48 protein-coding genes and 1 CRISPR repeat array (2 of these 49 cut by a window edge) are annotated in these 57,671 nt (G+C 44.7%); of the genes, 8 read left to right on the top strand and 40 right to left on the bottom strand.

Going from position 1 to position 57,671, the window contains the following annotated elements; genetic code table 11:
- On the bottom strand, positions 1–1,976 hold the beginning of the coding sequence (locus MAMMFC1_RS20635; RefSeq protein ID WP_126310276.1) for an SDR family NAD(P)-dependent oxidoreductase. The gene continues 13,405 nt to the left of window position 1, outside the view; the window shows 1,976 of its 15,381 coding nt (coding positions 1–1,976); the start codon lies at positions 1,974–1,976; the stop codon falls past the left edge of the window.
- A gap of 811 nt (positions 1,977–2,787) precedes the next feature.
- On the opposite strand from MAMMFC1_RS20635, the gene MAMMFC1_RS20640 reads away from it, so the two are divergent.
- Positions 2,788–3,309, top strand: coding sequence for a transcription termination/antitermination NusG family protein (locus MAMMFC1_RS20640; RefSeq protein WP_126310277.1), 522 nt, complete (start codon positions 2,788–2,790; stop codon positions 3,307–3,309).
- Between the two features lie 266 nt (positions 3,310–3,575).
- On the opposite strand, the gene MAMMFC1_RS20645 is transcribed toward MAMMFC1_RS20640, so the two are convergent.
- From MAMMFC1_RS20645 to MAMMFC1_RS20670, 6 genes are all read right to left on the bottom strand, one after another.
- Positions 3,576–4,805: a beta-ketoacyl synthase N-terminal-like domain-containing protein gene (locus MAMMFC1_RS20645; RefSeq protein ID WP_126310278.1), complete on the bottom strand. Its 1,230-nt coding sequence runs from the start codon at positions 4,803–4,805 to the stop codon at positions 3,576–3,578.
- Entirely contained in the window at positions 4,786–5,031 is a 246-nt protein-coding gene (locus MAMMFC1_RS20650) for an acyl carrier protein (RefSeq protein WP_126310279.1), read from the bottom strand. The genes MAMMFC1_RS20645 and MAMMFC1_RS20650 overlap by 20 nt, the downstream gene beginning before the upstream one ends.
- A gap of 62 nt (positions 5,032–5,093) precedes the next feature.
- Positions 5,094–5,951, bottom strand: coding sequence for an ACP S-malonyltransferase (gene fabD, locus MAMMFC1_RS20655; RefSeq protein ID WP_126310280.1), 858 nt, complete (start codon positions 5,949–5,951; stop codon positions 5,094–5,096).
- A gap of 86 nt (positions 5,952–6,037) precedes the next feature.
- Positions 6,038–7,438, bottom strand: a complete 1,401-nt coding sequence (locus MAMMFC1_RS20660; RefSeq protein ID WP_126310281.1) for a PfaD family polyunsaturated fatty acid/polyketide biosynthesis protein — start codon at positions 7,436–7,438, stop codon at positions 6,038–6,040.
- 41 nt (positions 7,439–7,479) lie between these two features.
- Positions 7,480–8,430 (bottom strand): acyltransferase domain-containing protein, encoded by a 951-nt coding sequence (locus tag MAMMFC1_RS20665; RefSeq protein WP_232035582.1) that lies wholly within the window; start codon positions 8,428–8,430, stop codon positions 7,480–7,482.
- A 713-nt stretch (positions 8,431–9,143) separates the two neighbouring features.
- Positions 9,144–9,914, bottom strand: coding sequence for a 4'-phosphopantetheinyl transferase family protein (locus MAMMFC1_RS20670; RefSeq protein ID WP_126310283.1), 771 nt, complete (start codon positions 9,912–9,914; stop codon positions 9,144–9,146).
- 211 nt (positions 9,915–10,125) lie between these two features.
- On the opposite strand from MAMMFC1_RS20670, the gene MAMMFC1_RS20675 reads away from it, so the two are divergent.
- A complete protein-coding gene (locus MAMMFC1_RS20675; protein ID WP_126310284.1) occupies positions 10,126–10,800 on the top strand; it encodes an MBL fold metallo-hydrolase in 675 nt (224 codons plus the stop codon).
- Between the two features lie 312 nt (positions 10,801–11,112).
- Here the strand turns inward: MAMMFC1_RS20675 and MAMMFC1_RS20680 are convergent, their stop codons facing one another.
- From MAMMFC1_RS20680 to MAMMFC1_RS20710, 7 genes are all read right to left on the bottom strand, one after another.
- Positions 11,113–11,895: a metallophosphoesterase gene (locus MAMMFC1_RS20680; RefSeq protein ID WP_126310285.1), complete on the bottom strand. Its 783-nt coding sequence runs from the start codon at positions 11,893–11,895 to the stop codon at positions 11,113–11,115.
- 84 nt (positions 11,896–11,979) lie between these two features.
- On the bottom strand, positions 11,980–12,894 hold the full coding sequence (locus MAMMFC1_RS20685) for an efflux RND transporter periplasmic adaptor subunit (RefSeq protein WP_126310286.1): 915 nt from the start codon (positions 12,892–12,894) through the stop codon (positions 11,980–11,982).
- Positions 12,895–12,920: 26 nt separating this feature from the next.
- Positions 12,921–15,353: an ABC transporter permease gene (locus MAMMFC1_RS20690; RefSeq protein ID WP_126310287.1), complete on the bottom strand. Its 2,433-nt coding sequence runs from the start codon at positions 15,351–15,353 to the stop codon at positions 12,921–12,923.
- Positions 15,350–16,105, bottom strand: a complete 756-nt coding sequence (locus tag MAMMFC1_RS20695; RefSeq protein ID WP_197723862.1) for an ABC transporter ATP-binding protein — start codon at positions 16,103–16,105, stop codon at positions 15,350–15,352. The genes MAMMFC1_RS20690 and MAMMFC1_RS20695 overlap by 4 nt, the downstream gene beginning before the upstream one ends.
- A 248-nt stretch (positions 16,106–16,353) precedes the next feature.
- Complete coding sequence (gene hydE / locus MAMMFC1_RS20700) at positions 16,354–17,397, bottom strand: [FeFe] hydrogenase H-cluster radical SAM maturase HydE (protein WP_416338608.1); 1,044 nt, start codon at positions 17,395–17,397, stop codon at positions 16,354–16,356.
- A gap of 103 nt (positions 17,398–17,500) precedes the next feature.
- Complete coding sequence (larE, locus tag MAMMFC1_RS20705) at positions 17,501–18,313, bottom strand: ATP-dependent sacrificial sulfur transferase LarE (RefSeq protein ID WP_232035583.1); 813 nt, start codon at positions 18,311–18,313, stop codon at positions 17,501–17,503.
- Positions 18,314–18,519: 206 nt separating this feature from the next.
- Positions 18,520–19,584 (bottom strand): HD-GYP domain-containing protein, encoded by a 1,065-nt coding sequence (locus tag MAMMFC1_RS20710; protein WP_126310289.1) that lies wholly within the window; start codon positions 19,582–19,584, stop codon positions 18,520–18,522.
- A 345-nt stretch (positions 19,585–19,929) separates the two neighbouring features.
- On the opposite strand from MAMMFC1_RS20710, the gene MAMMFC1_RS20715 reads away from it, so the two are divergent.
- Positions 19,930–20,607 carry an N-acetylmuramoyl-L-alanine amidase family protein gene (locus MAMMFC1_RS20715; protein WP_126310290.1) on the top strand — a complete coding sequence of 226 codons (678 nt, stop codon included), beginning with the start codon at positions 19,930–19,932 and terminating at the stop codon, positions 20,605–20,607.
- Here MAMMFC1_RS20715 and MAMMFC1_RS20720 read toward each other — a convergent pair.
- Both MAMMFC1_RS20720 and MAMMFC1_RS20725 read right to left on the bottom strand, forming a co-directional pair.
- Positions 20,604–21,620: a hypothetical protein gene (locus MAMMFC1_RS20720; protein ID WP_126310291.1), complete on the bottom strand. Its 1,017-nt coding sequence runs from the start codon at positions 21,618–21,620 to the stop codon at positions 20,604–20,606. The two genes, MAMMFC1_RS20715 and MAMMFC1_RS20720, sit on opposite strands and share 4 nt — an antisense overlap.
- 407 nt (positions 21,621–22,027) lie before the next feature.
- Positions 22,028–25,324 (bottom strand): UvrD-helicase domain-containing protein, encoded by a 3,297-nt coding sequence (locus MAMMFC1_RS20725; protein ID WP_232035584.1) that lies wholly within the window; start codon positions 25,322–25,324, stop codon positions 22,028–22,030.
- 312 nt (positions 25,325–25,636) lie between these two features.
- Here MAMMFC1_RS20725 and MAMMFC1_RS20730 point away from each other — a divergent pair, with 312 nt between their 5' ends.
- Complete coding sequence (locus MAMMFC1_RS20730; RefSeq protein ID WP_126310292.1) at positions 25,637–26,182, top strand: hypothetical protein; 546 nt, start codon at positions 25,637–25,639, stop codon at positions 26,180–26,182.
- Positions 26,183–26,249: 67 nt separating this feature from the next.
- On the opposite strand, the gene MAMMFC1_RS20735 is transcribed toward MAMMFC1_RS20730, so the two are convergent.
- From MAMMFC1_RS20735 to cmr1, 13 genes are all read right to left on the bottom strand, one after another.
- Positions 26,250–27,605, bottom strand: a complete 1,356-nt coding sequence (locus tag MAMMFC1_RS20735; protein ID WP_126310293.1) for an MATE family efflux transporter — start codon at positions 27,603–27,605, stop codon at positions 26,250–26,252.
- A 761-nt stretch (positions 27,606–28,366) separates the two neighbouring features.
- On the bottom strand, positions 28,367–28,639 hold the full coding sequence (locus MAMMFC1_RS20740) for a hypothetical protein (protein WP_126310294.1): 273 nt from the start codon (positions 28,637–28,639) through the stop codon (positions 28,367–28,369).
- Between the two features lie 146 nt (positions 28,640–28,785).
- Positions 28,786–29,040, bottom strand: coding sequence for a hypothetical protein (locus MAMMFC1_RS21650; protein ID WP_158618836.1), 255 nt, complete (start codon positions 29,038–29,040; stop codon positions 28,786–28,788).
- 57 nt (positions 29,041–29,097) lie between these two features.
- Positions 29,098–29,967 (bottom strand): class I SAM-dependent methyltransferase, encoded by an 870-nt coding sequence (locus MAMMFC1_RS20745; protein WP_126310295.1) that lies wholly within the window; start codon positions 29,965–29,967, stop codon positions 29,098–29,100.
- Positions 29,968–30,256: 289 nt separating this feature from the next.
- On the bottom strand, positions 30,257–30,472 hold the full coding sequence (locus tag MAMMFC1_RS21655) for a hypothetical protein (protein ID WP_158618837.1): 216 nt from the start codon (positions 30,470–30,472) through the stop codon (positions 30,257–30,259).
- On the bottom strand, positions 30,451–30,630 hold the full coding sequence (locus MAMMFC1_RS21660) for a phospholipase D-like domain-containing protein (protein ID WP_158618838.1): 180 nt from the start codon (positions 30,628–30,630) through the stop codon (positions 30,451–30,453). Before MAMMFC1_RS21660 ends, MAMMFC1_RS21655 begins: the two co-directional genes overlap by 22 nt.
- A gap of 317 nt (positions 30,631–30,947) precedes the next feature.
- Positions 30,948–32,129 (bottom strand): SAVED domain-containing protein, encoded by a 1,182-nt coding sequence (locus MAMMFC1_RS20750; RefSeq protein WP_158618839.1) that lies wholly within the window; start codon positions 32,127–32,129, stop codon positions 30,948–30,950.
- A gap of 19 nt (positions 32,130–32,148) precedes the next feature.
- A complete protein-coding gene (gene cmr6 / locus MAMMFC1_RS20755; protein WP_126310297.1) occupies positions 32,149–33,408 on the bottom strand; it encodes a type III-B CRISPR module RAMP protein Cmr6 in 1,260 nt (419 codons plus the stop codon).
- Positions 33,405–33,857, bottom strand: coding sequence for a type III-B CRISPR module-associated protein Cmr5 (gene cmr5, locus MAMMFC1_RS20760; protein ID WP_126310298.1), 453 nt, complete (start codon positions 33,855–33,857; stop codon positions 33,405–33,407). Before cmr5 ends, cmr6 begins: the two co-directional genes overlap by 4 nt.
- The gene (gene cmr4 / locus MAMMFC1_RS20765; protein ID WP_126310299.1) at positions 33,841–34,803 is read right to left on the bottom strand and encodes a type III-B CRISPR module RAMP protein Cmr4; all 963 of its coding nucleotides are present in this window, start codon (positions 34,801–34,803) and stop codon (positions 33,841–33,843) included. The genes cmr5 and cmr4 overlap by 17 nt, the downstream gene beginning before the upstream one ends.
- A 12-nt stretch (positions 34,804–34,815) precedes the next feature.
- Positions 34,816–35,988: a type III-B CRISPR module-associated Cmr3 family protein gene (locus tag MAMMFC1_RS20770; protein WP_158618840.1), complete on the bottom strand. Its 1,173-nt coding sequence runs from the start codon at positions 35,986–35,988 to the stop codon at positions 34,816–34,818.
- Positions 35,981–37,627 (bottom strand): type III-B CRISPR-associated protein Cas10/Cmr2, encoded by a 1,647-nt coding sequence (gene cas10, locus MAMMFC1_RS20775; RefSeq protein ID WP_126310301.1) that lies wholly within the window; start codon positions 37,625–37,627, stop codon positions 35,981–35,983. Before cas10 ends, MAMMFC1_RS20770 begins: the two co-directional genes overlap by 8 nt.
- Positions 37,627–38,571, bottom strand: coding sequence for a type III-B CRISPR module RAMP protein Cmr1 (gene cmr1 / locus MAMMFC1_RS20780; RefSeq protein WP_126310302.1), 945 nt, complete (start codon positions 38,569–38,571; stop codon positions 37,627–37,629). Before cmr1 ends, cas10 begins: the two co-directional genes overlap by 1 nt.
- A 357-nt stretch (positions 38,572–38,928) precedes the next feature.
- Here cmr1 and MAMMFC1_RS20785 point away from each other — a divergent pair, with 357 nt between their 5' ends.
- Positions 38,929–40,209 (top strand): IS110 family RNA-guided transposase, encoded by a 1,281-nt coding sequence (locus MAMMFC1_RS20785; protein ID WP_126310303.1) that lies wholly within the window; start codon positions 38,929–38,931, stop codon positions 40,207–40,209.
- Positions 40,210–41,285: 1,076 nt separating this feature from the next.
- Here the strand turns inward: MAMMFC1_RS20785 and MAMMFC1_RS20790 are convergent.
- From MAMMFC1_RS20790 to MAMMFC1_RS20805, 6 genes are all read right to left on the bottom strand, one after another.
- The gene (locus MAMMFC1_RS20790) at positions 41,286–42,155 is read right to left on the bottom strand and encodes a class I SAM-dependent methyltransferase (RefSeq protein WP_126310304.1); all 870 of its coding nucleotides are present in this window, start codon (positions 42,153–42,155) and stop codon (positions 41,286–41,288) included.
- A 182-nt stretch (positions 42,156–42,337) separates the two neighbouring features.
- A CRISPR array of direct repeats spans positions 42,338–43,894; the repeat unit is 30 nt; unit sequence GTTTCAATCCCTTATAGGTAAGCTATAAAC.
- Positions 43,895–44,054: 160 nt separating this feature from the next.
- Positions 44,055–44,312 carry a hypothetical protein gene (locus MAMMFC1_RS21195; RefSeq protein WP_145987668.1) on the bottom strand — a complete coding sequence of 86 codons (258 nt, stop codon included), beginning with the start codon at positions 44,310–44,312 and terminating at the stop codon, positions 44,055–44,057.
- A 76-nt stretch (positions 44,313–44,388) separates the two neighbouring features.
- On the bottom strand, positions 44,389–44,520 hold the full coding sequence (locus tag MAMMFC1_RS22760) for a hypothetical protein (protein WP_269471852.1): 132 nt from the start codon (positions 44,518–44,520) through the stop codon (positions 44,389–44,391).
- 354 nt (positions 44,521–44,874) lie between these two features.
- Positions 44,875–46,149: a trans-sulfuration enzyme family protein gene (locus tag MAMMFC1_RS20795; protein WP_126310305.1), complete on the bottom strand. Its 1,275-nt coding sequence runs from the start codon at positions 46,147–46,149 to the stop codon at positions 44,875–44,877.
- A gap of 151 nt (positions 46,150–46,300) precedes the next feature.
- The gene (locus MAMMFC1_RS20800; RefSeq protein ID WP_126310306.1) at positions 46,301–46,756 is read right to left on the bottom strand and encodes a VOC family protein; all 456 of its coding nucleotides are present in this window, start codon (positions 46,754–46,756) and stop codon (positions 46,301–46,303) included.
- A 30-nt stretch (positions 46,757–46,786) separates the two neighbouring features.
- Entirely contained in the window at positions 46,787–47,797 is a 1,011-nt protein-coding gene (locus tag MAMMFC1_RS20805) for an oxidoreductase (RefSeq protein ID WP_126310307.1), read from the bottom strand.
- Between the two features lie 131 nt (positions 47,798–47,928).
- Between MAMMFC1_RS20805 and MAMMFC1_RS20810 the strand changes: the two genes are divergently transcribed.
- Positions 47,929–48,306, top strand: a complete 378-nt coding sequence (locus tag MAMMFC1_RS20810; RefSeq protein WP_126310308.1) for a winged helix-turn-helix transcriptional regulator — start codon at positions 47,929–47,931, stop codon at positions 48,304–48,306.
- 131 nt (positions 48,307–48,437) lie between these two features.
- Here the strand turns inward: MAMMFC1_RS20810 and MAMMFC1_RS20815 are convergent, their stop codons facing one another.
- Positions 48,438–49,019 carry a TetR/AcrR family transcriptional regulator gene (locus MAMMFC1_RS20815; RefSeq protein WP_126310309.1) on the bottom strand — a complete coding sequence of 194 codons (582 nt, stop codon included), beginning with the start codon at positions 49,017–49,019 and terminating at the stop codon, positions 48,438–48,440.
- Between the two features lie 203 nt (positions 49,020–49,222).
- Here MAMMFC1_RS20815 and MAMMFC1_RS20820 point away from each other — a divergent pair, with 203 nt between their 5' ends.
- Complete coding sequence (locus MAMMFC1_RS20820; RefSeq protein ID WP_126310310.1) at positions 49,223–50,410, top strand: MFS transporter; 1,188 nt, start codon at positions 49,223–49,225, stop codon at positions 50,408–50,410.
- Between the two features lie 567 nt (positions 50,411–50,977).
- On the opposite strand, the gene MAMMFC1_RS22140 is transcribed toward MAMMFC1_RS20820, so the two are convergent.
- From MAMMFC1_RS22140 to MAMMFC1_RS20835, 3 genes are all read right to left on the bottom strand, one after another.
- A complete protein-coding gene (locus tag MAMMFC1_RS22140; RefSeq protein WP_197723863.1) occupies positions 50,978–51,631 on the bottom strand; it encodes a WYL domain-containing protein in 654 nt (217 codons plus the stop codon).
- 132 nt (positions 51,632–51,763) lie between these two features.
- Positions 51,764–52,312, bottom strand: a complete 549-nt coding sequence (locus tag MAMMFC1_RS20830) for a flavodoxin family protein (protein WP_126310311.1) — start codon at positions 52,310–52,312, stop codon at positions 51,764–51,766.
- A 252-nt stretch (positions 52,313–52,564) separates the two neighbouring features.
- On the bottom strand, positions 52,565–54,430 hold the full coding sequence (locus MAMMFC1_RS20835; RefSeq protein ID WP_232035850.1) for a TonB-dependent receptor plug domain-containing protein: 1,866 nt from the start codon (positions 54,428–54,430) through the stop codon (positions 52,565–52,567).
- Between the two features lie 264 nt (positions 54,431–54,694).
- Here MAMMFC1_RS20835 and MAMMFC1_RS20840 point away from each other — a divergent pair, with 264 nt between their 5' ends.
- The gene (locus MAMMFC1_RS20840; RefSeq protein WP_158618841.1) at positions 54,695–56,455 is read left to right on the top strand and encodes a bifunctional metallophosphatase/5'-nucleotidase; all 1,761 of its coding nucleotides are present in this window, start codon (positions 54,695–54,697) and stop codon (positions 56,453–56,455) included.
- 30 nt (positions 56,456–56,485) lie between these two features.
- Here the strand turns inward: MAMMFC1_RS20840 and MAMMFC1_RS20845 are convergent, their stop codons facing one another.
- Positions 56,486–57,671 carry the 3' portion of a bifunctional diguanylate cyclase/phosphohydrolase gene (locus MAMMFC1_RS20845; RefSeq protein WP_126310314.1) on the bottom strand. Its footprint extends 491 nt past the window's final position, so the window shows 1,186 of its 1,677 coding nt (coding positions 492–1,677); the start codon falls outside the window, past its right edge — the gene reads right to left on this strand; its stop codon occupies positions 56,486–56,488.

Below are 57,671 nucleotides of genomic sequence, written 5' to 3' on the forward strand. Positions count from 1 at the left end.
ATGCGCCGTGGATTCTGACCGTGAAATATTAGCTTCCAGTTAGGATTGTACCCTTTTGTATACGATTCCGCCAAGCCAATAAGCTTATTGTAATATTCCTGCTCATTTATTTCTCCGTCAAACAATGACTCTTCCATCATTGTCCGGTCGGATTCTTCTGTCGCAAGCGTATCCCCTTGTCTTTCCGGATTACTTGCTTTAAAATATCCTTCGGCCTGCCCATTTTCAAGAACTTGTTTTAATTTTTCCTGAAGTTCCGGGATATTCCTGACAACAAAAGCAGATCTTGCTTCGAAATGTTCCCGGCCTAGAAGCAAAGTCCCGCTAATATCGCCAAGATTATTATTGCCATTATTTCTTCCTTCTTTTTCCAGCCAAAGAGCTAAATCCTGTTCTTTTCGCCTTAAAGCTTCTTCTGTCTTGGCGGATAAACAAATTAGATAATAAGGTTGTTCTTGGGCGGCGGCTCTTGTATAAACCGGTGCTTCTTCAATTATTACATGAGCATTCGTACCGGCAAAGCCAAAAGCACTGACACCTGCCCGTTTGGGAAGGCCTGCCGGGGGATTCCACTCCTGCAGCTGTTTTATAATATAAAATGGACTATCCTGGAGCGAAATACGGTGATTTAGCTGCTTAAAATTATGTATTCCCGGTAATTGTTTATATTTCATAGCCAATAAAACTTTAATTACGCTCGCTATTCCTGATGCAGCTTCCAAATGACCGATGTTGGTTTTTACAGATCCCAAACCGCAATAATAATTTCCAAGTTTTATACCTGCTTGCGAGGCAACATGTTGAAATGCCGTAAGGAGCCCTCGGAATTCGAGGGGATCGCCTTTGGGGGTTCCGGTTCCGTGGGTCTCGATATAGCTAATACTATCAGGCGTTACGCCTGCCTGCGTACACGCACCAATAATTACTTCTGCCTGCGCTTCCGGATTGGGATAGGTTAAAGTATGGGTCTTGCCGCTATGATTAATAGCGCTCCCTTTCACAATTCCATAAATATAGTCCCCATCTGCCAGGGCTTTTTCTAAAGGCTTGAGCAAAATCACCCCGGCCCCTTCACCGCGTACCATACCGTCCGCAGCATCGTCAAATGTTTTGCAGGAACCGGTAGGAGATAATATACCCACTTTGGCAAAGCAGATATACCTGAGGGGAGTCAGTAACAAACTAACTCCCCCTGCTAAGGCCATGCTGCATTCTCCCCGCTGTATGGAGTGTACAGCCGCATGTATGGCGGTAAGAGCACTGGAGCAGGCGGTATCTAACGGAAAGCTCGGTCCCTTAAAATTAAAATAATAGGAAATCCGACTGGCGATAACTGACTGGGCAATTCCGGAGGCATAATGAGTGGCAATGGAGGAGAACTCTTTTTCTTGCAATTCTTTATAGTCCAAATTGGCGATACCGGTAAAAACACCGATATTTTCCCCCGCCAAATGGGAAGGGCAAATCCCGGCATCCTCAAAACAAGACCAGGAAAGTTCCAGCATAAGCCGTTGTTGAGGGTCCATTGTTTCGGCTTCCCTGGCAGTGATGCCAAAAAAATCGGCATCAAAGGCATCTACATTCTCTATAAATCCGCCCCACTTGCTGTTTGTTTTATTATTTTCGGTTATCGGGTCCCCCCAATATGCTTTCCAATCCCAACGGTCCGGAGGAATTTCTTGAATGTTTGATTTTCCTTGCCTTAAATTACCCCAATATTCTTCATAATTTCCGGCTCCAGGAAAACGGCATGCTACACCGACAATGGCAACCTCTTTACTTTGCGTCAGTGAATTGTCCGCTTCTTGCTTCCCCTTTTCAGGGTTAATGCTGCTAAAGTCTTTTTCATCGCTCTCATTGCTTTCATTGCTTTCTTTGTTGCCGCTAGCAGGGATCATTGTTTCTTTTTTGAAACCTCTGATAAATTCAGTCTTTTCCGCTACTCTCAAATATTTGCTAATTATATCTTTAACCATTCAATATTTCCTCCACTTTTCATGTATTAATTTAAGAGGTAGTAAGAAACATCCCATCCGTAAGTGGCCCCACCTCATTCCTTTGTTTTTGAGAACCTTAATCTCTTAATCTAATCTCTTAATCTTAATAAGGAAAAATATATGTAATCCTTTTTCCCATATTTCCTTTAATAAAAATAATGAAAATCTAAGACAATACTTTTATTTACTATATTACCTTTCAGATTTTTTAAGTTAAGGAACCCCCTCTTTAAAGTAATACCTTAAAGAGGGGGTTCCTTAACAAAATGTTGCCAAAGGAATATTGTTAAAAGGCATGAGAATTTATGGGAGGGAGGGATTTTATGATAATATTGCTTAAAATAGGGCATGAAGAACTATTGGGACCCCAAAAATGACCCCAATTCAAATTAACGGACTATGACCTTTCCCCAATTCTTACCCTACGCCTCCGCAGATGCAATATGGAGAAATTTTATTCCTTGAGTTCAAACTTTAGGTTATCATTGTCACCATATAAAATTATAATAAATATCATATTCTTTTACAACATAAGTAATTTAAAGTTGTGTTAACCAGGTGTAAATGTTTACTTATCGGTTAAGTCAGCTTTGATATCCCTGAACTTCCATATTGAATTTTTATCAATATATGGTATGATATGTAAAAAAATATTAATTTTATTTAATTAAATTATAATATTTAATTAAATGATTAACAAAAAAAAAGTGGTATCATAAAGTAATAGAAAATAGTGGACAATCTGCAATTATTCTTTTATTCCTTTATTTTTTTAAGGAGGTATTTAACTTTGGAAGATTGGTATGTTTTACGTATCATCCATGGGAAAGAGGAAATAACTTCATTTATTTGCCAAAAAATGTATTCCAAATGCAGAATTATTAATCCCAAAAGAAGGGTGTATTGGCGAAAAAGCGGACAAATTATTAGTATAATAAGGCCTTTATTTGAAGGATACTTATTTGTATCAATAAATAGAGAAAATATCGAAGAATTTGACCATTTGCTGCGCAAGCACAGGATAAGCGCCGGCTGGTTAGTTTACAGCGCCGGTTCTTTGGTACCCATATTACCCGAAGAAAAACAGCTTATTCAAAAATTAATCGGCAGTGAAGGAATTGTTGAAATAAGTGAAATCGAAAAAACTGAAGATCAAATTAAAATTGTTAACGGGCCTTTATTAGGGCTAGAACAAATTGTAAAAAAATATTCCCGCAGAGATCAGCGTATTACTGTAGAAGTACCAATACTACAAGAAAAACGCCAGCTGGAACTTGGCGGTGTTCTAAAGAATCCCAAGGAATACCATTAATAATTCAGTTTTCCCAGTTTTCCGACTTTTCTATGATTCAAATATATATATTTTTCCGAATGTATTTGCTAATACGCCAACGAGCGTTTTTTTTTACGGCAAATTTAGTTAACATATATACTTTCTTGGCTTATAGTAAAAGCGCAAGCTTGCACATCGTCCCGTGCAAAAACTTGCGCTTAATTGTTTTGCTTCGTCTTATAAAATATTATATATCTAGCTGCCAACTAAATCAATTTTTGTTTTTTAACCTTCAAATCAACTTTTTAACCTTCAAATCTTTGCAAACATATTGCCGTATTAATCCCGCCAAACCCCATACTGAGACTTAAGGCATGTTGAATGTTATGGGAAATACTTTGCCCGCCAACCCAATTTAAAGAGGGGTCCAGCGGGTCATCCAAGTTTCTCGTGGGGTGAAGCCGGCCCTCTTTCATTTGCAGCAAAGTTGCAATAACTTCCACGGTGCCGGCGGCACTCAGGCCGTGGCCGGTAATGGATTTGGTCGCATTGATATAAGCATGGGAAAGTTGACACTCGCAAATTGACTGGAGTTCAGTCTCGTCGCCGATTATCGAACCTGTCCCATGAGGATTAATATAATCAATATCTCCGGGTGTCAGTTGCGCCTGGGCCAATGCCGTTTGAATCGCCCGGACCTCTCCTTCACAGGAAGGATTGGGATTTCGGTTTCCATCTGTGGCCAGGGCCCAGCCTGAGAGTATTGCGTAGGGTTGCTGCCGGCGTTTGGCCGCGGCTTCGGCACGTTCTATTACAACCGCCCCGCAGCATTCACCGTAGATAAATCCATCCCGCTGCTTAGTGAACGGCCGACAGGCCAAGGCAGGTTCAGCGGCATAACGGTCGGTTCCCATAGCGCCTAATGACCGCAGTGCCTGGCATTCCCAGTAGGAAAGGTCCATTAAGGCGCCCACGGCAATGCAAACATCCACTTGGCCGCTTTGAACCGCCTGCGCCGCCAAAAGAATTGCCACTTGGCCGCTGGCCGAAGCCCCTCCTGCCGTATGTGCCAGTCCCCGAATTCCAAATTGTTCGGTACAAAACCCGCACAGATCGGTATCCATGAACGTTAATCCATAGGTTGGCGGAATAAAAGCAGCCCGTTCTTGATAAGACTCATAGTATTGCACCAATTCCCGCTGCTGGATGTTGGAGCCGCCAACCACCAAACCGATACGAGTTGGGTCTATTGCGTCCAAGTTGGCCTCGTTCCAGGCTTCGTGCAGAGTGACTAAGGCTACCTGCCCCGAAAAAGATGCTGCCCGCAGAACCCGTTTGGAGAATTGCGCCGGATAGGTCAGGGAAGATATTTCAGCGCCGATAAACGCCGTCTCCTTTTGCCGCCCGGGACGCTGCATGATTCCAAAGGCATGGTTACCCTGCATCAGAGCAGAGCTAAAGTCGGTTTTTCCCTGCCCAACGGCAGCAGTAACACCCACGCCGGTAATAACTAACTCAGACTGATTTTTTTGCATAGAGCACATCCACTAATTCTCCTATATTTTTTGCCCCGAACAACTCTACGCGCGGTATTTGCAAAGCCAAGGCTTCCATCGTCATCCCGACAATCTCGGCCCGATCCACGGAATTTGCTCCCAGTTCCGTTAACCGGTCGCCGGGCTGAATGTCATGTCCTTCCAATTCCGGAATTACCTCGTAAATATTTTGTACAACAAGTTTGAAAATATCTTCTTTGTTCATTTTTGTTCTCCTCTTCCCCATCAATTTTTATATCCAGGTTAATAGCGCTGCAACAGCTTATCCTATTGGCCTGCTTCTCTTTTAATCCGTTGAACCAGTCCGGTTAACACTTTGCCTGGTCCAACCTCGGCAAACTCCATGTCACCCAGACTCATCAAGTAGCGAATGCTGTCTGTCCATTTAACCGGATGGGTTATCTGTTCAATAAGGTTCTGGGCAATTTCAGACTCTTGGTATGGTCTGGCATGAACATTGGAAATTACGGGAATGGTGAGTCTGGAAAATGCAAAGCTGTTTATGAAGGCGGTAAATTCCCGTTTAGCCTCTTCCATGTAACGGGAGTGAAAGGCGCCGCTTGTTTTTAAGGGGATGAACATCTGCACTCCTTGAGTCCCTTCAAAAATAGGTTGTGCTTTATTTATATCCTCGCGAAGACCCGAAATAACAATTTGCGCCGGGGAATTAAAATTTGCCAGATCAATACTCTGCAAATTATTCTGTTTTAAAACATTGGCAATCTGTTCCGCATTTAGGCCAATCACTGCGGCCATGCCGCCCCCGGTAGCGCGACTCATCAGTTCTCCTCTTTTTTGTACCAGTTTCAACCCGGTTCCGAAATCAAAGGCGCCCGCCGCAAATAACGCATCATATTCTCCCAAACTATGACCAGCGACGAAATCAGGTTTTTTCCCGGTTTCCTGGATCTTTTTTTGATAACTTAGCGCGTTGACTACATAGAGAGCCGGCTGGGTATATTGAGTTTGACCTAAATTTGCCTGCGGGTCTTCCAGACAAAGTTCTTTAATTGAATAACCTAAAATGTCACTCGCCTGCGTCGTTAATTCTTTAAATTCATCAAAAAGCGTTCCACCCATTCCTTTAGTCTGAGAACCTTGACCGGGAAAAACATAAGTAATCATTTTCTATCCCCTTTCATAATTTAAATGGATACAACGAGCTTGTAATTCTCGTTGTTCATTTTTTATTTAGCTTTTCAAACTCTCCCCTAGCAGGACATAGTTTTCAAACGATTGCTGAGCAATTCTGCCGTCTCGGTAACAAGTTTCCTGCCGATCTCGTCCACATGCCGGTTTCGCCAGTTTTCCAGTTCAGTCCCTTTAACCCATTGATTGAAAGCGCCCAACGCCGGCCCGCAATGCACTTGATAGTCTACTTTCGATTCTGTATTACCGCTTAAGGCAAGGTTGGTGGTATAACCAAAATACCATCTAAAAATCAGGGCCATTTTATGCTTGGGGTTGCGTTCGGCTTTTTCGATTTCCGGGGCTGGATAATAATTTTTGACATCTTTGTAGACTTCGGCAAAACTTCTTTTAAAAAACTTTTCCTCAATTTGCTTTTTGGTCTTTTCATCAATTTCATCTAAGGAATTGTATTGACGGTATAAGTCATACAACTTATTGGCGCGGGCGGGAAAAAATAATCCTTTTTTTAGCACTTGCACTTTGGCGCCCATCTCAAACATATCTCCTGCCGGCGCATATTCGGTATCCTGGATATTGATTTGCTGCAATAAATCTTTTACCGCGTCGCTGGTCGCCGCCTCTACCGTGCACTGGTTGATTGAACCGGTCACAATAAAGTCGGCGCCCATTACAAACGCCGCCGCGGCTGCCGCAGGAGTTCCAATCCCGCCGGCTGCGCCAATGCGCATTGTCTTAGAGTACTGATACTTTTTCATCATTTCATCCCGTAATGTGATCATGGCCGGCATTAAAGCATAGGCCACCCCGCCGTCCGTATGGCCGCCGGAGTCCGCTTCAGCACAAATATCATCCGCCATAGGGATTTCTTTTGCTAACTCAGCTTCTTCCTGTGTAATCTTATTTTCCGCTAATAATTTTGCGACAATCTTTGCCGGAGCCGGACTCAGGAAGGCTTCCGCCACCTCCGGCCGGGACAATTTGGCGATAATCTTGTTTAAAACAATGACTTTTCCGTGTTCATCCCGTTTTAATCCTTGGGTACGATATTTCACCAAAGCCGGCGTAATACTTAAAAAAGCAGCCGCTTCCACAGTTTTTACGCCATATGCCAGCAAAAGGTCAACTGTTTTTTCTTCCATGGCGGGATTGTTAGGGTTATGTAATAAATTCAGCCCGTAGGCTTGTCCCGGGGATAATTCTTTTTGGATGTACTGAATTGCCGTTTCGATTTGTGATAATGCCAGTCCACCTGTACCCAGGAAACCCATCATTCCCGCTTTCCCTACTTTTACCACCATTTCCGGTGAAGCCACTCCCCGATACATGGCGCCGGTTAGATACGCATATTTCAGGTTATAATCCTTTTTGAATTCGGAGCTTCCCAATGCCGAAGGAGATATAAGTGTTCCAGCTATTCCTTTACTTTGCGAACCTTGCCCGGAAAAAATATATGGAATCATTTCCTCCCCCCATCAAAGGAATCCTTACTAAATACTTTTATTCACTTAATTTTAAATTTTAATTCATTTAATTTGTCCAGTTTTTTAATCTCCTGATCGAAAGGAGTTAAAACGTCATAAATTTGTGATGCAGAGCCTTTATCTAGTAAGTTGTTTCTCACAAAGCTGGCCAATGTCCCGGATGGTCCCAAGTCAATATAGTTAAACTGACGGGTTGCTTCAAGTTTGCCTATAGTTTTTTGAAACTGAATCGGTTGCCGGACAACATTCCAAAAATACTCCGGCGAGATATCTGTAACCCAACTGCTCAATGAACAGGATATAATCGGAATCTCAGGTTTTCTAAAGGAAAAGGAAAAATTGCGTAAAAACTTCTTATATTCCTCTTCGGCCGGATCAATATTAGTAGAATGAAAACCATATTTTACAGGCAGTGTGAGAAATTGCATATCTTCAGTTTTTAAATATTTCTCAATATCGAATAAACTGCTGCTATGACCGGAAATAACAAAATGGGAAGAATAATTAACTGCAGCCAGTTCCGAATGGAGGAAAATTTCAGCAGATTGATTATACAAATCCGGATTATGAATTACCGCTATCATACTTCCGGGTTGACAATATTTTTCAAATACCTCTACTTGTTTTAAAATACAATCCAGTGTTTCTTCCAGTGAAAGGACACCCGCAATTGCTGCCGCAGTAAATTCTCCCAGGCTTGCCCCTAATACATAATCAGGCTTAATTCCCTGTTCAATTAATACTTGGACTAAAGAATATTCTACCATAAAAATGGCAGGATGAGTGTATATAAGGTTATCGAATCTGTCCCCTTTACTTTTTGCTTGGTTGTAAATTTCATCAATAATTGAGATACCGGCACTATTATACACAATGTCGTTTAATTTGGACAGCCAGTGTCTAAATACTGTATTTTGGCTGTAGAGCGCCTTGCCCATATGATAATATTGTGATCCTTGACCTGAAAACATAAAAATTATAGGTTGTCGCAAAAACCATCATCCTTTCTGCTTTTCTCCTTTTCTCCTTTTTCAAATCTTTAAATAAATAATGCGGCAAAGATATGACTGATTTCCGGTAACCATGTTAAGGACATGTTAAGGACATGTTAAGGACATGTTAAGGCCCATGTTAAGGCCCCCCTTGTTTAAGATTGCGCCTTAAACAGGGGGGCCCTAAGATGATTACGGAAGAAGCAAGTTTTGTGAAAAAAGCATTGAAAAATATTGGGGTTCAGGATAACGCCCCAATTAATACAAAACTATGACTTTTTCCCTCAGGTTCGCCCCGCGCCTCTGAAGAATGCAATTTAGAAAAATTTGGTATAACTTCAGTTCAAACTGTTATCTGCATATAAGCATACGGTCTAGTATTAAAATTTACAATAGACCCGATGCTAAGATTGTGTTAATTGATTGTAAATATTTGAAAGAACCAGGAGAGAGGCCCTTAATGCGACATATATATTAAAAAATATTTAATATAATGATAATAAAAGTAAATATACTTCATTGACAATAAATGATATATTTAGATTGTAACTTTCGGTATTGGAAATTACTGGTTACTATACTGGTTGGAAAAACAGCGGCCGTATTATTTTTAATACGGCCGCTGTTTGAAAGATATCAATTCGCATCCATAGACATAGAAAGCGGGAGATAAGATTCCGGTATTAATTAATTTAAATTGCAGTCTTAACTGCTGCCTGCAGATAGTTTTCTTTCAAAGACCTAACATCAAAATGCAATTGGGTTTTTATAGGATAGGCAATTGAGTACATGTAATTATCAACAATAAAGGACATGGCTTTATATTGAGCAAAATTTTTATAATAACACATTATAAAGTCATCGCCAATGTCAATTCGTGAAATCTCAAAAAGTTCAAATGGGGTCATTAAACCCGTTTTAAGAATCTTGGATAATGCCTCCTTAGCTGTCCACAAAAGAGTCAAACCTGCATCATAGGAAGCAGCGGCAGCAACCAAAGGAACAATCCTTGTAGCTTCAAATTCAGTATTTTGTCCGGTCAAAACATCCCTTTTGCAGGGATCAATCCTCTCCAGGTCAATTCCCATAGGATGAGCTTCCGGAAAGGCCAGCGCCGCTCCATAATCCTCGCAGTGGGTAATACTGACTTGAATATTTTGCTTATTGGATATAACGATCGGATGAGTAAAGACACCGGATTGAATGACAATATCCGTTAACTTTTCTTCGCCGGTTAGAGCAGCTACCGCTTGTTTGGCGGCAAAGCGCCCTATAAGATAACTTCTGCTCCGCTTTTCAAATTTTAATGTATTGTAATAATTACGCTCTTGCGTATGTAAGTATTGAATTATCCCTTCATAATCTATTTTATGGGAAAAAGAACAGCAACATAGGGTGGCGCTAAATTTATTCTCCGGCCTTATTAAGTCAAACTCATCGATAAAAATATTACGGTTCCGCATTTGATTTAATGATACCTCCTGATAAATTCTATTTGCCAGATACTTACTTTACAGCAGAATAACAGGACAATACCTCCATTCTAAAATATTTGCATTCGCTACGTCCGCGACGTATATTGGCAATTACCACATGCAAAGGACACAAATTTACGAAGTTAGAAGTTATTAGAAGTTATTAAAAGAAGTTATAAAAATAGGTGGAAATGAATGAATGAATAGTTTTCAAGTATATCAGCTAAAACTTAAATCTATGTTCTTTAAAAACTATTGCTATATCATTATGGATACGGCAACAAAGCAGACAGCCATTGTCGATCCAGCTTGGGAATTAGATACTATTGAATTATTGCTAAATAAAATAAATGCCGACTTAGTTATGATTCTGTTAACTCATTCCCATTTTGACCACGTTAATCTGGTCAATCCGCTATTGAAAAAATACAATCCGCAAGTAGTAATGTCAGCAAAAGAAATCGATTATTACAAATTTGCATGTAACAACTTAATGCCAATAGCCCATGATGATCTACTCACAGTAGGCGACACCAAGATAAAATGTCTTCTTACTCCCGGGCATACCGCCGGAAGTGCATGTTTTCTTTTGTCAGATTGTTTGTTTACCGGCGATACCATTTTTATTGAGGGTTGTGGTATGTGTGATGCAAATGGCGGTAATCCGGCAGAAATGTATAACAGCATTCAATTGATTAAAAATACCGTTTCTCCCGATGTACTTATCTACCCTGCCCATTCTTATGGAAAAGCACCGGGATACCCTCTGAATTATCTTCTCAAGGAAAACATTTATTTTCAGATTGATAAACGGGAACATTTTATTGCATTTCGAATGCGTAAAAACCAAAATAATTTATTTACATTTTATTAATGTAAGATAAACCGATTTCCGGTAACTTGCCAAACCCCCCTGTTTAAGGTTATGCCCTTACACCAGGGGGGTCCTAAATAAAGCAATTTTTGCAAAAAGGCAGTAGAAAACATTGGGGTTCAGATAATAACCCCCATTAGTACAAATTATGACTTTTCTCCCCATTTTGCTCCACGCCTTCGCAGACGCAACCGGGAGAAATTTTATTCACCGTAACTCACTTAGCTTAATCTTTTAACCTTTTAACTGAAGCAATTATACTATCTAGTCAAATATTTTACAATAGCTGGTATTTTAAGATTGTGTTAAGAATTATATCTTGAAAATACACTTCAGTTTTTTTGCGGTAATTTGCGTCTCGTAAGGATATCCGAAAGCATTATTGACATATAAAATGTTATCTTTCACGACTTGATTATTGACATGGCTGTGCCCATAAACATGAATCCTTGAGCCCAGTCTGCGAATTTGGTCTTCAAGTAATGTTGTTCCAAGCACCGGATACAAGTTTCTTCTTGCAAGGGGAATATAATCCGGCATTATATCAATCCGTGGTAAAAAATGAGAAAAGGAAATAATATACCGGTTTTCATTACTATTACTATTACTGTTACTGTCATCCACAAATGGTTCATTCATAGCGATGAAATGTTCGGTAATGCTCTTTTCATTATGAGGTTCAGGCCATTTACACGCCCGGTAATCGGTCCAGGTTTCAAAAACTTCCTGGGATGGCTCGCCAAAGGAATAATCATACCATGCCGTTAAAGGAATAATGGATAAAGAGGGCAAATGAAACGGTTCCGTTCTTACGCCACAATCAGCAGTTACGGCTTTAAGCAATTGCAGTTTTTCCAGTGAATGTTTACTGGAAGTATGGGGAATCCATAAATCGTGATTGCCGGGAACAAACAGAACCTCCCAAAACCGTTTCCTTAAACTTCTTAATGTCGCTTCGAATAATTGGATGACGTGTGTTACATCCCCGGCTAAAATAAGGAGATCATTTTGGTAATCATAAAGGGATAGATTATTAAACCAATGAAGATTTTCTTCAAAATCAACATGAATATCTGAGATAGAAAATACTTTCAAGATTGGTTTCTCCTTACTATATTAATTCGGCTTTCACACCATACCAAAAACAGCAGCAGATTGACAGTTTGACGCTGCCGCCCCTTACTGCGACGGCGTAATGGCCATCTGGGCAGTCATCATCCAGCGCAGCCGGTCATCCCAGCGGTCCGGCGAAACGGTTACCGTGTAGGTGATGTCGCCGCGCTTCTTTTCCCCATAGGGCCGGATAAAATTTACTTTTCCGGGAATCGATAGATCCGGTATCCCGTCAAAAGTCAAGGCCACAGAGTCGCCCACCCGAATCTTGGCTATGACCAACTCCGTTAAGTCATCACTTCGAACTTCCCAGGCGGATTCATCGGCGATGCGCACAAGCACCGTGCCTATTAAGGCGTGTTCGCCCACTTTTACATCGAGAAAAGATACTGTACCGTCCATCGGCGCTTGCAGTTCGGTCTTGTTGAGCAACCCTTCGGCTTCAGACAGCCTTTCTTCCTGGGTTATCAGGTCGGCCTGAACTTGCGCCAGCGCCGCCCGGGTCCGCTGGACCGCCGTCTTTGCCTGGTCAAGCTGTTGCCGGGATGTAGCCCCGGCTGCATCCAGTCGCTGCTGACGCTCCAGTTCCCGTTCCGCATCGGCCACATTCACCCTGGCCTGCTCCACTGCCGCAGTTGCCCGGTCTACATCCGAGCGGGCGCTGCCCACCCGGGCCTGGTAATCCTGGCGCACCAGCCGGATGAGAGATTGTCCGGTTTTCACCTTGTCCCCCTCGTTGACCAGAATCTCACCTATCGTTCCGTCTACCGGCATCACCATCTGGGCATAACGTACCGGAAATACGATCCCTTCAGCCAATATCCGGTTATCCGCTTTTACCGGCGGTACAACCGTCTTTTCCCCTTGGCGACCGTGCCATGTCCACCACAGGCCTCCCGCCAATGCCGCCACCAACAGCACCAACAGCAACCGGCGCCGCCTTAGCCACCTCCCCAAACCAGACAACCACTCTCTAACCATGACTCTCTCCCTTTGCTCCAGTTTATTCATTCATAACTTAATACATCCCGCACGCTCAGCCGCGCCGCATTCCAGGCAGGCAGCAAACTGGCCACCACCGACAGCGTGGCCGCCAACGCCAGCCAGATGCCCATACCGAGAAAACTGAAAGAAAACGTCAGGGGACTTTGCAGAAACAATATCCCTACTTGGTAACTGAGCAGCGCCGCCACCGGCAGCGCCAGGATGGCTCCTGCCAGCCAGCTTAAGAAACCAATGCATAAGGCCTCCACAACGAATACCTTGCCTACGTTCAGGCTGGACGCGCCAATGGCCCGCATCACTCCAATCTCCCGGGTTCTTTCCAGCACATTGATTCCCATGGTGCCTGTCAGCCCCAGGGCGCCTACCACCGCCAGCAATACGGCCATAATCAGCAGGAAGGTGGTGATGATATCGAACTGCGACCGGGTACGTTGCTTGGTTTCCCAGATGGTATCCACACTTTGGACGCGCAGGCTGTTCTTTTTCATATGTTCTTCCAAAGCCCGTCCCAAAGCGCTTTGTTCCTTGGGATCAGCCGAAGCCGCCACAACCTGTACCGCCCTGGCCCGGCCAGCCTCCTGCACCGCCCCGGTTAGCCACTCATAAGGCGCATAAGCAAATGGACCGGTCAGCGTACTTTGGGCGATTCCTACGACGGTGAACTGCAGCCTGCGGGTTCCCACCTTGATTACCGCCGGCCCGCCTACTTTAAGGTGCGGGCTGTCTTTTAGCACTTCGGTATTCACCACCAGGGCGCTTTCATCTTCGGGCAGCAGCCAACGCCCTTCAATGATCCGGGGTTTAATCATTTTTGTGTCCACCGGCGGCGCCATAACAAACACATTCTTGCTGGACGCATCTTCGGATTCTTTCCGCTCGTCCAGCAGCACCCGGCCGGATGTGAACCCCCAAGTCTCTGCCGCCTTAACCCCGGGCACCCGCAATACCTCTTGCTCAATCCTGCTGGCCCGGTAGCTTTGGGTGAATCCTACTCCTATGTCGTAATGAAAGTAATCCATCGCCTGATCCAGTGTCAAATACAATGACGAGCGCACCGAAAATACCGCCATAAACACTGTCCCGGCCACCGTCATAGTCAGCAGGGTGAGCGCCAGCCGTCCCTTGCGGCGAAAAGTATTGCGCAGCGACAACAATACCGGCCGGGGCAGTTTTTTCAGCCGCTCCAGTGCGGCGTCCACCCAGCGGTCCACCAGCCCTTTGGCCGCCACACCGCCGATGCCGAAGTCACTGACTGCCTCCCGGACGGTCACGCCTGTCCCGCGCCACACCGGCCTCAGCGCTGCCGCCAGCGGCACCAGGATAGCCACTGCCGCTTCCAGCAATATCACCCGGGGCGGCAGTTCCAGTCCCCCCGAATCGAAATTAAACACGCCGGCCATAAACCCTGTAACGCCGCCCGCTGCCAGCGCTCCCAGCGGAGCTGCCACCAGCAACGCCAGAATACCATATGCCGCCACCAGCGTCAGGTACATACTCAGAATTTGATCCCGCCGCGCCCCGATGGCTTTCATAATTCCCACCTGGCGCACCTGCTGCGTCAGAATAGATGATACCGTATTCACCAACAGCAGAGTGCCTAACAATAATGACAGCACACCCAGCACCGCCAACAGCAACAACATGGCGTTAATGCCGTTCTGCATAGGATGTTCTCCGGGAGTGTACACCTGCAGCCAAAATACTGTAGTGTCACCCTGTTCCAGTTTGTTCCAGGCCCGGCGACCCAATTCCTCAATGGGCGCCGTCGCCTTGCCCTGCAGCACCCAAGGCTGGACCACAAAACTTACCTGATCCAGTTGGCGTTCCTCGTCCAGTTTTTCCAGTGTGTCCATGCTGATATATCCATAGAAGCTGCCGCTAAACAGGCTGGGCCACTGAGTCGGGTCGTACACCACCCCGGTCACCTTCAGGGACCGTTTCCGCCCGGCAGTCGTTTCCACTACGATCCTGTCCCCCTGGGCAACCCCCAATTCAGTCAGGGAAGACCTTTCCAGCAGTACGTCGCCATCTCCGGGCGGCCAGTCCCCCGACTGGGGCCGCACGATGTTCACCCGTTGTTCGATGTAATCCGGAATGGCAATCATCAGTATCTGCCGCCACTGGCCATCGGCGGTGCTCACCCGCAGGCTAACGTTGCGCCGTCCTTCCGCCTCTTTGACGCCCCGCAGGCTGCGGATGCTCTCCACCACTTCCTCGTCAAAGGGGTCGGCGTACAAAGTGGCGCTGGCCGGTGACGCCGTCCCCCAACTGCGTGCCAGGTCCCGGGCAAACATCAAATAGGAACTGTAGACCATCCCCACCGCGAACACCCCCACCGAGATGGACAGCATCACCAGCATGGTCCGCAGTTTGTTGCCCCACAAATCGGCCCACACTTTGCGCCAGCGGGGACTCAGCAAAATATAGCGAGTCATGCCATCCCCCCGTCGGCCGTCACCGGACTAATTTGCCCCTCGGACACGGTTACGATCCGGCTGCTTCTGTTGGCCAAATCCTGGTCATGAGTAACCATCAAAATGGTCTTCCCGCTCCTGGCCAGTTCCCCGAACAAGTCAATCACCGCCGACGCAGTACGGGCATCCAGGTTGCCGGTCGGTTCGTCAGCTACCAGTAAGGGCGGGTCATTGGCCAAACAGCGGGCAATAGCCACCCGCTGCTGCTGGCCTCCGGACAGGTTGGCGGGCAGTTTGTCGGCCTGATCGCCTACCCCGACCATTTCCAGCAACCTAAACGCCCGCCTGGGTCGCTCAACCGGGTTATAAACATCGCAAAAATCCATGGGCAGCATGACATTCTCCAGCGACGTCAATGTTGGCAGCAATTGAAAAAACTGGAATACAACGCCTACAGTGCGGCCGCGCCACACGGCAATCTGATTTTCCGTCAGTGTGTGCACCGGCGTGCCGGCCACCCATACATCGCCGTCGCTGGGCCGGTCGATACCGGCAATCATATTGATCAGCGTGGATTTACCGCTGCCCGACTTGCCCACTACCGCCACAAACTCCCCGGCATCCACCTGGAGGTCGACTCCCTTCAGAGCCTCGAATTCTCCCGCTCCGGTCACGTAGACCTTGCGTACGGCTGAAAGTTCTATCGCTGCCATCCCGATACGCGGCTGGGGTAAATCCGTAGACACCAGCCAGGATAGTAATTTCCCGATCACCGTTTATTCCCCCTTGCAGCCACCCAACTAAGACAGTACACAGACGGATAGACCTTGCTATATATTTTGAATTATATTAACATGGTTAAAAGTCCTCTATTTAAACATTAAAGACAGGAATGTTAAATTAAGGAGACCCCCTGTCAAAATAAAATCTTAAACAGGGGTCTCTATAATATTGCTATATAAAAACATAAGATCTATTGTGAAATTTTACAATAGATCTTATATTGCTCACCTTATGTTGTTCACGATACCGCCTGTTTTTGGCGATACCCATATCCTTGGGATACTGTCCGCCCAATGGAGTGAATCTTACCGGTGATGCAGGAATGACAATGAGCCGGAGTATCGTTTATACATATTTTCCCGGGGTAAAGCTGATAAAGCTGCCGGTATTCTCCTTCGGTTACATTAGGCATGACCACATTAGCTCCTCGCTGTAAAGCCAATACCCGGCCATCGGGATTTAGCGACTCCATTGCCGTAGTCGCCGGAATATTAATATCCGGCAGCAGCAGCCTGGTGATAGCCATGACTTTGGTGCTAAGTTCAAATGTACCGTTAGGCTCCTTTCCCAGCGGAGTTTCCTTATTAGCAATAAAAGGTCCGACGCCGATCATATCGGCATCCATTTTTTTAAAGAATAGAATGTCGTCCGCCAACGACGCTATCGTCTGTCCCGGTAAACCAATCAGACAGCCGGTGCCAAGTTCAAAGCCCAATTCCTTTAAATCACAAAGGCATCTCGCCCGGTTATCCCAGCTCATACCAGGATCAAGGCGTTCGTAAAGTTCCCTGTCGGTTGTCTCAATTCTCAATAAATAACGGTCTGCACCTGCTTCCCGGTACTTTTGATACACTTCCCGCGGTTTTTCTCCTATACTGAGAGTGATAGCCATATCCAATTCTTTGATTTTGTGGATTATATACACCATTGTATCTAAATCAAAGGAGTCATCCTCGCCGGATTGAAGGACCACCGTCCGGTAGCCATAAGAGTTAGCTTGGCCGGCAGAAGCAATAATAGCTTCAGGGTCCAGGCGATACCTTTTTACGTTACGATTGTCCCGGCGTAAACCACAGTACAGGCAATTTTGCTTACATATATTAGAGAATTCTATTAGGCCGCGTAAATGGACCTCATTGCCTACATACTTTTTCCCCACCCGGTCAGCGGCAGCAAAAACAAGTTCATCGCCCTCTTCGTCACTTAGCAAAGTGATGATATTTTCTTTTTCCAAGCAGTGCGTGTGTTCGGCCCGGGAAATAATATCGTTAATAGTCTTAATACCTGACATATGCCACCCCTCTGTTTAGTGGTCTGCTCCCATAATAATGAATTTTAGCAAAATCGTCAAGAAAATAATTTTCCCCTGATAATAGTATGTGATATTATGAGAAATCCAACACTTCATTCATGCTTCCCGTGCGGTAGCCGGTTAGATCAAGGGTTACATATTGAAACCCTAAGCTCCGCAGGAACCGGCTGATTTGTACGGAATTTCCGTCAGCAGTCAATATTGGAATTCCTGCCGGCGCTACTTCAATACGGGCCAGATTTCCGTGGTGCCGTACCCTGATTTGTCCCTGAAAGAAAGTTTTTATAAAGGCTTCCGCCTGCTCAATCTGTTTTAACCGTTCGGGAGTAACCGCAAGGCCGTAAGCCACCCGGGAAGACAGACAAGCGGCGCTTAACTTGTTCCAGGTAGGCAGTTCCCATTCCCGGGACACCGCCCGAATTTCATCTTTGGTAAAACCAAAAGTAAGCAATGGGCTTTGGACTCCCTCCAGCTCGCTGATTGCCTTCATTCCGGGTCTGTAATCAGACGCATCGTCAAAATTAGAACCGTCAAGCACCCATCGAATTCCTTGCGAATCAGCCCACCGCCGGATAGCCGAAAATCGCACTTTCTTGCAATAGTAACAACGTTCCGGCGTGTTGGCTACAAATTCGGGACTCGTCAGTTCACTGATAGGCAAAAATACATGTCTTATGCCAATAGCTTCAGCTATTCTTGCGGATTCAGTCCGCTCTGAATCCGGCAGTGTCTCCGAGCAGGCTGTCACCGCCACCGCGGTATCCCCCAACGCCCGTTTGGCCGCTGCAGCCAAAAAAGCGCTGTCTACTCCGCCCGAAAACGCTACGACTGCAGATTCAAGTTCCTTTAATCCCTGCAGCAGCAGCGCCAATTTTTTATCCGGCATAACTTCCTCCTCCATCCAAAAATCAATTTGTAGCAATTTGTAGATTGTAAAAAAACTAAAAAAGGCTATCGGCTGCCTCATGGCAACCAGTTATAGCCCTTTGGTCTTTCCCAACCGGTACATATTTTGTTATGAACAATATATCATGTCTGGATAAGCATTGTCAAGATTTCAAGTCATTATCCTATTTTAAATCTTTTAAGTTACTATCCTTCAATAACAATCTTTTTATTTCTCTCCAGGTCGATGAACTCTCCCTCCTTAGTTCGAACCACCGGCCGGGATGAAGAGTAGATTCCCAGATAAACAACTTCTGCTTCTCTGCCATCGCTTAATTTCACTACACTCCCGAGAAAATAATCCTTTACGTTATTCATGAACGCAGTACAAACGGCAGGGTCAAGCTTATTGAACATTTCCTGGCTGATATGCTCTACAACCTTGAAAGGGGTGCGCCGCTTGTGGTATACCCGGTCGGAAGTCATTGCACAATATATGTCGGCCACGGCAATAATTTTTGCATACGGATGAATTTTTTCCTCATTTACTCCTAACGGGTACCCGCTGCCGTCAAGCTTCTCATGATGCTGAAGTACGCCGCAAAGTACGGCTGGTGATAAGGTTTTCGTTTCATTCAGCATTTGGTAGCCTTTTGAAGTATGAAGTTTCATGATATCCATTTCTTCGGTGGTCAATTTTTCCGGTTTATTTAAGATAGCCAATGGAATTCGCGCTTTGCCCACGTCATGAAGCAATCCGGACAAGATTATTTCTTCCAGTTCCTGTCCCGTATAGCCCATCCATCTAGCTAATACGCCTGAGATTACCGCTACGTCCAGGGAGTGATGAAATGTGTATTCATCCTGGTGCTGCACATTCTGCAGATGACTAATTACTCCTACCGCGTCGATCATGGGCATAATTGCCTGACCAACCATAGAACGCAATTCCGCCAGCGGTATTTCCTGTAAGAAACGTATACTGTTAAATGCCTGGTTAAGTGTATTTACAGTACTGTCATACAGCGTCTGAAATCCTTGTATTGTTGAAAGATCAGACGGGGGCGCGGAAACATCCTGTGCCGGATGGTATTCATCAGGGTGCTCGATAATATCAATGTAACTCACATCGAAATATCTTAGTTTTTCAATATGAAAGTTAGTCAATACTGTTCCATCGTACAGTATCACTTGCCCATTATCGCGGAATATTGGTCTAGCCAACTTCATGCCGGGTTCAACAGCGGAAATAACGTAACGTTTAATCGCCATCTGTATCACATCTCCCACACAAACATTAAATTTAGCAGCACAACTTGCCGTCAGCGGACAGTATAGACACTATTCTCGCATAGAAACACTACTATAATAATCCAATTATAATGAATATTGGTCTACGTGGGAATAGAGAAATCGACTTATTTAAACAAAATATTACAAAATACGCTATTTGTTCATTAATGCTTCATATTTGCAGCCCGGGAAATGCAGTTGAATCAGAGAAATACAGATGAATTGGATTCGTTACAATCCAAATTCTTCAGACTATATTCTTATAACCCTTTATACTGTTCTAACCTTTTGCAGCATAATATAGTTGCGAGAGGTGCATATGCTGTGAGAATTATATACATTGCCAAACGTCAATTCATCTTCTTTTTACTACCTGCTATGCTATTATTGGGAACATTGTACGCTCATAATGACGTTACCCATAAGCTGTCCGACAAGGTCATTATCGTGGATGCCGGTCATGGCGGCATTGACCCCGGCGCCAATCGACCAGGTGTTCTCGAAAAAGAAATTAACTTGGCCGTAGCGTTAATGCTAAAAGATATTCTTAATCAATCCGGCGCCAAGGTTGTACTATCCCGTCAAACGGATATTGACCTTAGCACTGAGTGCGATAATGAAAAGGTCAGAGGACGTTATCACCGTGATTTGACTGCCCGGGTAGAAATGGCGGAAGAATCAGATGCAGATTTATTTATCAGTATCCATGCCAATGCCGTTGCCAATGCTCAACGGCGCGGAGCAGAAGTTTTCTATTATGCGAAATCCGAACCCAGCAAGGTATTATCGAATTCCATTCAAACCGAACTCGGCAAGATAACACCTGCCGCCTCGGCAGCCAGTACTGCCGACTATTTCGTATTGCGTCGCAACAAAATTCCCGCTGCCCTGGTTGAGATAGGATACATCACCAATAAAGAGGAATGCGCGTTATTACAGTCACCGGAATATCAACAAAAATTGGCGGCGGCAATCGCAAAAGGTATTGATAATTATTATTAGAAAACCAGGATACTTCGTACTTTCATATTGTCTGGCAACGAATTAAGATCGCCGCCGTTCAGCCACTCGGCCGGCAGATTAGAAGCGCTTAAATCCAGTTCAAACTTCATTCCCAATTCCTTTACCAGGACATAGAAAGAGCTGTCGGCGTATTGAACGCTGGTAACCATGCCTGCTCGCCTTAAATCCCCCAACAGCGAGTTAACGCCAAAACCTTCAATTGTTTTATATTGTTCGTCATAAACCTGGATAGCCGCAATTTTATTTTGCACGCCATTTTCATCAGCCGGGAAGCAGTTTACCTCCAGAGACGGGACCTTGGCGCCGGCAGAATATATTTTTACTACCGAATACGGCCTGCCGTTATCATGGTCCTGGTCTATAGCGAGTGACGCATAATGTTCGCGCAGGGATTCCACAGTTTTTCCTACTTGGACAAATCCGGCTTGTCCGGCAGCCAGCCTAAATTCCGTCGCTGAAGCAGCAGATGCAGTTGGGGGAAGCTGATCTGTCGGGCTGGGGGAAGCTGATGCCGCTGCCAACGAAGGCGAGCCGATATCCATTCGATATAATTGTTTTCCCGGATCGTTCATGGCGCCCACAGCGTCCGTGCCGGCTACAATGCCGTAATAGGTGCCGAAGGCTATCCCTAGTGGCAAAATAACGGCGGCCAGAATGGCTGCCGTTTTTACCTTAATTTGCAAGGCAAGCAGGTTCTCAAACGCCGAGATCAACGGCAGCCGGGGAGTAACGCCGGCAGACACGGATTCGCGCTCACCGGGCGCAGTAAAATCGCCGGCAACTTCGGCTATCTTCCCCTCCGAAAAAGTTACCGCCTCATCGCCTTCAATTAATGCCTTTATCGCCTGGATATCGTCATTAACCAGCTGCTTGTCATATAAGTAATCATCAGCTTGTCCGTCTTCTGCCGCCACTGATTCTCCTTGCTCCGCCTTCCCTATTCCGAACAAAGCTTCCATCTCTTCTTGCTCTTCTTGTCGTTCTTGTCGCATGTTAATGTCCCCCGGAACTCATAAATTAACTCCTCTAATTCCATAATAAAGTCTCCATTTTAAACGTTAATAATATTCGTCCATGATCATGATTTTCCTCTATATGGGTTGATCAATTTACAAATGGGGTCTGTCATTGGTAGACTCAAATCCCAGGTATCATATAAAAAGCTACTTTTTTAATACACCATCAACATATCGTATTCACAGTCTTAAAATTTGAACAGATTTTTGGTATAATATTTATAGAGAATAATACGTTTTCTAACTTACCCTCATGGAAATGACATAATGCATACTAAATTAGTTATATAATAAACCTACCCGCAAGTCTTACTTAAAGACTTTGGGTAGGTTTTAGTAATTTAGTAATTTAGCGTTTTAACAGGCAAATTAACTTCTGTCAATTAGTCAAAAAGACCGGCTTGTTTGTATTGGGACCCTTGCTTTTGTCTAAAAGCTTTCTCGATTATAAGTTGCTCTTCCGATATGTCGGCAACAAAAGGAGAGGGAGTGCGGGACGTGAGAAGGATAAGCTCATCCCGGGCCCTTGTCATGCCGACATAGAAAAGGCGTCTCTCCTCATCCATATTAAAGTCGGGGTTGCTATTCTTTAAAGGAATCAGGCCATCGTTTACACCGCAAATGAACGTTACAGGGAATTCAAGACCTTTTGCCGCATGCACCGTCATTAAGGCAACCGCATCCGGTGAATAAACCTTACTTCCGCTGCGGACAACATCACTTTCACGGCCCAGTACAAGGTTTTGAATAAAGGAAGACATTTGGTTATGCATAACCGACGTATGTAAAAGCAGTTCCATACACCTTACACCAGACAGATTATTGTCGCTAATCCAAGAATCTATAATTTTCCACGGCTTTTCTTTATTGATGATAGGTTCATATTTCCTTAATATTTCTATGAAATCCCGGAGGACGCCCGGTTTATGCAGCGGCAATTGAATTTCTTCCAGGAGCTTTTCCAGGGATGTTATCCCTTTCTCACCGGCAACATAGCCATTCAGCACTTTTAGATTCAGGTCGGCCGAATATATGCTTTTTGCTTTGAGGCATACCAATAGGGAAGTGATATCCCCGGGGTTAAGCAAAAACTTAAAAAACGAAATTGCCTCACGGACCAATTTGTCGGCAAGGAACTCGTCCCGTCCGACAACCACATAGGGAATACCTTCTTTTGAAAAGCACTGCTCCAGAATCTCCGCCTGGCGATTCGTACGGTATAATACGGTAATATCGGTAAAGCCTCTTGTCTGTCTGGCCGCCGGCCTTCTTCGGCGCGCTGCCGACGGAGTCTGCGTATCAAGCATATCGATACCGCCAACCATACGATTTATTTCCTTGGCAACAAAAAGCGCCTCCGAAAATTCACTGTTGTTTTCTATAAGGCGTACTTTGGCACCGCTTTTCCTTGTTGCGGCGAGGGAACCGTTACACTCCCCGGCAGCTTTTTTGGCGATTACCCCTTGGGCGGAAAGGATAATCTCGGGAGTTGAGCGGTAATTCCGGGTTAACCGAATATGCCGGATATCAGGAAAATCCTCTTTAAAGCTTTCAAAATAGCGGAAATCCGAACCCCTGAAACCATAAATGGACTGGTCGGGGTCACCGATAATGAAGATTTTCCCGCTTTTCCTACTCCATTCTTTGATCAAACGGTATTGAACCCCGTTAATATCCTGAAACTCATCCACCAGCAGGTATGAGAAAAAGTTGTCCGGGCTCCCGCCGGATACATCACCGGTCTTTTCATGCTCAAACTGTTGAAGTACTTCGAGGAGGATATCGTCATAGTCCATCACGCCGTAGCCCTTAAGCTGGGAACAGTACGAATCATATACCATCGCCGCAATGCTGGATTTTTTCTTATCGCCTGCCGGCGGTGAACCGTTTTTAATCAGCGATATCCCTTGCAGGGCATCCCGGGGAGAAATCTTTAAATTCATACTTTTTATTATTTCCTCGATGATGGAAAGAGCATTATATTCATCAATAATCGTTATGTTATTCTTGCCCTTCCATTGGGACAAAATTTGCAGGCATATAGAGTGAAACGTCCCGATGGTCATGGCATTGGCTGTCTGCTTGTCCCCGAAATGCTGTTCCAGACGGCTGCGCATCTCATGAGCCGCCTTATTGGTGAAAGTAACGGCGGTTATCTGCGCGGGATGTATATCGCATTGCTCGACAAGATAGGCAATGCGACTTACCAGTGTTTTTGTTTTGCCGGTTCCAGGGCCGGCAATTACCGCGATTGCCTGACCGGGGGATGAAACAGCCTCCCACTGTTCTTTGTTCAATCCATAGGGAAAGTTTACTGAAACAGCCTGTATGCCATACTCACTATTTTTCGGCAGACTCTCATCAGTTAAGTCCGGCGCCGGTTCCGCCGCATTAGCCGGCGCCTTTATGCCGGCGACAGATTCCGGTGGCGACGGTTCGCTACTGCAAGTATGGGTATCAGCAAAAAATTTATCATTACTAAAGCATAATTGACCGGAAATCAGGTCGATTTCATTTTTGTCCATTACCTTGACTTTGCCGTACTCACCATCAAATCCGGGTTGTATGTCCACCTTGCCGCATCTCAGCCTGCGGATGCCCTCAACGATACAAGGGCCTGCCACTGATGCAATATCACTCAACGGCGCCTCACGGAGTATAAATAACTCCGGTCCAAGGCCCCGCAGCAGGTCGTCATATTTTTTCTTCACCTTCATACTGGTGACAGTAGAACCTAGCACGGAAGCTATTACCTGATTAAGCGGGACAAGGCTTTCAAAATGCTTGACCACCGGTGGTATGAACCCCTCTTCCCTGTCGGCAAGGGCTTCAACCCGGTGCAGCACGCCGACGGTAAGCCTGCCGCCACATACAGGGCATATACCGCCGGCAGCTTTTGTTTCCGCCGGCTTCCAGCACACCTTGCAGGCCCGGTGCCCGTCGTAGTGGTATTTACCTTCCTCCGGAAAAAACTCTATTGTACCGTAGAACTCCTTTGTATTGCGGTTTTTTAACGCCTGCAGCATGCATGGATAAGAAAGCCCGGTATTGAAAATATTTGCCTCTCTTCCCAGGTTTGCCGGAGAATGGGCGTCCGAGTTGGAAACCAGTGTAAAGTTATCCAATGCGGAAAGGCGCCAATTCATCGGCGGATCTGAGGACAGGCCGGTTTCAAGGGCATAGATATAGCCTGTGAGGTCCCCAAAACACTCCGTAATGTCATCAAAACCGGAATATGCGCCATACAGGGAGAAATGCGGCGTCCATATGTGAGCAGGAATAAATATGGCCTCCGGGCACGTGTCAAGTACGATCTCCAACAGATCCCTGCTGTCAAGGCCCAGTATCGGCCTGCCATCCGATCGCAAATTCCCTATGGCTTCAAGCTTGTGTGATATTAATTCGGCATATTCCAGGCTGGGTAGAAGTATCAGGTTGTGAACCTTTCGTACCCTGCCGTTCTTTTTGTATATTGAGCTGATTTCCCCGGAAACAATAAATTGCGGCTTGAAATCTGCCCCTGCAATTTTATCCTCTTTGCGGAAATCATTCTTAAGAATATAAAGACCTTCGCCGGCGGGAACAAGCTTTTCCTTCAATTCCTCACGCCAGGCCGGATGAGTGAAATCACCCGTACCAATAACGTTAATCCCTTTACGCCGCGCCCACAATTCCAGCATCTCCGGTACACAATCCTTGCTTGTGGCTCTTGAGTATCTTGAATGTATATGAAAATCAGCTATAAACATCATAATTCACCTGTTTTATTTTACATTCTGCTATCATTTATCATTGCAGAACTTTAATGTTCAATTTTCTTGATCAAGTGTCCAGTTTATTATCTTTCTACAATTATTCTTACTGAAATACAAAAATCCTGCCAATTTAATAATGATATCTTCATAGCAAGAAATTAGGTAACTATTACCAAAGTATAAAAGGAGCTCATGTTTAGAAATACTATATTTACTGAAAATCCGGGGGATCACATAATGAGTAATCAAGTCCTTTTATGGTTGATATTAATTTTACCTTTGCTGACTTTATTCTTTATGCCGAAAGAAAATATCAAAAGGTGGACGCCTGTTGCTTTATTCTCCGCGCTTACCAGTGTAATAGCTGTAGAGCTGGGAGAAAATCTGGGGTGGTTTATTTATGAAGAAGCTGCTTATCCCCTAAGGACACCCTCCTATATTATTTTTGGGTTAAATATCGTTGTTACTATATGGTCGTTTCATTTTTTGTATGGTCGATTTTGGCGCTATATCGTAATAGATACCGTACTAAACTTTGGATTCATATATTTATTTCATGTCTATTTCCTTGGCGGTAGAGGGCTTTTTCATGAGGTCGGTCTTACTCCTTTCCTAAACACGTTAATTGTTACTTTCGATGGTGTGTTAGCATATGGCTATCAAATTTGGCAAGAAGAAATCTTCGTGCGTTCCGAAACCAAATCAGCTGACTATGCTTCGAATTTACAACCGGCAGCAGCCAAGCCGTTACCCGAAAATCAAGACAATGAAAAAAGTGAATAGACTTTGATTTTTTCCTGTCATTGGGACGGTTCTTCTGGCAAAACAATAAAAGGTACCTATCTGTTTTTTAGATCACGTTAATAGCTTTCCACTTACCTCCTACAAACCTTCTCGTTACTACTAGCAGCATAATTATTCTGTACCCTATTAGCATAATCCATAGTACTTCCAGTGAAAGTGAGCCCCTTACGCAGATTATGTATGGCATAATCACATAAAATATAAAAGGAATCACAGTATACGTGACCATCATAAATCTGGTGTCGCCAACGGCTTGAAGCGCACTACCAATAGTCGAGAACACCATTTCGAGTGCAACACATATTGAGGTAAGTCTGACCAGTGGAATAGTGGCATTGTTAATTAATACAAGCCGCTCCTTATCATGTTCACTATTAAAAATAGAAATTAGAAATTCGGGCAATAGATTGAAAAAAATAACGATTAAAATGACATAACAGGAACTTATTAAAATTCCTTTTTTTAGGATTATTGTAAGATTATCCGGTCTGTCAGCTCCTCTCTCCTGACCGGCTAAAATACCTACTGCAGTTGTAATCCCATATACGGGCAATATCGATGCGGCTTGAAGCGCAACAGCGATATTGGCACAAGTCAAATCAAATTCACCCCGCATTCCAATAATGAGAAGAAAAATACTGAAATATCCTGTAATAGTAAACGACTGTATACCGGAAAACAACCCAAACTTCACTATTTTATGAAGTAGAAATTTGTTAAAGTCAAAGTTTATGAAAAATTGAAATCGACTTTTAAAGCTTCTTTGGTTTAACCGCAATAAATATACTGCTAGACCAATTGCGCTGCTAATATTCGTCGCCAGACCTGCCCCAAACATCCCCATCGCAGGAAATCCGCACTTTCCAAGTACCAAGAGCCAAGCCAGAACCATGTTTGCAACATTGATAAAAATTTCTATATGCATTGTCGTTCTGGTGTCGCCAATGCCGTAATAAAGGCCGGATAAGGCAGTAGTGAATAATTGGAAGCAATTTGCAGATATAATAAGATAGAAATACTCCTTTTCAAAATGTATTAAAGATTCATCGTGTCCCAATACTTGAAATATATTTTCTAACCCTACTGAAGAGACAATTAACAGAACGACAAATAGCGCACTTAAATACACTGCTTGCCACGTGGACGCAGAGCAATCATTATATCTGCGGGCACCAAAGTACTGTGAAACTAGCACCGAAGAGTAACCAACAATTCCTCCAAAAATACTTGCTATTGAGGTGGCAAACAAACCGGCGGGAATCATGGCCGCAAACTGCGTAAGATTATATTGCGACACAAACATTCGGTCAACAAATATCATCGCATTCATTGATAGCATAGAAAGTGTAACGGGATAAGCAATCTGCACAATATGCCGATAAGAAACTATATGTCTATCCATGAATTTTCTCCATTTAGCGCTCCTTAGTTAGCCGGTTTTGACCAGAAAAGGGATTCGCGATTTTGCTAAGTATACCTGCTAATTTATTTTTGGTATTATTCTGGACTACTATAATAAAAGCACACACCCAAGGTGATAAAATAAATGGGTGTGTGTGAAATGATGAAAAGATACGATGCAATGGACTGCTCCTTTGAAAATTTTGATAAAAATAATAAACCATTTCAACCCAAGCTAGGCTATAAACTAAGAATTTGCTCCTTGAATCCATACTCTTTGGATCCGGTTTCAAATCCTTATAGGTAGGCTATAAACCGCAGGATGAAAAACCAATCGAAGCCTCACTTAGGAGGTTTCAAATCCTTATAGGTAGGCTATAAACATAGATACGCAGAGTGACGGCCACGGGCCAAAAACAAGTTTCAAATCCTTATAGGTAGGCTATAAACCGAAACAGCCGGTACAGCCTTGAATGCGCTGTTTACGTTTCAAATCCTTATAGGTAGGCTATAAACCCATTTCAATGCCAGTAAAATCAGGATACCGTCCGTTTTTTACTAGTAGTATCGTACGATACACTACGGTATGTATGATCGATCAAATACCTGAAAAATGCTCATCAATACTGTTTTAGGACTAATGGCCTATTTGTCGTCGACCTCCTGGTATCTTTACACTACTGGAGGTCGACGACAAATAGAATAAAGACAATCTTTGCTTTCCGGAGAACAATGGATACTCTACTTTTTTTATCCCACTGGTTACCCTTGGCCCTTATATTTTCTTTTGCAGGCGCCAATGCTTAAGATAGCCCCGCCTTCCGTTTCGTCAGAAAACTTATCCCATCGCTTAGGTATACTTAAGAATTTCTGTTTACTTTGTCCATATTGAAGAAAATGGACGGCATCAAAATACGCTTCCCCGCCCATTGTCACGATAAAGGTATCAATATATTGATACCACTCCGCCTGATCAATCTCCTGCTCCGGCCGCTCAATCAGCGATGCAAAATCACCCCTTTCTTTTTCCAGCATGACTTGCTTTACTCTAATTCTTACTTTTCCATACCCATACGGCTTAGCTCCCCCAATAAGATCATAAACCTACTGTAGTTCCAAGCGGTGCTGCTCGGTCAGCGAAGCATATCGGTGAGATTGCAATAACTGCCGGGGGGTCTAAACTAAGCAATAACAAACCCAGTCCGTCCTTTAAAACTGTCATGGGGACGGTTCAATCGACACAACAATGAAAGATCCAATCTTGTCATTAAAACCGTCCCCTTTGACACGTTTGCGCCAATCTCGCAAATGACCACTTCTTTCAAATCGCCCACGACCACGTTTAGCCGTGTCCCCAGTCTAGCTTGGGAAGATGTTCCGCAGCTTGCTAAATTGACACAATAGCTTCTGTCTAAAGAACATTCGCGAGATTCCATCACATGCCACGTGCCTAATCTAAAGGCCATAGACCCTAAAGTCCTTATTTACAATATTTAGATTACCGTTGCATAAGCTATCCGTTCAATTTCTGACACGTCTAACCGCCGCCCGAGCGGTTTTAAATAGTTTTCACGATAATATGACGCTCCAACATCTTCAATTAATTTAAGACTGAATTGCTTCAAAAACTCCGCTACATTTAGTGGATCAAGGCCAAAATACCAGATCACACCATATTTCTCAAGATATTTCACCAGATCATTCACACCATCAATGTCGGATTTTTTTTCTATCACAGTTTTTAGAATATACGTGAATATTACAATACTGCCTGGCGAATTTTTAGAAATAAATTGCAGGGTATTGCCTACGGCTTTTTCGGTAATGTACGGTGTAACCCCTTCCCAGATAAAAACTACAGGTTTAGAGAAGTCCAATCCCTTGCCGGCAAAAACCTCATCCAGAGTTTGACTATTGAAGTCAATAGGAATGAAAACAACATTGTCCGGCAATGAGCCGAGGTAGCTTTCAACTTTTTTCTTTTTATAATCCTGGACAGAAGGCATGTCAACTTCGAAAAACTTAATTTGGTCGCGACCGAGTATCCTATACGGCCGGGTATCCAGGCCGGCACCCAATATTACAACTTGTTCGATCCCATTTTCGATAGCTGATTGAAGCGAATCGTCAATATATCTGGTTCGACAAATATTTGAACCATAAATACCCTTGGTTTGCTTGTCACTAAATCTTATTAGCCAATCTCTAATTATTTTGAACCCCAGCAGGAACCGATTAGGCCAATTAAAGAGATTTTTAATTACAGGATCGGTAAAGAGTCTTAAATCTTTAGATTGGTACTGTTCAATCAACCGGATTGCTGCTACATTAAAGGCGGTTTGCCCGCTTTTTTTATTTGCCATAGCATACCCATCCCTTCAGCCCTTAGCCCAGAATCTAAGTTATTATTATCTCCTTTATAATAACATATCCGTTGGGATATATACGCCCTATGCCCTGCTAACTTTTCACCAATCTGGTTCAGCAATGAGGGTCGTGATAGCGAGAAATATTCCGTCGCGGTCTGGTTGAATGTCTCTGTCATCACATGATCCCTTATAGGTAAGCTATAAACTGACATAAACCGGGGGACTTCCTTTCCCATCGAAATTGTTTCAATCCCTTATAGGTAAGCTACAAACGGATGAACTGTCACGGGGACGGTTCAATCGACACAATAATGAAAGATCCTATCTTGTCATTAAAACCGTCCCCTTTTGACACGTTTGCGCCAATCTCGCAAATGACCACTTCTTTCGAATCGCCCACGACCACGTTTAGCCGTGTCCCCAGTCTGGCTTGGGAAGATGTTCCGCAGCTTGCCAAATTGACACAATAGCTTCTGTCTAAAGAACATTCGCCAAACACCCGGCAATAACCGTAACACCTCGTTTGTAGGCCATAGCTACAGCATCGGCCAAGAGAATGACTTCCTCTGTCCAGGCCGACACAAAAAGAGATACCCTGGCAGCATGGATCACTTTAACCGCTTTTTCCACAAAAGATTCATACCCCGAATAATTCAAGGTCAGTTCGATATCTGGCAGAGGCTCCGTTTGTTTGAGTTGATTACCTAAATCCTATATCATTGTGGTAAACTCTTGATTTAATCTGGATAGTAGTTTCTCGGCAGGAACCGGATAATATTTCCCCGGTTCGGTACCGCTCTCAACAATAGCTCCTTTTCATCTTCAGCCGGTTCAGTGTATCGCGTAAATTTTTGCCGATAAACTTTCCTACACTTTAATACCTTTCCCTTTCCATGCCAAGTATTTATTACAGAATATCTCATTCCCCCATGGACAGACAACAGTACTAATAAAAAAATGACTATCCAAAATAATTAATCATTCATTTTCAACAACAACCCCTGCTCGTATTGCTGTAGTCCTTTATGAAATTCATACAACTGAATGGGGCCCACAGCATTCAAACAATGCCCTATCATAAAAGCTAATGCCAGTGGCCCTGCATAAAACAGATGTATGAGGATATTCCCCGGATATTCACTACTGCATTTTCTGATTTTCTCAGCTATTTGTGTCATAGTATCATAGGCATGCTGGGGGCTTGCTATAAAATTACGGCTGCATTCTTCCGCTTTCAGGCTATGCCAGGCCCGATAATCCAAATGATGTTTTTCTACATAGTCATTTGTGGCCTTTCTTGTATCCTGCGCGATTCCCACCTCTAGAATAATATTGTCGCTGTCTTCTCTTCCCCGATGAGACTCCTGCCGTAAAGGAGCTTTGTCCTTTACGCTGCCTTCCGTCTGCCACCCCTCTTGATCACTGAAGGTCAAACAGTATTTGGTTGCCGCATGGAAGACTCGGCCAAAGGCTATTCCCGTCGGTAACAACACATTGGACTGCAGATGGATTCGTCCGGGGCATCCCGCTATTTTTCGTTTAATCCCTTGCCATGCCGGTATAATGATCTCTTCCCATTCTTGCTGTTGGGGTATTCGCTCAGCAAAAAAATAAGACAAATCAATTTGCAAATGAGGCTGTTTATTCGAGGTCTTCGGATCCTCTCCCCGGGCATACAAGTTCAACACCCACTCTGATAGCGGTTCTGTCACCTGCTGCAGTTTGCTGTCCAGCAGTTTTTGGGCAACAGAATGATAGGTTTGGAGCCGGTTTCCTTCCTCAATGCGCTGATAATAATATTGGGTTAAATCAACCCCAAATTTTCTCCAGGATAGCTCTTTAAATTCTTCAAAGGTTATCCCCTCTAAAACAAAAAACATGATAAAATTAGGATCATGGTCTCTCTTTTTCAGCGCCGGTTTCAGTTCCCACTCGCAAACAGGATGAGAACGAAGCGAGTGCTGGGAGACATACAGTACATACCCCTCCACCCGCTCACACTCAATTATTTTTTTAATATTCTGTTCCATTCTACCTGCCGGCAGGTTCTTTTGGTCTATCCAGGTTTTCAGGCCGTAGGCCTTTAATACATGATCCAGCTGTTGTATATTTTTAGTATCTTTATCGTCTTCATGGCTGTAGCTGATAAAGAACATGCTCCCCATCCCCTTCCTCTCAGTTGCCCAATAAATCGTTCCAATCCCCCAGCAATTGGCGAACCTTTTGAACCTTGACAGCTTGTTTGTTTTGCTTTTTTGAGCCTCTCTTTATAATCCAGTTGTTTGTTGATTCCCAATATGTTTTCAGGCATTGGGCCGCCTCCTTGTTTTGCGCATTAAGCACCTGATTGAAAATATCATTTTTGCTTCGTTGAATATCTTCCTCAGTCGACGAATTTAAGCTTCGAATATCATGAATGAGCCTCTCTGAGGAGGTCATTGCCGATAGCCTTCGCTGTTCTTCCGCTTGCTCTTTCCGCTGCTCCTCCTTCTTTTTCTCTTCCAGGCGTTTTTCTTTGACAGGGAGAAACCGCTCTAGCGTCACATCCTGGATATCCATAAAACGTCCATAGCCGGACGATGTTTTCCCCCCTAACCCCAATTCCTGCAAAGCGGTTCGCACCCAGTCGGTTAATAACCCAATCAGATCGTCCGCCGAGAGGTTCATAGCCGCTGCGGCCGGAGTGTCTCGCAGGGTAAATACAATATCGGCAGTCTGCACCTGTATGATATAGAACTGGTTAGGTACAGGATTTAAAGTGTCTTCCGGCGCTTGCGTTCCTTTTCCTGCATAGTAACCGGAAAAATGGGGAGTCAGGATATCTGGCTTTACCTGCAGACCTTCGATCAAAAAGATGTCAAAAAACTGCACTGCTCCGACTGATGCCTGCGTGCCAAAAACGAGACGGCCCAAGGTTGCCGCTTGGCGCCATGGTTCCGTCTTTTCATCCCAATGGGATTCTTTTCCTCCTAAAAATGCTTCGATAAACCAACGCCGCACCACTCCTTTCAGGCTGGAGCCCGGTATGTAGAGGAAGCCGTAAACAGGATGAATAGTTAGCGAATTCTCGCGGACATGGGCGCCGCCCAGGCCGTGAATAATCCCCCCCATAGGTGTGGCCTGCAGTATCCGTACCTGGTAGTGCTCCGGCAAATCAGCCAAAGCCTGCAGCCGTTGCTTGTCAACCGTACGGCCTAGGGCAGTGATTCTTTCCAGCCCATCACGATGGTTCAGGTTTTTCCGGAACATATATCTCACTGCATCCGGATCACCATTTTTCTTCTTTTCTTCTCTGTCGATTTCTTTCTCCCTTGCTTGCCTATCGGCCTGCTGGTTATAGTTCATACTGTACCAAAGATGATCAGGACTGCTGAACTGCTGAAACATTTCTTGGGTATCCGCAGGATGCAAGACCTGTGTGGATGTCTGGCTCATAATGCTTCACCTTCCGAGGGATTCGCTTGCTCTTCATCCTCTCTTAGAGGGTCTTCAATCATACCTTCTGCAAATCTCCCCATCCAGTTCAGCAGCGCCAGCACCTCCATGGTTATCATGCGGTAATCTTCACTGCGTAGCTTGACCGCTTCTTCTACTAACTCGCTTTCCTGTTGGAAATGATCGGGGAATTTCCTTTGGAGCCAATTGAAAATAGATTCATAAATATCCCTGTAGGCTATATATTTGTTTTTGTTTTTTCTGGCATAGCAAAAAGCCAGTGCTTGTCCCAGCCCATTGACCTGAATCAGAGACGGCAGACTTCTCACATATGATTTGTAACTTTGAGCATTTCCGGCTAGTTTTTCAACAGCTTGCTTCACCTGTTCAAAGGCAAAGGTAGCGCGTCCCTCTTCAATTTGACAGAAAGCTTCATTCTGTCTTGTCATGACCGGCACCTCCCTCCAGCCAAATTAGACGCAGGATCCCTTTTCCGATGGTATTGCTGCCTCCCAATTGAAATACCGAAGGAAAGTGTTCCCCTACATATCGCCGTACATCTTCGTCGGTCGTCAGCGTCCCCATTCTGTCTTCCCCGGTATCTGCCCCCTTCTTATTACTTTCGCGTACCTGTCCTATGAGCACTGCACTGTAGAATACGGTTTCTGGAGGCACGTTTTCTTCATACCATAACCCGCGGTCGGTGGTTCCACTATCTCCCACCTTGATCCTGGCATTGATCTCGGTAGACATCTTTACAAAATCAGCGAATTGATCGTCCGTTAACACGACCAACCGCTCTTTTATACCCAGAGGCACATCGGCACCTAAACTTTGAGCAATTCTTTCAGCTAAGCTCTGGGTGGCGCCGCTTTGTTTTGTTTGCATGGTATACTCTTCGAGGACAATTTTGTCGCGGTTTCCCACCAACATAGCTTGAGAAGAAGTTGTTTCCGGCTCCACCCCTTCCAGCGGCCATTGCGGCACTGATGAAGTCTTATCGGAACAAAGCAGCGTCATTTCACGATTGAAGCGCTCCAGCACATTGCGGCAGGTAATCCAGGCAAAGGTGCCCCGCAGGGAGCGTACCGGAAACAATAAAATACGAGCGTCGATAAAAGAAAGCGCACTGGCCTGGGATTCGTTGTCGTGCTCTTCTTCCTGCGGCTTAGATCCAAATACCCATTTAAATTTTTCCTGTTCTTCTGGCTTATTTTTGATACCCACCGCCAAGTCATGCCGCAGCGCCCCTTTCAGACTGGAGCTTTCGATCTTGGGATAGCCCGTATGCTTTTCCCGCTGAATGGGCAAATCAACAGTGCCGATTTCACTGCCGCTCCCGGCATGAACGGAAGTGACTGCATGCAATAAGAATGGTCTCGCGATGGTAAACATGCCAATTCCTCCTCAATATTGATTGGATTCTTTGATTCCGGCGATTACGGCAAATCCAAAGCCTTCCATCCCGCTGCATTCCTCTTGGTCTGCAAAGAGAGTAAAGCCGTCAGCCAACGCCAGGATGGGGGAAATATCATTTTCCCGAATCTTCACATAAATAACCGTTCCGGCAGGCATCATCCATTGCCGCGGTTTCGGCCTATGCCTAACAATATCCCATCCCCCGTAAAGCTCCGGACGGGCAGTTGCCCAAGTGATAGGCTCCACCTCGATGTCCGGTGTCAGTTGCCAGATTTCTCCCTCGGTCTGCAAATCCAATAGGAAAGAAAGATTATTCGGCCATAAGGCCGGAGTCAGCAAGATGATACGGGCTATTGGGGTCCGTTGTAATTGGCTCTTGATTTCCTCTAACTGCTCTTCGCTCCATAACTTCCAATCGTTCGTTTCTTGCGATAAGAACCACGGGCGGTTTTCTCCGCCCAAGCTTACCAATGGCACCTCGGAAAAATCGGGACAAGGCTCACTTAAGGCAACCAGAGCGCAATCTGCCTTCAGATTCATCATGTTCATCTGGTAGAAATACGACCGTTCCGCTGTACGGCTGTCTCTGCCGATAGCTATACCGGTTTTGGCATAATCGTTAATGATGTCATCCTCCAAGGACAAGATGGCTGAAAAGGATTGCTGCTGGAGAACTCCCGCTTTCCAGTCTTCCAGGCGCAGATACCTGCCGCCGGGGGATGCGGTTTTCCCTGCGGTCTTTTCCCTATCGGGCAGCCCCAGTGTCCAGGACACTCCCGCCGAAGAAGCTGACGAATTGGGTTCCAAGTGAAGGGGAAGGGCCCGCCATGTTCCAGCATCAGAATTTTTCAGACGATAAAAATTGTAATCCAGCGGAAGCGGCAACAGGTAATCCCTGTTTTTAGCCAGCAAGATCGCTCTCTGGCGGAAAGCCCCATAGGATGCGGGTGTTCCCATCCATTGTTTTACAGGTCCGCCTTTCCCTCGGCGAAACTCAGCAAAGGTACTGTGCCGGTGAATATATGCCGCACGAAGGGCGCCATATACCGTATTAGGGCGGGGAGGGAAAAGCCCAACCAAATGAGAAGGAGTACCCAACTCGGTTGTCAGATGTCCTTTAAAAAAAAACGAATCGGCGGGAACTAAACTGAGTTTACTCATACTCCGCCCTCCTTCGGTTAAAAAATGTAAGTATTTTAAGCAGGTCAATGAAGGCTCCCAAACCAAGAATGTCATAAAAATGGAAGGAAGGGCCGGCCAGTTCATAAGTTTGCTCAATCTCGCTCCTTTTTCGAACCGCACGCTTCACTAAACGCCGATATTCCGTTTCAATGATTTCTCTTCTTAGCTGAGGCATTGCTTGGCTGCGGTATGAATTAGGCAAAAAAGGCTGAAAAGCCTGGGCAAACCGATAGACGAAGGTTGGAGAAAGCTCTTTTTCCAATGCGGCGATAAACTCCTGTAAATACTCCGTGGTGGGCCGTTCATACAACTGCCACGGCAGGACGAGTGGACCCAAATGCTCGCCGGAGCGCGTACGTACCGCGATGGCAAGGGCATTCTTTTCATTGCCTGACGGGGAGCAATAAGACTTGGCGGTTGCTTCCAGCAACCGGGCTTGGTTAAGCGCTTGCTGCAGCGGCGATGTTTTGTGTCCAATAGCAATACCGGTGGATGAAGTTGCGCCAGTTCCCAGGCCTTCCTTCTCACTGGCAAAAGCGTGACGTAACGCGTCGGCTGCCTCCAAAACCTGGTTAACAGGAAATAAAGCCAGCACGTCGTCGCCGCCAGCATAAATCAGTATGCCCTTGTGTTTGCTGACAATTTCAGGAACAGCCTCTCGCGAGAACCGGCTCAATCTGCGGCTGAGCTCCTGGACATCCGAACCGTCGGCAAACCGTTGCCCCATATTGTCGCCATCCATGAGTAGTACCGCGTAATACTTTGCTTCCTGGCCGCCGATTTCCACAACTGATTCATATTTACTAAAAATATTGTTGCTACACCGGTAATGCCGCTGGAAAATATCTCGGGCCATACGCTTGACAAGGCTAATGGCACAAAGATATTCGCGGTTCCGGATCCGGGCTTTTTCCAATTCTCCTTCATCATGGTCGTTAGCCGGTCGGAAGACCGGACTGCGCTGTTCCCAGGTGTTTTCTAATTTTCTCCGCAAATCGCCATAACGGTCTTTGTCCGCCAAGGGCTCATGGCATAAGGCGTCCAGGGCCGGATAAAGCGTACAAGCCAAGCCGTTCTCCTGATGGGGACACAGCCTGCGTTGGTTTTTCAGGGTCTGGAACCTGGTTTCCACTACTTGGCGCTGTAGTCCTCCCGTCTGCCCGACGGACTGGACAATCCAGTATACCTCCAAAAAGGCTTCTGTCTGCTGCCATATCTGGTCCTGCAAACTGTCTATGATATTCTTTTGTTCTGCAAAAACCAGTTCGACGGCCTTGGCGCAGAGAGTTCCTATTTCTTTTCTTACATGCAGTTCCGCCCTTTTAAGGAGCTGTACGGCTCCCTCATCGTCAGTATCCAAGGTAAAGGTAATTCTATTGGGCAGATGGGCAATGGACAGCGACGGATCCTGACTGCCTATTTTGGCTTTGATTTCCTGGGCTGTTATACGTGGATAGATAAGCTCGAACGAGGCCTCGGCCGCATACAGGTTTGCAATGGTCGATTCGATTAAATAAGAAAGCAAGTAGCTGCCTCCCCATAAATCTTCGAGTTTTCTGGCGGCGGCGATAAAAGACTGTACGGGACCGATGGAGAAAATAGCGTATTGCTGCGGCATCAGATGTTCACCCCCAGCGTTTGCAAAAAGGCATTGCGATCAGATTCATAGTCAACAGCAGGTGTTTTACGGCTATAGGCCGATTGCAGTTCGGAAATAACAGGGTACAGTTGACCAGCAATTCTCCGGACGCTACCCCATAAAGGAGAAGCAAACCGGGGGTAAATTCCACCTAGACTAGCTCTGCTTCTCAGGTGAGAAGCATGGCCATAATCGTTCAGAAGACAGTCCACACCCGCTGCATTATCCTCATAGGGTTTTCCGAGCCAAACTGCCATTAACGTAGGATGAGGCGGCAGTTGACCGGAATTGAAAACTGCTTTGACCAGGCATCCGTTTGTAATACCGGACATGATGGGTACGTTCAACCTGCTCAGTACTTCACACAGCCTCTGACCATAAGACTCGACCGAGTCGAATTGATGTTCCTGCCATTGCACGGCGCCAAAGCCTCTGCGGGCTCGCTGCCCCATCCCCGTCAAAAGGAGCGCCAGTTCCAGTGCATCCTGAAAGTGGCTCCACTTGTCTGATCGCGTAAACTGGTACGTGGAAGCTTCAATAGACAAAAACTGAGAAGCTTTTAACACCTGTGTGAAGGATTTATCTTTTGTCCTAGGTTTGTGATTCAACAACGGATATTCTTCAAGTAAAAAATTTGGGGGGTGCAGGACCAATCGCAGCAGAGATTTTCCGCTCTGTTCAGTTTGTGTCCCGCCAAAGAGCTCTTCTTCTTTCGGTAATAACTTGGCGGGATCCGTCTCATATTGCACTGCCCGCCACCAATAACGTAGTAGCCCCCGCAGAGAAGGAATCCGAAATTGGGGATCGCCGCGACTATTGGCGCCATGCATGGCCATAGGGGTCAGTGTTTCCACAGTATACCACTTTCGCTGCAAAGCACTACCTGCCCTATATTGTGATGTCTCTGCTCCCTCAATCAACATCTATATCTCTCCTCGTATAATAAGTTTTGTAGGCAATAATCCGCCATTGTTTACAAAGCTTATTTTATTTTTTACTACCCGGATTTGAATCCCCTGATGCTAAAATATTCGTAAGAGAATTTAGCAAAGGTAACGTCTGATCTCTCCTGCAAAACCTTTTGGTTATTGCTTATAAAGCGTGACGCCTGCCTTATTCATCCAATACCGCTAACACAGATGTTGCGTCTCTGGGCGAAAGCTTTCCAGCAAGCTGCTTTCACAGATGAATGCTGATTATGCGAGGGTGCGGTCAGTGAGTAAGATCAGGGTATTCCTTTCTATCTTCCCTATTTTTTGCCAAAAAGGAGGTGAAGTTTTATGAAGAAGGCGGATCTTCTTTCTACTTTATTTGTGGGGATTGACGTAAGTTCCCGAGAAAATGTCGTCTGTGCTATTGATTACGAAGCACAGAAACTTCTGCGGTTTTCTGTACCGAACAATCACCCGGGAGCCATTGAAATGGCCGAAAAACTTCATGCCTTCCTTTACGGAAACCGTGACATCAACAAGCTGATGCTTGCTTTGGAGTCCACGTCTTTCTACGGAATTCATATCGCCAATTATTTGTCTTCCTGTGAGCTGTTAATGCCATTTCATACTCACGTTTATTGTTTGAACCCCAAGATGATTGCCAATTACAAAAAATCGTACATCGACTTAGGGAAAAACGATGCTGTTGACGCTTTTGTAATCGCTGATTTTGCCAGAGTCGGCCGAATTACTACTGCGCCTTGGCGCGGCAGCCAGTTTCTTGCTCTGCAACGCCTGACCCGCCATCGTTTACATATCGCCGCTTCGCTTACTCGCGAGAAAACCTATATGCTCTCGAATATATTTCTTAAATTCAGTCAACTTTCTATGCTCCACGAAGATCAGCAGCCGTTTTCCGACCATTACGGTGCTACGGCCTCTTCGGTTTTAACCGACTTCCTCTCTACCGAGGACATTGCCAATATGCCGCTGCAAGCACTGATTGATCATATTGGCCAAAAAGGTAAAAACCGGTTTGTAAATCCTGGCCATACAGCCTCTTTACTTCAGCAGGCAGCTCGCAATTCTTACCGATTGGATAAATGCCTATATGAACCTTTAACCCTCTCTATCGCCTCATCTTTCAACCTTATTTCCGCTTATGAGTCCGAAATAAAGGCCATTAATAAGGCAATTGAAAAAACTCTCAAGGGGCTTGACCCAAATGCTTATCACTCTCTGTTGTCCATTCCTGGCATCGGTCCGGTTTACGCTGCCGGCATCATTGCGGAGATTGGCTCCATCGACGCCTTTAACTCTCACAGTGCTTTTGCTAAATATGCCGGTCTTGTTTGGCGTGAAAATCAATCCGGCAATTTTAGGGCTGACGACACCGTTCTTTCAAAAGCTGGCAATTCCTACTTAAGATACTATCTAATTGAAGCTGCCAGTCATGTTAAGAACCATATACCGGAATACGCAGCTTTTTACCACAAGAAATACGATGAAGTTAAAACTCATCAGCATAAACGCGCACTCGCACTTACTGCTCGTAAATTTATCCGGCTGATTTTTGGATTGCTGGTCAACCATCAGCTTTACTCTAAAAGTAGAGTAAGCCAAATTTAATGACTTCCATTTTTTAACTTTTTTCTCCTTCTTGAGGAAAGAGCTTATTAGATTTACCCTTTTTTGGCACATTGCTTTACGATATTTATTTTTTATGAGCTTGACATATTACCAGATTGCTTTAAAAATTGCGATTTGCCTCTTTATTTGGGCTAATGTCATAGTCGGTGGTAAAGTGAGCCAATGCAAAAGTAGACGGGTAGATACTAATACACAAAAATCCGATTTGGCAAACTGGTCTCATCGATCTAGCAAGAGTATTCGGTCTTATCCATCAGTACGTGGATCTAGACGGCAACTTGCCCTTACTAGTGGGATGGTATAGCGACTAGCGTTCGTAATCCTGTCTGCTTCGGCATCTAGCAGTTTATTCAGAGTTTCTTTTACAGTCCCATGAACGAGCTCTCCAAGCTGATTCTTCAATTCTGATCATTCCAGTGTATAATGTTATTCATAAGGGCTCCTCCTTGGCATGATTTGGACTGGTTTCTAGTCAATTCCTATCCTAACACACTCTCAGAGCCCTTTTTCATTTGTACGAAATTTATTTTACGTTATTATTTTCAACCAGCGTTGACAGTAGTTGACTGTGCACATTGCTAACCTTTTTCGTTTACTATAAAGTTCTATTTATTTCCTGTCTTTCCTCTTAATTTCGATAAATTATTACAACGTTCTTCACTGCCGCTCATAAAACCTGTAATTCTAAAAATTAAAAACTATTGTCTCAGGAAATTAAACCAAAAAGACATAAAAATAGACACTTTTAATTCCTAGTGTCATCAATTCAAATCTGTATCACAACAGACAGCTATATGATTGGGCGGGCGTTTCATATATGAGCTTATTGCTAAACGCCGATTGGAAAATGAATCCTTTGTTAATACTAAGTATCTAAAGTACATTTTTTAGGCTGGTTATAGCCGTCTACTATAGCAAAACTGTCACCAGTGTCGTGTTAAAAAACTGTGTACAAGGCTTTAGAAGCAATAATTACAAGGACACGTGGCAGGTTCCATCACATGCCACGTGTCTAATCTAAAGGCCATAGATCCTAAAGTCCTCATTTACAATATTTAGATTACCATTGCATAAGCTATCCGTTCAATTTCTGACACGTCTAACCGCCGTCCGAGCGGTTTTAAATAGTTTTCACGATAATATGACGCTCCAACATCTTCAATTAATTTAAGACTGAATTGCTTCAAAAACTCCGCTACATTTAGTGGATCAAGGCCAAAATACCAGATCACACCATACTTCTCAAGATATTTCACCAGATCATTCACACCATTAATGTCGGATTTTTTTTCTATCACAGTTTTTAGAATATACGTGAATATTACAATACTGCCTGGCGAATTTTTAGAAATAAATTGCAGGGTATTGCCTACGGCTTTTTCGGTAATGTACGGTGTAACCCCTTCCCAGATAAAAACTACAGGTTTAGAGAAGTCCAATCCCTTGCCGGCAAAAACCTCATCCAGAGTTTGACTATTGAAGTCAATAGGAATGAAAACAACATTGTCCGGCAATGAGCCGAGGTAGCTTTCAACTTTTTTCTTTTTATAATCCTGGACAGAAGGCATGTCAACTTCGAAAAACTTAATTTGGTCGCGACCGAGTATCCTATACGGCCGGGTATCCAGGCCGGCACCCAATATTACAACTTGTTCGATCCCATTTTCGATAGCTGATTGAAGCGAATCGTCAATATATCTGGTTCGACAAATATTTGAACCATAAATACCCTTGGTTTGCTTGTCACTAAATCTTATTAGCCAATCTCTAATTATTTTGAACCCCAGCAGGAACCGATTAGGCCAATTAAAGAGATTTTTAATTACAGGATCGGTAAAGAGTCTTAAATCTTTAGGTTGGTACTGTTCAATCAACCGGATTGCTGCTACATTAAAGGCGGTTTGCCCGCTTTTTTTATTTGCCATAGCATACCCATCCCTTCAGCCCTTAGCCCAGAATCTAAGTTATTATTATCTCCTTTATAATAACATCATCCATTGGGATATATGCCCTATGCCCTGCTAACTTTTCACCAGATCTGGTTCAGCAATGAGGGTCGTGATAGCGAGAAATATTCCGTCGCGGTCTGGTTGAATGTCTCTGTCATCACATGATCCCTTATAGGTAAGCTATAAACTGACATAAACCGGGGGACTTCCTTTCCCATCGAAATTGTTTCAATCCCTTATAGGTAAGCTATAAACAAGAGTACTGCATTCTAAACAGTTTACAACCAATGTCGTTTCAATCCCTTATAGGTAAACTATAAACGAAGAATGTAGCAAACTTGAAACTGCAAATGCAAAGTTTCAATCCCTTATAGGTAAGCTATAAACCAGACATATTGGAGGTATTCCTTATTTGGATACCGCTGTTTCAATCCCTTATAGGTAAGCTATAAACAGTCCAGTGTTTACGGGAACTCAGACGGCGATATGAGTTTCAATCCCTTATAGGTAAGCTATAAACTGTTCAGGGTTTCGATTGGTCCACCATCCTTACCGGGTTTCAATCCCTTATAGGTAAGCTATAAACGACTGCCGGAAAGAAAAAAGAAGACACCTATCAGGAGTTTCAATCCCTTATAGGTAAGCTATAAACACGGGAGTCCCATCGCCGCGTCTGCTGACCTGGCACGGTTTCAATCCCTTATAGGTAAGCTATAAACCGCGTCCTCCATATCGAAGAATACCGGCATTTCAAAGTTTCAATCCCTTATAGGTAAGCTATAAACCTTTTGACGTACTTTGTTTTTTGAATCCGCTCCCGGAGTTTCAATCCCTTATAGGTAAGCTATAAACTTTTCTTCCTGCGTAGACACTGGCGAAGTCATGACGGCGTTTCAATCCCTTATAGGTAAGCTATAAACAAAGAAAGAGATCCGGATCTTGTCTCAGAGAAACTTGTTTCAATCCCTTATAGGTAAGCTATAAACCGGCGCTGCCGTCCACAATGGCCCACATGATTTCACGTTTCAATCCCTTATAGGTAAGCTATAAACCGGCAATTTCACCACTGGCTACACCGCCGATTTCCCCGTTTCAATCCCTTATAGGTAAGCTATAAACACATCCGTTTCTTCCGGAATTGTGGATGTCGGAGGGAGTTTCAATCCCTTATAGGTAAGCTATAAACGATATTCTCCTCACCACCGCTTCCACGCCAAATAGGTTTCAATCCCTTATAGGTAAGCTATAAACTGTACTCTTGACGCGCCGTCTTGCTTTCAATGAGGAGTTTCAATCCCTTATAGGTAAGCTATAAACTGTTGGGAATCGGATCAGGCCGAAGTATCCGTTTCTGTTTCAATCCCTTATAGGTAAGCTATAAACTCCAGAGCCGGACAATCCATTGCAGGCTTTTGGAAGTTTCAATCCCTTATAGGTAAGCTATAAACCAAGCCGAAATAATTGCAGCCATGAAACACCGCAAGCGTTTCAATCCCTTATAGGTAAGCTATAAACCTTTTCTCTTGCAAGGAATTCTAAATCTTCGATGCAGTTTCAATCCCTTATAGGTAAGCTATAAACTTTGAATGAACTTGTACTATCCGGACCGGTTGATTAGTTTCAATCCCTTATAGGTAAGCTATAAACGGTTGACAACATACCCAAAGTCAAAAACGTTCCGGCAAGTTTCAATCCCTTATAGGTAAGCTATAAACCCATTTCAATGCCAGTAAAATCAGGATACCGTCCGTTTTTTCACTAGTAGTATCGTACGATACAACTCGGTATGTATGATCGATCGAATACCTGAAAATGCTCATCATACTGTTTTGGGACCAATGGCCTATTTGTCGTCGACCTCCCGGTATTTTTACACTACTGGAGGTCGACGACAAATAGAATAAAGACAATCTTTGCTTTCCGGAGAACAATGGATACTCTACTTTTTTTATCCCACTGGTTACCCTTGGCCCTTATATCTTCTTTGCAGGCGCCAATGCTTAAGATAGCCCCGCCTTCCGTTTCGTCAGAAAGCTTATCCCATCGCTTAGGTATACTTAAAAATTTCTGTTTACTTTGTCCATATTGAAGAAAATGGACGGCATCAAAATACGCTTCCCCGCCCATTGTCACAATAAAGGTATCAATATATTGATACCACTCCGCCTGATCAATCTCCTGCTCCGGCTGCTCAATCAGCGATGCAAAATCACACCTTTTTTTCCAGCATGACTTGCTTTACTGTAATTCTTACTTTTCCATACCCATACGGCTTAGCTCCCCCCAATAAGATCATAAACCTGCTGTAGTTCCAAGCGGTGCTGCTCGGCCAGCGAAGCATATCGTGAGATTGCAATACTGCCGGGGGTCTTAAACTAAGCAATAACAAACCCAGTTCGCCCTGTATAATGTTATAAAAGTAAATTTTACCATGCAAGCCTTTCACACTATTGCCTTTAATAATCGTTTTCCACTCAGCATATTGGTGGATGTAACCTTATTATTGTCCGGCTCTAGCGGCTGGCCTAAAATATGATAGTAATCATCACGCCATGAGCCATGGAAAATTTGCGCGGAATGAGTTAGTAAGCATCTGACGCTTACGATTCTCCTAAACTAAAATTCGTACCTAATCACAAAAAATAAGCTGCATGACTCGAAATCATGCAGCCGTATCAAATCAAGCGCATTTTTCCTATAAACACCCTGCCGCTTGGTTGAGATCACGCAAAAGATCCTGGTAGTCTTCCAGTCCGGCGTGGAAGCGTAAAATATAACCATCCGGCAGGGGTGTAACTTCGCGCTTGGCATGCACCGGCAATACAAGGGACAAATGCCCGCCCCAGCTTTCAGCAACCCAGAACAGGTTTAGGGCATCAACAAAAGCCTCGACCTGCTTTGCCGGCAGGTCCGGAGGGAAAACGACGCTAAAAAGGCCATTTCCTTTGCCAAAATAGCGCTGGAAACGTTCATGATAAGGTGAAGTTTCCAAAGTCGGGGAAAGGACGTCGGTGACAAAAGGCTGTTTCAAGAACCATTCGATCAGCCGTTGAGCGGTGTGGGCGTGCTGATTGAGGCGTTCTTCGGTGGAATCAATTCTGTGATAAAGCCGCGAGCAAGTCATTGGTGCGACTGCGCCGTTACCGGTGGCGCGCAATTCATCGGCGATGATCTGCAGATCTTGGGGATGCTTGGCGATAACAATTCCCGATGGCGTATCACCATATCCGCCTTCGTATTTTGTCGTTGCTTGCACAACAATATCGATGCCGCGTTCAAGAGGTTGAAACCGGACGTGGCTTGCCCATGTGTTGTCCATAACAGTACGTAATTTGGCATTTTGTGCTATAGCTATCATACCGTCGATGTCGGGGATTTCGAAAGTACCACTGCCCGGAGCCTCAATATAGACAAGCAAGTCTTCGCGTAGCGAATATTCGCTACGCGCTTTTAATAGGGCCGAGCGAAATTCATCTGCCGAAGCACCTGCTGGATAACGGATTGGTTTTATGCGTCGCCGGTTCAGAAACCGGAGCATTGGTCCATATACATTATCAGGGATAAGAACCGCTTTCGGTGAAAACGCGTCTAAAGTTGTTGCAATCGCGGATAATCCCGACGGACAGATGACGGCGCCATGACCTCTATGCAATGCCGCAATTTTTCTACACACGGCGTCGGCTTCAGGTGTCTGCGGCACGCCATATTCCGCACCACCATAAGGTGCTCTGCCGCATTTGTCTGCTGTACGATAGGTCTCAAGCTTAGGAAACAAAACCGAACTTTGCCCCCAAGAACCCATCTGCGAAAAGCGGCCTGCATCGCCAAGGCCAGCTGGATTTGGATGTCCACAAACCAAATAGGGATCGGAAACAGGTTCATGTAAAAGTCGTGTTTTTGGCGAACAGAGCGCGAGGAACGTACGTCTTGCTTCGCATTTGATTGAAGCTTCTGGTATTTTGCCCTCCACAGAATTCTCCTCCAAATTTTATCGTATAGATCCATAGTTCTTTAGTGAACAAACAAATCCTTTTTTACGGAAAGACAACTTTCATTCCCCGACCCCGATTCTAACTTTTCACCAATGAGATGTTCGTATATAACCTTAGGAAAAATAATCCTCATAGATTATTGCTTTCCATAAACTCTATAACCTCACCGTTAGGACTATATACCAGTGCATTCCTTACCGCTAAAGGAGGATCACCAAGAAACAATGTCATCGGAGGTACACAAGGACTTGCTCCGGCAGATAATGCCCGACTATAGGCAAGCTCTGCATTATCGACAAGAACTGAAAAATGAAGCAAAGAGCCTTGTACCGGTTCTTCGCCTGCCAAGGGACGTCTGCCTTCAGCTGCTATATCGGCATCGTTATCAAATATTTCAATGAAAGAACTGCCGTCACGGGATTTCAACATGGCTGCCTGCTTTAAGTTAAACTCAGGCAGTGACCATATATGCCGGATGTTGAAATCAAGTACCTCTATATAAAAGCGGACTGTTTTTTCAAAATCCTTTGCGCGGATTGCAATATGATGTATACCATAAACTTTATTATTTTCAATCAAATTCATATGAATCCTCTCCTCTCTTCTTGATTCATCTTATCCGACTCCGTTTATTTTAGCCGGACATTTTTCTCCATTTATAAACCATTGGCAAGTCTTACATCGTAAGCATGGCTCGTAATCGCAATTATTCAAAGATGTGGTCATAAAGGCCGCATCAGCTAAAAAGGGCCTGCCGTATGCGGCAAAATCGCATAATCCGTTTTCAATCAGATAATTTCCTCTGCTCAATGTTCTTATGTCGTTTACTACTATCACCGGAATGGAGACATTCTTTTTTATCTGTATGCCTGTATAAACAATTTCATTAAAGAAAAATTCATCTGGAATTTCCATCTTTCTAACTGCAGGTATGCCGGAAGAAATGTGCAGCAGTTCTATTCCGCCGCGCTCTAAAGCCTGTGCCATACGAATGTCATTTTCCAGGCTGCCGTTCCATCCCATCCTATAGGATATAATAAAGGGTTCGTCTGCAAACGTCCTAATTTCTTCCACAATATTTTTCACCAGCCGCAGCCTTCCGTCAAGGTCTCCACCATATTGATCTTCTCTTTTATTCGCTAGAGACGATGCCATAATATTGAGGAAAAAGCCGTGGGCTCCGTGCAATTCTATTCCGTCGCACCCTGCTTCTTTGCAAAGTTTTGCCGCATAAACAAATTCATCTTTAATTGTTTTAATATCATATTCCGATAGATCGTTAATCGAATCTCCCCTGTGAAAACCAGCGCTGGGATAGGCAAGCTGTACAAAAATCCTCGTCCCTTCAGCGTGATACACTTTAGTCAATGTTTTTAAATAGGCTTTATGGTCATCCGAGTAAACACCAATTCCTCCATCATGTTTCTTTCGGGAAGTGACCGAGAAGGCTTGAGTAATTATAAGCCCCATTCCATTCGATGCCCTTTGCAAATAATGCTGAAGAACCTTATCACTCATGGAGCCGGACGGTTGGATCGGCATTCCAAAAGGCACCATAGGTGCCATCACCACTCGATTTTTAAAATCCACGTTTTTAATTCTGATTGGTTCCAATATTTCCAACACTTTATTCTCCTTTCGTTACATATTTATACTTGAAATTTTTACAGTTCTTATTATAATTATAATGAAATAATAAAAAATGGTAAGTATGCACTTATTCGTAGTATACTTACCAAAAGGAGAGTGTAAAATACATGGAATCATTATGCCGAAGTAAACAAGCTCCCTTTGAATACACTCTTGAAATTATAAACGGCAAATGGAAATTGAGGATTATCTACGAACTGGGCTGTGAAGCTACGTTAAGGTATGGAGCACTCAAACGCAGTATCCCTCATATTACGCATAAAATACTAAGTACTCAATTAAAAGAATTGAAGAATGACGGACTTATTATCCGTAAAGAATATCCTCAAATTCCCCCAAGAGTAGAGTATGCTTTATCTGAAAAAGGACTTTCGATTTTCCCGATCATTTTTTGCCAAAAAGGGCTGTCGCCAGCGATAATTTCATATCGCTATTGCGACAGCTCATCTTTCTTTATTTTGCGTTCTGATGAACTGCTCCGTTAGTTTTAGCTTCTTCCGCTATCGCCTGCTCACCGCGTTTAATCGCTTCTCTGACCATCGAACATCCGACCAATGTGAGGTTACTATATAACGATGTAGATAAAAATAAGATAACCACCATTCGTTTCTATAAATTATCTCTTTAACTGAATGCCTTCAAAAGCATAATTTATTAAGACTCTTATAAAAGATTCATCTAATTTTTCGCCTGTTACTAACAAACGATAAAAAAGTGGACCATAAATTAAGTCAATACACAATTCAATATCCAAGTCTTTCTTTAGCTCTCCTCTTTGCATCCCTCGCTCTAGAATTCGCCGCGAATCAAGTCGCCGAGGATTAAAATACCTTGATCGATATTCTTCCGCCAACTTTAAATCAAATTGTCCTTCTGCAATTAATTCATTGATTACTTTGCCTTCCCGGCTAGTTAGAAACTTGGCTAAATTGCTAGCCTGAATGACTATATCATTAATAACGGAACCTGTATCCGGTACGGGAAGCCTAGACATAGCCGCAGATAGAAAGCCGTCCATAACAACCGCAGCTTTGTTGGGCCACCATTTATAAATAGTCGCTTTACTCACCTTGGCCCGTTCAGCAATTTTCTCAACAGTTACGGTTCCAAAGCCACTCTCTAGCAACAAATCATAGGAAGCAGCAAGAATCGCTTTTTCCGTTGCTGCGTTACGAGGACGCCCTTTTTTCTTTTCCAAAAAAATACCTCCCTGTGTATTTTCGCCAATCAAAACTATACGTACATTATACTAAATATTTTTTCATAAGAAAATAAAATATATCTTTACGAATACTGAACGTTTAGTTTATAATTTAATCATTAACTAAACTATACGTTTAGTATTTATATTGTGGCACAAAAAAATATAAAACGTAAAAAAACTAAAGGCAGGGATATTATATGAATACTGTACAATCAAAAACCAGGCAAGTCCCAAATTGGATTACAGTTCTGCTAGCTATTGCATGTGGCGTGATTGTTGCTAATCTTTATTATGCGCAACCTTTAGTTGGCCCTATCAGTACCGATACCCATCTTCCTCTAGCGTCAGCAGGATTAATCGTAACGTTAACGCAAATTGGCTATGTTGCTGGATTATTATTTATTGTTCCCCTTTGTGATCTCATTGAAAATCGACGGTTAATTTCCTCCACATTAGTAATTGTGATTTGCGCATTAGTCGCAGCATCCCTTACGCATCATGCACTATTTTTTCTTATGGCGTCAATGTTCATCGGGCTGGGTTCTGTAGCAACGCAAATACTGGTGCCCTATGCAGCTCATTTAGCAACGGAAGAACGGCGCGGCCAAGTGGTAGGCAATGTAATGAGCGGGCTGCTGCTCGGAATCATGCTTGCCCGGCCAGTAGCAAGCTTTGTTACTGACCTTTGGGGCTGGCAGGCAATCTTTATTCTCTCTGCCGGCATTACGACTATATTGGCTGTACTGTTAGCTTTCGTTCTTCCCGCGCGAAACCCTTTGCCGACCACGAATTATGGTGGTTTAATTCGTTCCTTGTGGTCACTATTTAAAACGAAAGCTGTATTACGCCGCCGTGCGTTCTACCAAGCTTGCTTATTCAGTGCTTTCAGTCTGTTTTGGACGGTAATCCCTTTATGGCTGGCCAGTCATTTTCATTTGTCACAGCAGGGCATTGCCTTATTCGCCCTTGCCGGTGTGGCAGGTGCCATAGCTGCTCCTATCGCAGGAAGATTGGCCGATAAGGGCTGGACCAAACGATTGACGGGTTTGGCCATTGTCATTGCGATTCTATCTTTTTTGCTTACACATATATTTAAAGATTCTTCAACCATCGCTTTAATGCTGTTTGTCATTGCAGCCATTACTTTAGATATGGCAGTATCCGGTAATCTCGTTCTTGGTCAGCGTGCGATTTATTCACTAGGCAGCGAAATACGTGGGCGCGTAAACGGAGTATTTATGGCTGTTTTCTTTATCGGTGGGGCAATTGGATCTGCATTAGGCGGCTGGGCATATGCTTATGGTGGCTGGATGTTTGCATCTATTCTCGGACTAAGTATACCAGTTGTAGCATTATTATATTATTTCACAGAAAAAAATAATTAGCATATACTGGTAAAATTCCCCAAGCATCCGCTCAATGGCATGTTATGCCAACCTCTCACACCCCGTACGTACCGTTCGGTATACGGCGGTTCAATAGCTTGAGTGCAATGCCTCTGCTAACAGTTCCTACTGCCAAGCCTGTAGTAGTGGACTTTCACCACCAAGTTATCGCCCATTCGGGGCAAACCAAAAAATGACCTGAAGTCTCACTAATGAAACTTCAGGTCATTTTATTTATTTAGCATTCTGATGAACTGCACCATTTTCAACTTGCGCTTCTCTTTCTACTGCTTCACTACCACGCCGGATGGCTTCTCTAACCATAGAACCAGCTTCCCCCGTAGTAACGTCGCTCCAATGAGATGTTTGCATATAACCTTTTTTGCTATTCTTCTTTGCTACACACTCGATGTGCATTGGAGTGGTTATTCGGTGAAAAGAAAACACCTACTTGTATGTTCGCCAAGACATACTGTGTTTTGATAGATACGTGATACTGATCCGCGAAATTGGAGTTTTGCGAATGCGGATAAATTACGAAGTTTAACAGGAAATCCAGCAGATTACCTATTCATTATTCTTAAATAACGGCGCAATTCTATCAATACGATTTGTCCATATACCACCTGTATAATTAGGCGGTAAACGTTTTATATCTTCCGGTGTGTCAAAGCCTGCCGAGAATTCACCTTCCCCGGCCACAAGTATTACACGCGTATCGGCGTCCGCCATTCGATTCAGGAAACGGTTAGGCCATCCCCACAACCACGGTGCATACTTCTCAGGTATATGCAATTCGGTGTGCCTGCAAGCCGGTGGAACATAGCCTGTCCATCCTATCGCAAAGTAAGAGAGCAAGCTCTTTTTCAGGGTAGCCATCGACAAAGCACGGAGATTAGGAAGAATTTTGTGAACATCAGCAACGGGTTTGTCGCCTCCGTATACAGTCAATTGATTCAAGCGTTCTACAGGAAACTTGGAAAGGTATTGAGCGAGCATTTCACCCTCTTGCGGATCATTGCTTTTAACGTTGTTCCAATAAAGCATTCCATAAGGGTCAATAACTCTATTACGTGGTTGCTCATCGTGACTTGTACGGTATTTAATTTCAATAGAATACTCGTTTGCCACAGCCAGCTCCAATTCCGCCAATATCGACCGGATAGAAGGGTCCCCGCTGCGGTTTATCACCTCAAACCCGGCTAAATGGCGGTTGAGCATGTTTTCCTGCTCCTGGTTCGAGTACATTTTCAACTTTGATGTTGCATTGCTTAACGCACCACTGAAAGGATAGCCGGCTTCTTTAGAAAAAACGGCAGCATGGAAAAGTGCCTTTTGCTCTGGCCCGGTTGGCTAAACGGCTTTTCCTGCTTCATAAGCTTTTAATAAAAGCTCTTTATTATTGGCTGCGGTGTTGGGGTCTCCGCCGCCCGTTGCTAAAATGGTATCAACTGCATTTAAGCCGAGCATCTTAAGCACCGCTTCATTGGTTTGAAAGGATGTCTGAAAAGCCTGTGCGTTCGGATTTCCTTGGGAATATACCATGATCAGGCTTTTAGCGGCATACCTGGGCTTGTAGTTTTCATCGAACAAGCCGCAGATTCTATCCCATAACAGCTTCATTTGAGCTGTAACCTGCCAAATGTATACGGGTGAGCCGAAAACCACAACATCGGCATCGACAATATGTTTAAACATGTTCTGGAAATCGTCTTGCATCACGCACTGACCGGTCTTACGACAAACGAGGCAGCCCTGGCAGGGTTTGATGTTCATATCATACAGGTTAAAAATAGTTGTTTCGGCATCAGCCGCTTGTGCTCCCCGAATAACTTCTTTGACAAGGGTGGCCGTGTTGCCATTTTTTCTTGGACTTCCCATAAAAGCGACTACTTTTTTCATGCTCTAATTCCCTCCAGCAAAATAATATTTAAGATCATTATATCGCAAGAAAATCTGGTCTGTCCAACAATGCGCATCACCTTCAATATGTTTGGTCGTTTTATCTGATTATATGTGTTATTCTTCCAACATAAAAGTAGGCACTTTTGCGGTAGATACTATATTTTAAGAAAGATACTTCCTACAGGGGGAGCGTTAATAACAAAGACAGCCACTCATTTTGGGGTCAGGTCATGACGGCGTTTTTTTTTTTTACAGCCTCTTCTTCATCCCGAGCAGGAAGGTGCGCCGGTTCGCCGGATAGTTTTTGTACGCCTCATATTTTTTATCAAAAAGATTGTTGACGGTTAAGAACAGCGACGACTGCGGGTCAAGATCATAGTTCAGCGAGGTATTAACGGTAAAATAACCGCCCACCTTGCTTGCCCCGGTACCGGTTTCATCCATGTAAGAAGCGGTGATATTCTGCCTAAAATGCGCATAACGCAGATTAAACCCGAGATGAAAAGAATTGTGCGGGTCACCGATCCAGGCGCCGCTCTGGTCTTTACTGTCAAGATAAGTATAGCCGATGTCCGATGTGATCGCCTCTGACAGTCTGCTGGTCAAGCTCAGATTGAAGCCGGTTGTTGTAAGCTGATCAATATTCTGGGGATGGTAAGACGACCACGGATCAGACGGATCTTCGGGTTGCCAGCGAATAGCATCTTTAAGGGTACGTTTGAAGACCGAAAGGGTGGCTTCATTAGCCGCGTTGAGCTTGGACTTTACGCCAACTTCAGCGGTCCAGCCGGTTTCCGGGCGTAAATTGGGATTACCGGTGTTCCCCCAGCCATCATTGCCATAAAGGTCATCAAATCTTGGCGCTCTGAATACTTTGCCCCAGTTGGCGAAATAACTGGTTTGCGCATTGCCCTGGTATAAAAAGCTTAGTTTGGGCAGCCAGTGCGTTCCGTAAAGGCTGTTGTCATCGTGCCGCAGGCCGACTGTCCATGTGGCATGGTCGCCGATACTGATCTGGTCCTGAATAAATACTGCCCTGGTTATGCCGCTGTGGGGGGTGTTCCCTTCCCCGGTACTGGTCACTTCGTCTTTGCGCCACTCGCTGCCCCAGGTCAGGAGGTTGTCCCGGTTCAGGCGAGCACTGTCCTGATACTCAAACGCACGCACTTTATTTTGATCCCGGAAATCACCGCCGATATCGCCGGAATACACTTGTTCATTATCATAATAACGTAATGTGCGGATGCCGTCGGCATGCTGCCTAGTATAAGCCATACTCCAATTATGACGCAAAATATCCTGATAATCGGTCAACGACAGATATTGCAGAGAGCCCGGGACTCCCGAATAACTGCTGTAATAATCGTATGTAAACGACAGTGCTTCACCATCCCGCAGGTCCTGATCCAGACGGATATTCGCTGACTTGCCTTCGTAGTGGGCGTTGCCGCGCTGCCCGTCATTCAGGTCCTGATGTCCGCCGATAAACCAATGGGTCTTATTCTCCTGGCCGCCGACCGACAGTTCATACAGTCGCCCGCCGTAGTTGCCCGCCGCCACTGTAGCCGTACCCTGCGTAGCGCCTGAGCTCTTTTTCGTAATAATATTAATCACTCCGCCGACAGCATCCGCGCCATACAACGCCGAACCGCCGCCGCGAACCACCTCTATGCGGTCGACATTCCCCGGCAACATCATCGTACTCAGGTCCACACCGCCATTACTGCCGGCAACCCCTTGCGGCAAGTTTACGCGCTTGCCGTCAATCAAAACCACGATCCGGTCAGACCCCAGAATATAAGGGATGGTCCTGCCGCCGGAGCCGCCATTGCTTTCCACGATGATACCGCTTACCCCGTTCAAGGCCTCAGCCACTGTTGTAGCGTTTTTAAGCTGGATTTGTTCACCGGTGACAACCGTAACGTCATTCGGTGACTGGGCCACTTTCTGCTCGATCCGGTTGGCTGTTACCTCTACCTGGTCCAGTTGGAAGACGGTTTCATCCTCTGCGTAAACACAGTCCGGCACGGTGACAATTAGTGCCCCCATCGCCAGCGACAGCGCGATTTGTTTTCGCAGCCACGGCGTCTTTGAAGATTTCCTTGGAGTGTGCATCGTATGCAAACGAATCCTCCCCCTCTTTTGCTATTGCTAATAAGGCAGTCTTATTTATATTATAAATTCAGTTGTAATTTACATCTGTTAATGTTTGTAAGTATTTTATTAACAAACATTAACAGATAAGTAAAAATATTTCCTGGCTTTTAGGATATTTCTGGCAGGAAGCAGACATACAACGGTCGAAGACAAAATCCCATAGAACGGAAAGAAGGGGTAACTTTGCGCAAATTCGGTACAATGTTTTTCCACAGTAGACTAGTGTTGCTTTTACTTGTTGCCGCGACCCTGATACTGCCTGCAGCCGCAGTAACCGCCTCGCCCGTTACCGTCACTATATTGGCCACTTCCGATACCCATGGTCACATCGTCGGCTGGGACTATTTCACCGCTGCGCCGGCCGAAACCGGTCTAGCCAAAGTCAGTACCTTAGTTGCGCGCGAGCGGGCAAAAAATTCCCGTACGCTGCTGATTGACGACGGGGACTTTCTGCAAGGCACACCGTTGACCACTGTTTACAGCAGCGTGATCAAAGACTGGCGGCTCCATCCCGTAATAGCTGCTTTTAACGCTATGCATTATGACGCGATCATCCTCGGAAACCACGAATTTAATTTTGGCCTGGCGTTCCTGCAAAAAGCGATCACAGCGGCTGAGTGTCCGGTTTTATCAGCCAACACTTTGGACAATCAGACTCAAAAAGTCTGGCAACCGATTCAGCCTTACCTTATTAGAGAAATTCCCGCGCCCGATAAACTCGCGCCCATACGGGTGGGTATCATCGGGGTAACGACCCAAACCATTCCCCACTGGGAAAATGGCGAAAATTACGCTGGTTTGCAATTTGCCGACCAGGTGGCAACAGTCAGGCAAATCATCAACGAAATCAAAAATAGAGTAGATGTAATTATTGTTGCCAGCCATTCCGGCGTGGAGATTGATGGTCAGGAAGCCCTTCCCGGTGAAAATCAGGTGGCGGCCATCGCCAAAGCCTGCCCGGAAGTGGCGCTGATTATCGCCGGCCATAACCATTACCTCCTCGATAACGCTACGCCGGTAAAAGACAATCGTGGCAACACTGTCTACGACAAAAGCATTGTCCACGGTATTCCGGTGCTCGAACCGGCCTGCTGGGGACTATTTCTCGGCAAAGCCGACTTGACGCTTGTGGAAAAAAACGGCCACTGGCAAGTCACGGCTGTTGCCACTGCCAATCTTCCAACCGAAGGCATACCGGAAGACCCGGCCGTCACAACGGTAGCCCGGCTTTATCATGATGCTACTCTTCAGTATCTCAATACCAAGATCGGCACCGCGACTGCTGCCTTTACGATGACCAACGGTACTTTACAGGACACGTCGCTGATCAATCTAATCAACACTGTCCAACGCCATTATGGAAAAGCCCAATTGTCCGCCACTCCCCCGTATAATCCGGCTGCTCGTATTGACCCGGGAGAGATCCGCTTACAGCATGTCGCCGCCATATGCCCGTATGAAAGTTATCTGTATACCATCGAAATCAGCGGCACGCAGCTTCGGCAATACCTGGAGCATGCCGCGGCTTATTACCGGCAATTCCGCCCGTCCGACACCGCCATCGGTCTAAACAATAACGGCACGCCGGACTACAATTTTGACATAATTCAAGGCATAGACTATGTCATTGACATTACCCGCCCGGCCGGGCAGCGCATCCGGCATCTCACCTACCGGGGCCGTTCGGTTAAAAATACGGACACCTTCAGCTTGGCCATCAATGGCTACCGTTTAAACGGCGGCGGCGGTTATATGGCGGCTATCGGCGTAGATCAAGATCATCCGGCAAAAATTCTCTTTGATTCGCAAAAATCCTATGGTGAAGCTGGCCAAATCCGCAATTTAATAAGTCAATATATCCAGGATAAAGGCACGATCAGCCCGCATATTGAAAACAACTGGTCGATTGCCACCGCCCCGGTGAAAGTAACAGGCAAGCCAACGAGGGCTGAATATACCGATAAATATAAAGCAGCTAACTAAACCAGTCTTTTGTTCGGCCACTTTTCCGGGTTACTTTATAGTTTTAACTGAGGCTTTATTGGTCATCATCTTAATAAAGATCGGGACTAAAGCAGGATCAAACTGGGTTCCTGCTTTGAGACAAAGTTCATGTAGAGCTTCGTCTATAGTCTTAGCGGCTTTATAGGGTTGCTGGTGAGTCATGGCATCGAAGGCGTCCAAAATGGATATGATACGCGATAAAAGAGGAATCTCCTCTTCTTTAAGCCCCTGAGGATAGCCATGGCCGTTCCACCATTCATGGTGATATAAAATGGTATCGGCGAGATGGGCAAATTCTCCCGATGCGTGAGCAATTCGATAGCCGATTTCGGCATGTTTTTTCATGATCAACGACTCTGATTCAGTAAGATGGAACTTCTTCAGAACAATATCTTCAGGTATGCCGATTTTTCCGATGTCCTGTAATTTTGTAGCCTGCACAAGGTTATTGAGGTTTTCCTTGGAAAGATTAAGAATAAGTGCGAATTTTTTAGCAAGAGATTCCAATCTTTCCAGGCGTTCTTTGCTTTCATAATCTTTTTCTTGCAACAGTTTACCTAATGTTTCCGCGATGGCCCACCTGGCCTTTTTGCCTTCGACAAGCTTAACTTCATACATTAATTTTTCAGCTTCTTTTAAGCTTTTGGACAAATCAGCTTCACTATCGGTTTGAGTTGCCACACCCCAAGATATGCTTAAAAGGATATCTGTCTTCTGCTGGTTTTTACAGGCTGCACTAATCTTATGCAAAATACTGAGAGCTGTTTCTTTGTCCGTGTTTGGAAGAATAATCGCGAACTCATCGCCGCCCCATCTTGCTATAATATCGTTTTGACGGCAGGACTGTTGAATAATGAGGGCCATCCTTTTGAGCCAATTATCCCCTTCCTGATGCCCAAAAACATCATTGACGAACTTTAGCCCGTTCATATCACCAACGAGCAGGGAGATAGGCAGGCAGTCATTGTTTTTGGCCAGCTCTTGTATTTTCTTATCAAAATAAGTCTTATTATACAATCCAGTCAATTCGTCGCAGTAAGTGAGGTAAGTTATGTGAGCCGCTCCGCGCGCAATTTTATCCTTTTGATCTCTAAAAACAAGCTGAATAAGCCCGATTGCGTTGAGGAGCAAGATCATGTGCGAAACAATATAGGGAGCCATCTGGGGCATTTTTAGAATATAAGAAAAGATAACG

It is taken from the genome of Methylomusa anaerophila (genome assembly GCF_003966895.1).
GTDB classification, from domain to species: domain Bacteria; phylum Bacillota; class Negativicutes; order Sporomusales; family Sporomusaceae; genus Methylomusa; species Methylomusa anaerophila.

Excerpts from the sequence above, each read along its gene's own strand:
- MAMMFC1_RS20645 (WP_126310278.1), bottom strand. The coding sequence starts at position 4,805 with ATGCAAAAAAATCAGTCTGAGTTAGTTATTACCGGCGTGGGTGTTACT.
- MAMMFC1_RS20650 (WP_126310279.1), bottom strand. The coding sequence starts at position 5,031 with ATGAACAAAGAAGATATTTTCAAACTTGTTGTACAAAATATTTACGAG.
- fabD (WP_126310280.1), bottom strand. The coding sequence starts at position 5,951 with ATGATTACTTATGTTTTTCCCGGTCAAGGTTCTCAGACTAAAGGAATG.
- MAMMFC1_RS20660 (WP_126310281.1), bottom strand. The coding sequence starts at position 7,438 with ATGATTCCATATATTTTTTCCGGGCAAGGTTCGCAAAGTAAAGGAATA.
- MAMMFC1_RS20665 (WP_232035582.1), bottom strand. The coding sequence starts at position 8,430 with ATGTTTTCAGGTCAAGGATCACAATATTATCATATGGGCAAGGCGCTC.
- MAMMFC1_RS20670 (WP_126310283.1), bottom strand. The coding sequence starts at position 9,914 with ATGCGGAACCGTAATATTTTTATCGATGAGTTTGACTTAATAAGGCCG.
- MAMMFC1_RS20675 (WP_126310284.1), top strand. The coding sequence starts at position 10,126 with ATGAATAGTTTTCAAGTATATCAGCTAAAACTTAAATCTATGTTCTTT.
- MAMMFC1_RS20685 (WP_126310286.1), bottom strand. The coding sequence starts at position 12,894 with ATGGTTAGAGAGTGGTTGTCTGGTTTGGGGAGGTGGCTAAGGCGGCGC.
- MAMMFC1_RS20690 (WP_126310287.1), bottom strand. The coding sequence starts at position 15,353 with ATGACTCGCTATATTTTGCTGAGTCCCCGCTGGCGCAAAGTGTGGGCC.
- larE (WP_232035583.1), bottom strand. The coding sequence starts at position 18,313 with ATGCCGGATAAAAAATTGGCGCTGCTGCTGCAGGGATTAAAGGAACTT.
- MAMMFC1_RS20710 (WP_126310289.1), bottom strand. The coding sequence starts at position 19,584 with ATGGCGATTAAACGTTACGTTATTTCCGCTGTTGAACCCGGCATGAAG.
- MAMMFC1_RS20720 (WP_126310291.1), bottom strand. The coding sequence starts at position 21,620 with ATGCGACAAGAACGACAAGAAGAGCAAGAAGAGATGGAAGCTTTGTTC.
- MAMMFC1_RS20725 (WP_232035584.1), bottom strand. The coding sequence starts at position 25,324 with ATGCTGGAATTGTGGGCGCGGCGTAAAGGGATTAACGTTATTGGTACG.
- MAMMFC1_RS20730 (WP_126310292.1), top strand. The coding sequence starts at position 25,637 with ATGAGTAATCAAGTCCTTTTATGGTTGATATTAATTTTACCTTTGCTG.
- MAMMFC1_RS20735 (WP_126310293.1), bottom strand. The coding sequence starts at position 27,605 with ATGGATAGACATATAGTTTCTTATCGGCATATTGTGCAGATTGCTTAT.
- MAMMFC1_RS20740 (WP_126310294.1), bottom strand. The coding sequence starts at position 28,639 with ATGCTGGAAAAAGAAAGGGGTGATTTTGCATCGCTGATTGAGCGGCCG.
- MAMMFC1_RS21650 (WP_158618836.1), bottom strand. The coding sequence starts at position 29,040 with ATGGAATCTCGCGAATGTTCTTTAGACAGAAGCTATTGTGTCAATTTA.
- MAMMFC1_RS20745 (WP_126310295.1), bottom strand. The coding sequence starts at position 29,967 with ATGGCAAATAAAAAAAGCGGGCAAACCGCCTTTAATGTAGCAGCAATC.
- MAMMFC1_RS20750 (WP_158618839.1), bottom strand. The coding sequence starts at position 32,129 with ATGTTCTTTATCAGCTACAGCCATGAAGACGATAAAGATACTAAAAAT.
- cmr6 (WP_126310297.1), bottom strand. The coding sequence starts at position 33,408 with ATGAGCCAGACATCCACACAGGTCTTGCATCCTGCGGATACCCAAGAA.
- cmr5 (WP_126310298.1), bottom strand. The coding sequence starts at position 33,857 with ATGACAAGACAGAATGAAGCTTTCTGTCAAATTGAAGAGGGACGCGCT.
- cmr4 (WP_126310299.1), bottom strand. The coding sequence starts at position 34,803 with ATGTTTACCATCGCGAGACCATTCTTATTGCATGCAGTCACTTCCGTT.
- MAMMFC1_RS20770 (WP_158618840.1), bottom strand. The coding sequence starts at position 35,988 with ATGAGTAAACTCAGTTTAGTTCCCGCCGATTCGTTTTTTTTTAAAGGA.
- cas10 (WP_126310301.1), bottom strand. The coding sequence starts at position 37,627 with ATGCCGCAGCAATACGCTATTTTCTCCATCGGTCCCGTACAGTCTTTT.
- cmr1 (WP_126310302.1), bottom strand. The coding sequence starts at position 38,571 with ATGTTGATTGAGGGAGCAGAGACATCACAATATAGGGCAGGTAGTGCT.
- MAMMFC1_RS20785 (WP_126310303.1), top strand. The coding sequence starts at position 38,929 with ATGAAGAAGGCGGATCTTCTTTCTACTTTATTTGTGGGGATTGACGTA.
- MAMMFC1_RS20790 (WP_126310304.1), bottom strand. The coding sequence starts at position 42,155 with ATGGCAAATAAAAAAAGCGGGCAAACCGCCTTTAATGTAGCAGCAATC.
- MAMMFC1_RS22760 (WP_269471852.1), bottom strand. The coding sequence starts at position 44,520 with ATGCTTCGCTGGCCGAGCAGCACCGCTTGGAACTACAGCAGGTTTATG.
- MAMMFC1_RS20800 (WP_126310306.1), bottom strand. The coding sequence starts at position 46,756 with ATGAATTTGATTGAAAATAATAAAGTTTATGGTATACATCATATTGCA.
- MAMMFC1_RS20810 (WP_126310308.1), top strand. The coding sequence starts at position 47,929 with ATGGAATCATTATGCCGAAGTAAACAAGCTCCCTTTGAATACACTCTT.
- MAMMFC1_RS20820 (WP_126310310.1), top strand. The coding sequence starts at position 49,223 with ATGAATACTGTACAATCAAAAACCAGGCAAGTCCCAAATTGGATTACA.
- MAMMFC1_RS22140 (WP_197723863.1), bottom strand. The coding sequence starts at position 51,631 with ATGCTCAACCGCCATTTAGCCGGGTTTGAGGTGATAAACCGCAGCGGG.
- MAMMFC1_RS20830 (WP_126310311.1), bottom strand. The coding sequence starts at position 52,312 with ATGAAAAAAGTAGTCGCTTTTATGGGAAGTCCAAGAAAAAATGGCAAC.
- MAMMFC1_RS20835 (WP_232035850.1), bottom strand. The coding sequence starts at position 54,430 with ATGCACACTCCAAGGAAATCTTCAAAGACGCCGTGGCTGCGAAAACAA.